General features: G+C 46.7%; 54 protein-coding genes and 4 pseudogenes (2 of these 58 cut by a window edge). 47 read left to right on the top strand and 11 right to left on the bottom strand.

Annotation, left to right across the window (positions count from 1 at the left end; genetic code table 11):
• From ltaE to ACUUHJ_RS27895, 7 genes are all read left to right on the top strand, one after another.
• Positions 1-85, top strand: partial view of a low-specificity L-threonine aldolase gene (gene ltaE / locus ACUUHJ_RS27925; protein ID WP_472300588.1) — the 3' portion only. The gene continues 971 nt to the left of window position 1, outside the view; only the last 85 of its 1,056 coding nucleotides appear in the window; its start codon lies off the left edge, out of view; the stop codon is at positions 83-85.
• A gap of 208 nt (positions 86-293) precedes the next feature.
• Positions 294-2,039: a peptide-binding protein gene (locus ACUUHJ_RS27920; protein WP_472300587.1), complete on the top strand. Its 1,746-nt coding sequence runs from the start codon at positions 294-296 to the stop codon at positions 2,037-2,039.
• A gap of 87 nt (positions 2,040-2,126) precedes the next feature.
• Positions 2,127-3,098, top strand: a complete 972-nt coding sequence (locus ACUUHJ_RS27915; RefSeq protein WP_064202008.1) for an ABC transporter permease — start codon at positions 2,127-2,129, stop codon at positions 3,096-3,098.
• Positions 3,095-4,075 carry an ABC transporter permease gene (locus ACUUHJ_RS27910; protein ID WP_064202009.1) on the top strand — a complete coding sequence of 327 codons (981 nt, stop codon included), beginning with the start codon at positions 3,095-3,097 and terminating at the stop codon, positions 4,073-4,075. The genes ACUUHJ_RS27915 and ACUUHJ_RS27910 overlap by 4 nt, the downstream gene beginning before the upstream one ends.
• On the top strand, positions 4,051-5,097 hold the full coding sequence (locus ACUUHJ_RS27905) for an ABC transporter ATP-binding protein (protein WP_472300586.1): 1,047 nt from the start codon (positions 4,051-4,053) through the stop codon (positions 5,095-5,097). Before ACUUHJ_RS27910 ends, ACUUHJ_RS27905 begins: the two co-directional genes overlap by 25 nt.
• Positions 5,094-6,068, top strand: coding sequence for an ABC transporter ATP-binding protein (locus ACUUHJ_RS27900; RefSeq protein WP_015893414.1), 975 nt, complete (start codon positions 5,094-5,096; stop codon positions 6,066-6,068). The genes ACUUHJ_RS27905 and ACUUHJ_RS27900 overlap by 4 nt, the downstream gene beginning before the upstream one ends.
• Before the next feature lie 235 nt (positions 6,069-6,303).
• Positions 6,304-7,634, top strand: a protein-coding gene (locus tag ACUUHJ_RS27895; protein WP_472301122.1) for an IS1182 family transposase whose coding sequence is annotated in 2 segments (ribosomal slippage) — positions 6,304-6,844 and positions 6,844-7,634 — 1,332 coding nt in all. Because the reading frame shifts where the segments join, the coding sequence is not laid out codon by codon here.
• Between the two features lie 191 nt (positions 7,635-7,825).
• Here ACUUHJ_RS27895 and ACUUHJ_RS27890 read toward each other — a convergent pair.
• Positions 7,826-8,518 (bottom strand): site-specific integrase, encoded by a 693-nt coding sequence (locus ACUUHJ_RS27890; protein ID WP_472301249.1) that lies wholly within the window; start codon positions 8,516-8,518, stop codon positions 7,826-7,828.
• A gap of 141 nt (positions 8,519-8,659) precedes the next feature.
• Positions 8,660-8,785, bottom strand: a pseudogene (locus tag ACUUHJ_RS27885) (tyrosine-type recombinase/integrase); the annotation flags it as partial.
• Between the two features lie 104 nt (positions 8,786-8,889).
• Between ACUUHJ_RS27885 and ACUUHJ_RS27880 the strand changes: the two are divergent.
• The 9 genes and pseudogenes from ACUUHJ_RS27880 to ACUUHJ_RS27840 all read left to right on the top strand — a co-directional run bounded on the left by ACUUHJ_RS27880 (position 8,890) and on the right by ACUUHJ_RS27840 (position 15,158).
• Complete coding sequence (locus ACUUHJ_RS27880; protein ID WP_472300585.1) at positions 8,890-9,279, top strand: polysaccharide deacetylase family protein; 390 nt, start codon at positions 8,890-8,892, stop codon at positions 9,277-9,279.
• A gap of 177 nt (positions 9,280-9,456) precedes the next feature.
• Positions 9,457-9,915, top strand: coding sequence for a phage holin family protein (locus tag ACUUHJ_RS27875; RefSeq protein ID WP_472300584.1), 459 nt, complete (start codon positions 9,457-9,459; stop codon positions 9,913-9,915).
• Positions 9,916-9,917: 2 nt separating this feature from the next.
• Positions 9,918-10,640 (top strand): M23 family metallopeptidase, encoded by a 723-nt coding sequence (locus tag ACUUHJ_RS27870; protein ID WP_472300583.1) that lies wholly within the window; start codon positions 9,918-9,920, stop codon positions 10,638-10,640.
• 570 nt (positions 10,641-11,210) lie between these two features.
• A complete protein-coding gene (locus tag ACUUHJ_RS27865; protein WP_472300582.1) occupies positions 11,211-11,714 on the top strand; it encodes a hypothetical protein in 504 nt (167 codons plus the stop codon).
• A gap of 38 nt (positions 11,715-11,752) precedes the next feature.
• Positions 11,753-12,205: a hypothetical protein gene (locus tag ACUUHJ_RS27860; RefSeq protein WP_472300581.1), complete on the top strand. Its 453-nt coding sequence runs from the start codon at positions 11,753-11,755 to the stop codon at positions 12,203-12,205.
• Positions 12,206-12,796: 591 nt separating this feature from the next.
• Positions 12,797-14,052, top strand: a pseudogene (gene ltrA, locus ACUUHJ_RS27855) (group II intron reverse transcriptase/maturase).
• Positions 14,053-14,164: 112 nt separating this feature from the next.
• Positions 14,165-14,404 carry a WYL domain-containing protein gene (locus ACUUHJ_RS27850; protein WP_472300580.1) on the top strand — a complete coding sequence of 80 codons (240 nt, stop codon included), beginning with the start codon at positions 14,165-14,167 and terminating at the stop codon, positions 14,402-14,404.
• A gap of 159 nt (positions 14,405-14,563) precedes the next feature.
• A complete protein-coding gene (locus ACUUHJ_RS27845) occupies positions 14,564-14,902 on the top strand; it encodes a YolD-like family protein (protein ID WP_472300579.1) in 339 nt (112 codons plus the stop codon).
• A gap of 10 nt (positions 14,903-14,912) precedes the next feature.
• Positions 14,913-15,158: a YolD-like family protein gene (locus ACUUHJ_RS27840; protein WP_472300578.1), complete on the top strand. Its 246-nt coding sequence runs from the start codon at positions 14,913-14,915 to the stop codon at positions 15,156-15,158.
• 503 nt (positions 15,159-15,661) lie between these two features.
• On the opposite strand, the gene ACUUHJ_RS27835 is transcribed toward ACUUHJ_RS27840, so the two are convergent.
• The gene (locus ACUUHJ_RS27835; protein ID WP_436708302.1) at positions 15,662-15,979 is read right to left on the bottom strand and encodes a MerR family transcriptional regulator; all 318 of its coding nucleotides are present in this window, start codon (positions 15,977-15,979) and stop codon (positions 15,662-15,664) included.
• A 156-nt stretch (positions 15,980-16,135) separates the two neighbouring features.
• On the opposite strand from ACUUHJ_RS27835, the gene ACUUHJ_RS27830 reads away from it, so the two are divergent.
• From ACUUHJ_RS27830 to ACUUHJ_RS27815, 4 genes and pseudogenes are all read left to right on the top strand, one after another.
• Positions 16,136-16,351 carry a tautomerase family protein gene (locus ACUUHJ_RS27830; RefSeq protein WP_157696796.1) on the top strand — a complete coding sequence of 72 codons (216 nt, stop codon included), beginning with the start codon at positions 16,136-16,138 and terminating at the stop codon, positions 16,349-16,351.
• Positions 16,352-16,436: 85 nt separating this feature from the next.
• Positions 16,437-17,594, top strand: a complete 1,158-nt coding sequence (locus ACUUHJ_RS27825; RefSeq protein WP_472301248.1) for an MFS transporter — start codon at positions 16,437-16,439, stop codon at positions 17,592-17,594.
• A 107-nt stretch (positions 17,595-17,701) separates the two neighbouring features.
• A complete protein-coding gene (locus tag ACUUHJ_RS27820) occupies positions 17,702-17,902 on the top strand; it encodes a hypothetical protein (protein ID WP_289674744.1) in 201 nt (66 codons plus the stop codon).
• Positions 17,903-17,908: 6 nt separating this feature from the next.
• A pseudogene (locus tag ACUUHJ_RS27815) lies at positions 17,909-18,094 on the top strand (ATP-dependent DNA ligase); the annotation flags it as partial.
• Between the two features lie 45 nt (positions 18,095-18,139).
• On the opposite strand, the gene ACUUHJ_RS27810 reads toward ACUUHJ_RS27815, so the two are convergent.
• A complete protein-coding gene (locus ACUUHJ_RS27810; protein WP_472300577.1) occupies positions 18,140-18,412 on the bottom strand; it encodes a hypothetical protein in 273 nt (90 codons plus the stop codon).
• A 315-nt stretch (positions 18,413-18,727) separates the two neighbouring features.
• On the opposite strand from ACUUHJ_RS27810, the gene ACUUHJ_RS27805 reads away from it, so the two are divergent.
• Together ACUUHJ_RS27805 and ACUUHJ_RS27800 are read left to right on the top strand one after the other, a co-directional pair.
• The gene (locus tag ACUUHJ_RS27805) at positions 18,728-19,210 is read left to right on the top strand and encodes a DUF5050 domain-containing protein (protein ID WP_472300576.1); all 483 of its coding nucleotides are present in this window, start codon (positions 18,728-18,730) and stop codon (positions 19,208-19,210) included.
• 47 nt (positions 19,211-19,257) lie between these two features.
• Complete coding sequence (locus ACUUHJ_RS27800; RefSeq protein WP_472300575.1) at positions 19,258-19,788, top strand: DUF5050 domain-containing protein; 531 nt, start codon at positions 19,258-19,260, stop codon at positions 19,786-19,788.
• An 821-nt stretch (positions 19,789-20,609) separates the two neighbouring features.
• Here the strand turns inward: ACUUHJ_RS27800 and ACUUHJ_RS27795 are convergent.
• A protein-coding gene (locus ACUUHJ_RS27795; RefSeq protein WP_472301132.1) for an IS1182 family transposase occupies positions 20,610-21,940 on the bottom strand; the annotation gives its coding sequence in 2 pieces (ribosomal slippage) (positions 20,610-21,400 and positions 21,400-21,940; 1,332 coding nt in all).
• 232 nt (positions 21,941-22,172) lie between these two features.
• Here ACUUHJ_RS27795 and ACUUHJ_RS27790 point away from each other — a divergent pair.
• Together ACUUHJ_RS27790 and ACUUHJ_RS27785 are read left to right on the top strand one after the other, a co-directional pair.
• On the top strand, positions 22,173-23,003 hold the full coding sequence (locus ACUUHJ_RS27790; protein WP_015893411.1) for a hypothetical protein: 831 nt from the start codon (positions 22,173-22,175) through the stop codon (positions 23,001-23,003).
• A 12-nt stretch (positions 23,004-23,015) separates the two neighbouring features.
• Positions 23,016-23,198, top strand: a complete 183-nt coding sequence (locus tag ACUUHJ_RS27785; protein ID WP_289674741.1) for a hypothetical protein — start codon at positions 23,016-23,018, stop codon at positions 23,196-23,198.
• 72 nt (positions 23,199-23,270) lie between these two features.
• On the opposite strand, the gene ACUUHJ_RS27780 is transcribed toward ACUUHJ_RS27785, so the two are convergent.
• Positions 23,271-24,566: an MFS transporter gene (locus tag ACUUHJ_RS27780; RefSeq protein ID WP_472300574.1), complete on the bottom strand. Its 1,296-nt coding sequence runs from the start codon at positions 24,564-24,566 to the stop codon at positions 23,271-23,273.
• Positions 24,567-24,755: 189 nt separating this feature from the next.
• A complete protein-coding gene (hisC, locus tag ACUUHJ_RS27775; protein ID WP_289674739.1) occupies positions 24,756-25,871 on the bottom strand; it encodes a histidinol-phosphate transaminase in 1,116 nt (371 codons plus the stop codon).
• 229 nt (positions 25,872-26,100) lie between these two features.
• On the opposite strand from hisC, the gene ACUUHJ_RS27770 reads away from it, so the two are divergent.
• The 10 genes from ACUUHJ_RS27770 to ACUUHJ_RS27725 all read left to right on the top strand — a co-directional run bounded on the left by ACUUHJ_RS27770 (position 26,101) and on the right by ACUUHJ_RS27725 (position 35,063).
• The gene (locus ACUUHJ_RS27770; protein ID WP_472301247.1) at positions 26,101-27,558 is read left to right on the top strand and encodes an aminotransferase class I/II-fold pyridoxal phosphate-dependent enzyme; all 1,458 of its coding nucleotides are present in this window, start codon (positions 26,101-26,103) and stop codon (positions 27,556-27,558) included.
• A 200-nt stretch (positions 27,559-27,758) separates the two neighbouring features.
• Positions 27,759-28,664 (top strand): ubiquinol oxidase subunit II, encoded by a 906-nt coding sequence (gene cyoA / locus ACUUHJ_RS27765; protein WP_289674738.1) that lies wholly within the window; start codon positions 27,759-27,761, stop codon positions 28,662-28,664.
• Positions 28,665-28,700: 36 nt separating this feature from the next.
• Positions 28,701-30,674: a cbb3-type cytochrome c oxidase subunit I gene (locus ACUUHJ_RS27760; protein ID WP_472300573.1), complete on the top strand. Its 1,974-nt coding sequence runs from the start codon at positions 28,701-28,703 to the stop codon at positions 30,672-30,674.
• Positions 30,674-31,270 (top strand): cytochrome o ubiquinol oxidase subunit III, encoded by a 597-nt coding sequence (gene cyoC / locus ACUUHJ_RS27755; protein ID WP_015893405.1) that lies wholly within the window; start codon positions 30,674-30,676, stop codon positions 31,268-31,270. The genes ACUUHJ_RS27760 and cyoC overlap by 1 nt, the downstream gene beginning before the upstream one ends.
• A complete protein-coding gene (gene cyoD, locus ACUUHJ_RS27750; RefSeq protein WP_142498141.1) occupies positions 31,271-31,603 on the top strand; it encodes a cytochrome o ubiquinol oxidase subunit IV in 333 nt (110 codons plus the stop codon). It begins immediately after the preceding gene.
• 110 nt (positions 31,604-31,713) lie between these two features.
• Positions 31,714-32,040: a c-type cytochrome gene (locus ACUUHJ_RS27745; protein WP_472300572.1), complete on the top strand. Its 327-nt coding sequence runs from the start codon at positions 31,714-31,716 to the stop codon at positions 32,038-32,040.
• 15 nt (positions 32,041-32,055) lie between these two features.
• Positions 32,056-32,628: an SCO family protein gene (locus ACUUHJ_RS27740; protein ID WP_289674735.1), complete on the top strand. Its 573-nt coding sequence runs from the start codon at positions 32,056-32,058 to the stop codon at positions 32,626-32,628.
• Positions 32,629-32,696: 68 nt separating this feature from the next.
• Positions 32,697-33,653: a carbon-nitrogen hydrolase family protein gene (locus ACUUHJ_RS27735; RefSeq protein ID WP_472300571.1), complete on the top strand. Its 957-nt coding sequence runs from the start codon at positions 32,697-32,699 to the stop codon at positions 33,651-33,653.
• 29 nt (positions 33,654-33,682) lie between these two features.
• The gene (locus ACUUHJ_RS27730; protein WP_289674733.1) at positions 33,683-33,820 is read left to right on the top strand and encodes a hypothetical protein; all 138 of its coding nucleotides are present in this window, start codon (positions 33,683-33,685) and stop codon (positions 33,818-33,820) included.
• Between the two features lie 136 nt (positions 33,821-33,956).
• Positions 33,957-35,063, top strand: a complete 1,107-nt coding sequence (locus tag ACUUHJ_RS27725) for an IS110 family RNA-guided transposase (protein ID WP_472298574.1) — start codon at positions 33,957-33,959, stop codon at positions 35,061-35,063.
• 711 nt (positions 35,064-35,774) lie between these two features.
• Here ACUUHJ_RS27725 and pdxR read toward each other — a convergent pair.
• Positions 35,775-37,238: a MocR-like pyridoxine biosynthesis transcription factor PdxR gene (gene pdxR, locus ACUUHJ_RS27720; RefSeq protein WP_472300570.1), complete on the bottom strand. Its 1,464-nt coding sequence runs from the start codon at positions 37,236-37,238 to the stop codon at positions 35,775-35,777.
• 283 nt (positions 37,239-37,521) lie between these two features.
• Here pdxR and ACUUHJ_RS27715 point away from each other — a divergent pair.
• A pseudogene (locus ACUUHJ_RS27715) lies at positions 37,522-37,836 on the top strand (DUF2165 family protein); the annotation flags it as partial.
• A 273-nt stretch (positions 37,837-38,109) separates the two neighbouring features.
• On the opposite strand, the gene ACUUHJ_RS27710 reads toward ACUUHJ_RS27715, so the two are convergent.
• Entirely contained in the window at positions 38,110-38,760 is a 651-nt protein-coding gene (locus ACUUHJ_RS27710) for a hypothetical protein (protein WP_289674731.1), read from the bottom strand.
• A 200-nt stretch (positions 38,761-38,960) separates the two neighbouring features.
• Positions 38,961-40,277, bottom strand: a complete 1,317-nt coding sequence (locus ACUUHJ_RS27705; RefSeq protein ID WP_472300569.1) for an MBL fold metallo-hydrolase — start codon at positions 40,275-40,277, stop codon at positions 38,961-38,963.
• Between the two features lie 175 nt (positions 40,278-40,452).
• Between ACUUHJ_RS27705 and ACUUHJ_RS27700 the strand changes: the two genes are divergently transcribed.
• A complete protein-coding gene (locus tag ACUUHJ_RS27700) occupies positions 40,453-41,484 on the top strand; it encodes a hypothetical protein (protein WP_472300568.1) in 1,032 nt (343 codons plus the stop codon).
• 285 nt (positions 41,485-41,769) lie between these two features.
• On the opposite strand, the gene ACUUHJ_RS27695 is transcribed toward ACUUHJ_RS27700, so the two are convergent.
• On the bottom strand, positions 41,770-42,432 hold the full coding sequence (locus ACUUHJ_RS27695; protein ID WP_472300567.1) for an NAD(P)H-dependent oxidoreductase: 663 nt from the start codon (positions 42,430-42,432) through the stop codon (positions 41,770-41,772).
• A gap of 112 nt (positions 42,433-42,544) precedes the next feature.
• Between ACUUHJ_RS27695 and ACUUHJ_RS27690 the strand changes: the two genes are divergently transcribed.
• The 11 genes from ACUUHJ_RS27690 to ltrA (ACUUHJ_RS27640) all read left to right on the top strand — a co-directional run.
• Positions 42,545-42,925, top strand: coding sequence for a winged helix-turn-helix transcriptional regulator (locus ACUUHJ_RS27690; protein ID WP_472300566.1), 381 nt, complete (start codon positions 42,545-42,547; stop codon positions 42,923-42,925).
• A 109-nt stretch (positions 42,926-43,034) separates the two neighbouring features.
• Positions 43,035-44,558 (top strand): YcdB/YcdC domain-containing protein, encoded by a 1,524-nt coding sequence (locus ACUUHJ_RS27685; RefSeq protein ID WP_472300564.1) that lies wholly within the window; start codon positions 43,035-43,037, stop codon positions 44,556-44,558.
• 76 nt (positions 44,559-44,634) lie between these two features.
• Entirely contained in the window at positions 44,635-45,183 is a 549-nt protein-coding gene (locus ACUUHJ_RS27680) for an RNA polymerase sigma factor (protein WP_472300562.1), read from the top strand.
• A complete protein-coding gene (locus ACUUHJ_RS27675) occupies positions 45,170-46,858 on the top strand; it encodes a YcdB/YcdC domain-containing protein (protein WP_472300560.1) in 1,689 nt (562 codons plus the stop codon). The genes ACUUHJ_RS27680 and ACUUHJ_RS27675 overlap by 14 nt, the downstream gene beginning before the upstream one ends.
• A 462-nt stretch (positions 46,859-47,320) precedes the next feature.
• Positions 47,321-48,319: a thiamine pyrophosphate-dependent dehydrogenase E1 component subunit alpha gene (locus ACUUHJ_RS27670; protein WP_142498129.1), complete on the top strand. Its 999-nt coding sequence runs from the start codon at positions 47,321-47,323 to the stop codon at positions 48,317-48,319.
• A 28-nt stretch (positions 48,320-48,347) separates the two neighbouring features.
• Complete coding sequence (locus ACUUHJ_RS27665; RefSeq protein ID WP_015893387.1) at positions 48,348-49,382, top strand: alpha-ketoacid dehydrogenase subunit beta; 1,035 nt, start codon at positions 48,348-48,350, stop codon at positions 49,380-49,382.
• A 34-nt stretch (positions 49,383-49,416) separates the two neighbouring features.
• Positions 49,417-50,661: a dihydrolipoamide acetyltransferase family protein gene (locus ACUUHJ_RS27660; RefSeq protein WP_289674724.1), complete on the top strand. Its 1,245-nt coding sequence runs from the start codon at positions 49,417-49,419 to the stop codon at positions 50,659-50,661.
• 13 nt (positions 50,662-50,674) lie between these two features.
• Positions 50,675-52,054 (top strand): dihydrolipoyl dehydrogenase, encoded by a 1,380-nt coding sequence (gene lpdA / locus ACUUHJ_RS27655; protein ID WP_289674723.1) that lies wholly within the window; start codon positions 50,675-50,677, stop codon positions 52,052-52,054.
• Between the two features lie 190 nt (positions 52,055-52,244).
• On the top strand, positions 52,245-54,128 hold the full coding sequence (locus ACUUHJ_RS27650; protein ID WP_472301246.1) for a sigma-54-dependent Fis family transcriptional regulator: 1,884 nt from the start codon (positions 52,245-52,247) through the stop codon (positions 54,126-54,128).
• Positions 54,129-54,422: 294 nt separating this feature from the next.
• Positions 54,423-56,117: a YcdB/YcdC domain-containing protein gene (locus ACUUHJ_RS27645; RefSeq protein WP_472300558.1), complete on the top strand. Its 1,695-nt coding sequence runs from the start codon at positions 54,423-54,425 to the stop codon at positions 56,115-56,117.
• A 602-nt stretch (positions 56,118-56,719) separates the two neighbouring features.
• A protein-coding gene (ltrA, locus tag ACUUHJ_RS27640; RefSeq protein WP_106834678.1) for a group II intron reverse transcriptase/maturase crosses the window boundary here: on the top strand, positions 56,720-57,671 show its 5' portion. It continues 311 nt past the right edge of the window; only the first 952 of its 1,263 coding nucleotides appear in the window; the start codon lies at positions 56,720-56,722; its stop codon lies off the right edge, out of view.

Here is a 57,671-nt window from a genome sequence, read left to right as displayed (position 1 = left end):
GGTGACTCATTCTGGTATTGAGACAGCGGATATCGACAAGGCGCTAGTCATTGTACGTGAACTGTTGCAGTTCCAAACGGTGTAGAGCAGATATGTTCGCTCCCCCTTTATTTGAAGGGGGATTTATTATTAAGGTTTATAAAAGAATATAAAATCATCTGATTTTTTCAAATGTTTTAAAGGGAAAATATTTTCAAATAACAGAAAATTATTTAATATTAAAAAGACAGGCCTTGGGATGTATTACCCGTTATGGAAAAGGCTTGAAAACATGTGGAAGAGGGGGAAATGATTTGAAAAAAGGGAGAGGTTGGTTAAAGCCGTTGGCGTTGCTCACTTTAACCGGCGCGCTGTTGGTCGGTTGCTCAAGCGGGAACAATGCTTCGCCAGGAACTACAACACCAGCACCAACAAAAAAACCGGTGGAGCAGGTGGCTCCTCAGGCGACCAGTACGGATGATGAGAAACCAATAGACGGTGGAACGTTTACGCATTCTACGACGTCTGACATCGTCACGCTCAATCCGATTTTCGGGAATGATACGGCATCCGGCGACGTTATGGAGTACACGCAGGCGTATTTGTACAATCGGAACCCGTCTTTTGATTTAGCAGTTTACCCTTGGTCCCTTGCAGCCGAATTGCCGAAAATAAGCGAGGATGGCCTCACCTATACAATCAAGATGAAGAATAATGCGAAATGGTCCGATGGAACGCCAATCACGGCTGACGACTTGATTTTTACCATTAATGCCATCAAAACTCCTGAGACTGGATCACCAGAAATTACGAAATACGACAAAGTGAAAGAGATGAAAAAGCTGGATGATTACACCGTAGAAATCAAATTGAAACAATTGTACGCTCCGTTTGCTTTTGGATTAATGCAAAAGTTGGCACCAGCCCACGTGTTGAAAGACGTACCGTTTAAAGATTTGCAAGCACATTCCTACGGAAAAGATCCAGCCAAGACACCTACTTCCGGACCGTACAAATGGTCCGAGTGGAAACAAAAGGAATTCCATGTGCTAGATGCTAACCCAAATTACTGGGGTGAAAAGAAGCCGCATATTCAAAAGGTTGTGTACAAAATCTATGCGGATCAAAACACACAAGTACAGGCTCTGATGAAAGGCGACGTTGACTTGGTAGATTCCATTCCTGTCACGCAGCTCGAAGCGGTGAAGGCGAAAGGAACGATCAACATTTCGACGGAGCCAGGTCCTAGCTATGAATATTTTGCCTTCAACTTTGACAAGAAGAACTTCCCGAACAACTACGGGTTGTTTGAAGGTCAAAAAACGCGTCAGGCCATTGCCCACGCAATCAATCGTCAAGGTATTATCGACAATATCTTGAAAGGAACCGGAAAAATTATGGATGCACCGTTCCTGCCAGGTACATGGGCAGACCCGGGCGATGCAGCAGTCCATTACGAATATAGTGCAGAGAAAGCAAAACAATTGCTGAAAGAAGACGGATGGGTAGCCGGGGCAGATGGAATTCTTGCCAAAGACGGCAATCGCTTCTCCTTTGAATTCATTTTCAACTCGGGGAACAGTCGCCGTGAACAGGCAGCAGTCGTTATTCAGCAAAACCTGAAGGAGATCGGAATTGAAGCGAAGCCAAAAGCATTAGACTTCTCGGCTCTTGTCGATCAGTATGCCAACCCTGGTAAATTCCAGGTTCTGTTACTCGGATGGCAATTGTCTGATCCAGATCCGGATGGTATTTCTACTTTCGGGAAAAAGGCATTCCCGCCTGGCAACAACGCTGGCTGGTACGACAATCCGAAGCTGGATGCGCTCTGGGAAAAGGCTGTATCTACGGTCAAACAAGAGGAACGCGCTGCAATCTATAAAGAAGTCGGAAAAGAAATCTCGACGAACCTGCCATACGTATTCATGTATCAGTACGGAACGCCACGAGGCATGACTTCTCGTGTCAAATATAAGGATGAATTTAAACCAGTATCCATGATTCCGTATGGGGAGACCTTTGGCTTCCTGAACTGGTGGATCGACGATACCAAAAAATAAGCTCGGCTTGTAGCGGTTAGCAATAGGAAAAGGGGGGAAGGGCAGCCTTATTGCCCCTTCCCCTTTCAAACGAAAGGAGGATGCTGATTGACTGAATATTTAGTACGCCGCGTACTACAAGCCGTGCTTGTTTTATTTTTGATCACAGTAGTTTCGTTCGGACTCATGCATGCAGCACCCGGAGGACCGCTAAAAGTCATGCTCTCACCGGGAATGTCTCCTGAAGCACAGCTTATTCAGATGAAAAATATGGGGTTGGATCAGCCTGTCTATATTCAATACATGAAATGGGTCGGTAATTTGCTGCAAGGAGATTTGGGCCATACCTTTAAAAATAACGTTCCTGTTGGTGATATTTTGTGGCCGACGGTTTGGAATACGTTTGTGCTCATGTCTGTAGCGTGGGGGCTTTCCATGCTGATCGCCATCCCTTGGGGCATCTACAACAGTACAAAGCAATACGGTCTGTCTGACCAGATCGCCTCCATCGTTGCCTATCTCGGATTCGCGATGCCGACCTTCTGGTTTGGGATAATGCTCCAACAGTATTTCGCGATGCAGTTGAATCTGCTCCCATTATCTGACATGTACACGATGGGAAAAGAGGGACAAATAAGTGACCTCATTTTGCACTTGATTCTACCTGTTACGGTGTTAACACTGGTGAACATCGCAGCCTATGTCAAATATACGCGCGCCAGTATGCTGGAGGTTTTGGAGCAAGACTATATTCGTACGGCACGTGCCAAAGGGATGAAGGAAAGACGCGTGATTTTCCGCCATGCTCTGCGGAACGCATTGATCCCTGTCGTGACGATCATCGGTTTGGATTTGCCGACGCTGGTAGCAGGTGCAGCATTGACAGAGAGTGTATTTAACTGGCCAGGCATGGGCCGTCTGTTTGTAGAAATGGCTGTAGCGCGTGAGTACTCTGTGTTGATGTCGATTACGTTGCTGATTTCACTAATGGTGATTATCGGAAACCTGCTAGCCGATTTAATCTACGCACTGGTTGATCCACGAGTGCAGCTTGGACGTAAAGGAGGCAGGGCAGCATGAGTCAAGTGCAGCTTCAAGATGACACTGTTGTTGAACCGAATCGACCAGGTGGACAGCTTCCGACAAATTCTGTTGGGGAAAAGCCTCCTGGGCTATGGAAAACCGCGGGCAAAAAATTTATGCGCAATCCGTATGCCGTTGGTGGCTTGATCGTGCTCCTGTTTTTTGTTGGGATCGCCGCGGGTGCCGATTGGGTTGCACCGCATGATCCGGCAAAGGTTGATTTTATGATTACCAACCTGCCTCCTGGAACAGAAGGGCATGTGCTCGGAACAGACGAGCTCGGTCGTGATATCTTGTCCCGCCTCATTCATAGCAGCCGGGTGTCTATGCTGGTCGGCTTCAGCGTTGCTTTTGCTGCGGTCGTCATCGGGACGCTGATTGGAGCGATTTCTGGTTACTTTGGCGGCTGGATTGATACCTGCTTCATGCGTCTCGTGGACGTGATGAACTCCATTCCGAGTCTGTTTTTTAACATTCTGGTTTTGGCGCTTTTCGGAGCGGAATTTGTCTACATGATCCTGATTTTGTCGCTGACGAGCTGGACAAGTGTGGCACGTCTTGTGCGCGGGCAGTTTTTGCAGCTACGGGAAATGCAGTATGTGGAAGCGGCGAGAGCGATCGGTGTTTCGCACTGGGGCATTATTACGCGTCACCTGATACGCAATGCAATGGCTCCCATCATTGTGTACGCGACTCTCATGGTTGGTTCGGCCATTCTGTCAGAGTCAGGTCTCTCCTATTTAGGCTTGGGGATTCAACCACCTGAAACAAGCTGGGGATTAATGTTGAGCAAGGCACAGGAATTCATGCTGGTCGATCCTTTGCAAGCACTTTATCCTGGTCTTTGTATTTTACTCGTGGTGCTAGCGGTGAACTTCGTCGGAGACGGCATCCGCGATGCATTCGACCCACGGAAGAAAAAGAAAAACCCGAAAAGGAGGCTGAACAAGTGGAACGCAACATCCTCGAAATAAAAAATTTGACCACTTGCTTCTTTACGGATGACGGCACGGTCAAGGCCACGGATCGAGTGAGCATCAACGTTGGCAAAGGACAGACGGTGTGCTTGGTAGGGGAATCCGGCAGCGGGAAGAGTGTGACGTCACTTGCTGTCATGCGACTGATTGATTATGCGGGCGGATTTATTCAGAGTGGGAACGTCATGTTTCACGGTCAGGATCTGGCGGCAAAGGACTTGGATGAAATGATGCACGTTCGCGGAAACAAGATCGCGATGATCTTCCAAGACCCGATGTCGGCTCTCAATCCGGTGTTTACGGTAGGCGACCAAATTGCGGAGAGCTTGATGCTGCATCAAAATATGAGCCAGCAGGATGCGTTCAAAAAAGCAATCGAGATGCTTCGTCTGGTTGGGATCCCGGCGCCGGAAGTACGAGTGAAACAGTACCCGCACGAAATGTCTGGAGGAATGTGCCAGCGTGTGGTCATCGCGATGGCACTGGCTTGTAACCCAGAAATGCTGATAGCAGACGAGCCGACAACAGCTCTTGATGTAACGGTTCAGGCGCAAATTTTGGATTTACTCAGACGGCTGCAAAAGGAATTGGGCATGTCGATTTTGCTGATCACCCATGACATGGGGGTAGCAGCAGAGATGGCGGATCGAATCGCGGTGATGTATGCAGGAACGATTGTGGAGGAGGGAACGGTCGAACGGATATTTGACGAGCCCCGGCATCCTTACACAATTGGCTTGTTGCAGTCTATTCCCGGATTTGAAGGAGAGCGCGGCGGAGAATTGTACACCATCCAAGGCACCATCCCGAGCATCACTCAATTGCCGACGGGCTGCCGTTTTCACCCGCGTTGTCCGTATGCGATCGACAAATGCAGAAAAGAGGAGCCCATTTTGCGCGAGGTTGTTACGGGACAACAAGTGGCTTGCTGGTTGAACGAAGATGTCAGCAACCACTTCAGAATAAATCAGCGTGCCAATTCAGTCGCTGGAAGCAAAGCAGAGGTGAACCGCCAATGAACCGGGAATATTTGATCGAAGCCAACCATATCAAAAAGTATTTTCCGATTAAGGCCGGCTTGTTGAGCCGTGTCATCGGTCATGTAAAAGCCGTAGATGATGTATCTTTTGGAATTCGCGCAGGGGAGACATTTGGGCTCGTGGGGGAATCCGGCTGCGGGAAGTCGACACTGGGGCGTGTCGTGCTGAATTTGCAAAGGGCGACAAGCGGAGAAGTGCTGTTTGACGGAACTAATATCCATCAGGTGAATAGACAAGAAAATTTGAAGCTGAGACGGGATATGCAGATTATTTTTCAAGACCCGTTTGGTTCGTTGAATCCACGATTTTTGGTAAGTGATATTATTGGAGAGCCTTTGCGGGTTCATCTGCGGGCGTCTGCAAAGGAAATGGATGAGCGAGTAGTCGAGCTGATGAGTCTGGTGGGACTCGATCCTTCGAGACGAAATCGGTATCCGCATGAGTTTTCCGGCGGACAGCGGCAACGGATCGGTATTGCGCGGTCAATCGCACTCTCACCACGGTTTATTGTGGCAGATGAGGCTGTTTCTGCGCTGGATGTGTCCGTACAGTCACAGGTTTTGAACCTGATGATGAAATTACAAAAAGAGATGGGGCTGACCTATCTATTTATCGCGCATGGTCTGAATGTGGTACGCCATATTTCTGATCGGGTAGGCGTGATGTACTTGGGGAAAATGGTGGAGATTGCACGAACGGATGACTTGTTTGCACAGCCACTGCATCCGTATACGGCGGCATTGTTGTCGGCGATTCCGAAGCCCACTCCGCATCGTAGACAAGAGCGAATCGTCCTGCAAGGGGATGTACCATCTCCGGCCAATCCGCCGTCAGGTTGTCGTTTTCATCCTCGTTGTCCGATGGCGCAGGAGAGATGCAGCAAGGAGATTCCCGAGCTCATAGAGGTTGGGCAGGATCGGCAGGTCGCGTGTCATTTCCCTTTAGCATAGAGAGAAGGAGCCACCTATTATGGGTGGATGTTAGTTTGTTCCTATTCAGTTCGAAGTGAAATGTAATCGATGCTAAAACCCTTGATAAATCAGGGGTCAGGCTGTCGAGAAAGTCGACAGCCATTTTTATTTCACTTAATTTTAAAGCGACACCGCGTTAATTTGTTATAATTCTTATAATTACATTTTATAGTAGGTGATTATTGTGCTTACCTCCAATGATAAAAATCCACAAATGCATTACGAATTTGTGTGTCTTGATGAATTGGTCCCAGAGGACCATTTATTAAGGGTCATCCAGAAACATATAGATTTCTCCTTCATCCGAGAAAAAGTACGTCAATATTATTGCGAGGATAACGGTAGACCGTCGATTGATCCTATTGTTTTATTTAAAATGATTTTCATTGGATACCTTTACGGTATCCGCTCAGAGAGGCAACTCGAAAAAGAAATCCAGACTAATATCGCCTATCGTTGGTTTCTTGGCCTTTCTTTAACAGATCGAGTTCCAGATCACACAACAATCAGTTGGAATCGTCGAACCCGTTTTAAAAATACAAATGTTTTTCAGGAGATTTTTGATGAAATTGTTCGCTTGGCGATTCAGCATCGAATGGTCGCTGGACGTGTATTGATAAGTGATTCTACGCATCTTAAAGCAAATGCGAATAAACGAAAATTTAAGAAGCATGTCATCGAGAAAACGAGTCGTGCCTATCTCAAAGATTTAGAGGTAGCAATTAATGAAGACCGTGAGGTACATGGAAAAAAGGATTGAAGCCTAGAGAGGGTGTGAAGGAAGAAAAGGAAATCAAGATGAGTACCACGGATCCGGAAAGTGGCTACATGGTTCGAGACAGCAAGCCCGAAGGCTTTTTCTATCTCGATCACCGGACTGTCGATCATAAGTACAATATTATTACCGATGTCCATGTCACTGCTGGCAATGTCCATGATTCCGTTCCTTACATAGATAGGCTGAATCTCCAAATCGAGAAGTTTGGGTTTCAGGATACAATTGAAGCTATTGCATTAGATGCTGGTTATTTAACTACTCCAATCTGCAAGGCACTTCACGATATAAATGTATTTGCTGTCATCGGTCATCGTGCCTTTACACCTGTTAAAGGTCTTTTTGCTAAATGGCGCTTTAAATATGATCTGGAGTGCGATGTGTACACATGTCCTCAAAAACATACGCTTACTTATTCGACTACCGATCGAAACGGATACAGGATGTATAAGTCCAATAAAGAAATATGTAAAACTTGTCCAAGGCTTTCTGAGTGTACCCGATCTAAAAATCACCAAAAGGTGATAAGCAGGCACGTTTGGGAAGAGAGTAAGGAATGGGTTCGACAGAACCGTTTAAGTAAATCGGGGAAATATTTATATAGATTAAGATACCAAACCATAGAGCGAAGCTTTGCAGATGCTAAAGAACTGCATGGGCTTCGCTATTGTAGGTTACGCGGACGTGAAAATGTCCAAGAGCAGGTATTGATGACAGCAACAGTACAAAACATTAAAAGGATAGCGCTACACCTAGCGAAAGCAAGTTAGGTGCAGGCTATCCTTTTTTTCAGCACTTCGTGCTGAACAATACTAAAAAGAAATCCCCCAAAAGGGGGTTTCTCTTCAGGCTGACCCTTGATAAATCAGGGGTTTTTAGTTTGAATTCACTTTCCGGTTTGATGCAAGTAATAGCAAAAAAAATAGACTTGTTGACGGATTGTTGACCAAATATATCAGTATTAAGCTTTTTTGTGTTGGTTTGGATCAAATAGGGAGTTAAAGTGCTTAGCTGCTTCTTGATCGGCAGAACGTAAAGTGTGGCCATATACGTTCATCGTTGTAGAAATGTTTGAATGACCTAGTCTTTCCGAAATAATTTTTGCATGACCCCCTTTATTGATTAGCAAAGTGGCAGAGGTGTAGCGCAAATCATGGAAACGGATATATTTTAAGTTGTGCCGTTCAATGAAACTTGGCCACCATTTATTCACCATAGCCGGGTAGAGAGGCTTTCCATTTGTGGCTGAAAAAACAAAGAAGTGTTGACCTTCTTTCCATAATTCCTCTGCCTGAATTCGGGCTTTGTTAGATTGTTTCTTTAATGTTCTTAGCTCTGGAATCAGAGACGAGGGGATGGATACTTTACGTATTGATTTTTTTGTTTTCGGTTCCTTGATTAAATAACCAATATCTTTTACATGATTTAAAGATTGACATACATCGATAGTACCAAAACCGTCACCTAATTCTATATGTTTCCATTCTAGTCCGAGTAACTCCCCGCGTCTTAAACCTGTTGTTAGTGCAAGCTTAATCATTACTCTCCACATCAGTGGTTCCGTCTCCAGAGCCAGAAGTAACATGTGGGCTTCCGTTTCGTCATAAACTCCCATTTCAACCTGATCCACTTTAGGTTTTTTAATTCCTTCCATGGGACTTGTTTTAATGGCCTTCCAAACTACTGCACGCTTTAAAATATTTTTGAGAACTCGATGGATGTATTGAATCGTTGCAGAGGATAATTTCCCATCAACGCCGTCTTGTCGATTTCCCTCTTCTTGCAATTCTTTCAAAAACGTTACAATGTGAAGTGGTTTAATTTGATCCATTCGTAAATGGCCAAATTCAGGGATCAGACGGTTGTTAATTTGAATGAGGTAGTTTTCAAGAGTTTTATACCCAAGCTCACTACGAGCGTACTTTTCCCGCCATTATCCACAAAACTGGAGAAGGTCATCTTTTCTGGAGGTCTGGCTATTGCACGTTGCCACAACTAAAAGAGATGTACGCCTATGGATGGGACATGGCCAACCACACCATGAACCATGCGACTTTGAAAGACCTGAAAGACACAGCGGCCATCGAAAAAGAGATCGGGGACGCCGAGGATTGGCTGAATGCAAACGGCTTTACGAAAGCATCAAATATCTTGGCGTACCCATACGGGGCGTATGATGCAAGGGTGTTGCAAGTTATGCAATCTCGCAGAGCGGGCCGCACCGTCCAAGATGATACGGCGACCACACCGCCACCTGATAAACGGACGATCAAGATACGTAATGTGGATCATACGATTACACCTACCACACTAAAAGAGCACATAGATGCTGCGGTTAATGTGGGGGCGTTTGCTTGTTCATGTTCCATAAGTTGGTCCGTGGTACGGCGACCTCCGGCATCGAGTACAACGTAAGTAACTTCCAAGAGGTTGTTGATTATGCATTTTCCGGCGAGCTGATATCGATACCGTGACGTTTAGCGAATGGCTGGACAGTTGCGGGTTGTAGTAAAGAATATTGTTTTCAAGGGGAGCTGCTAACGCGGCTCCCTTTACTTTTGCCCCGAGGGGGGTGAGGAGGAAGATGAGCTGATGAAGTTTTTACAGAGTTTAGAGAATGTAGTGACCCCAGCAAACGGGATCGCAGTAACTACGGGAGTGTTTCTTACCCCGATATTTCAGTACCTCTATGGAACGGGTCGGCTGGATATTTTGATTGTGCTGTTTCTTATGATTGGACTCGATTGGATCACGGGCATATCAGCAGCTAAAAAGGATAGGTCCTATACGTCTGAATACGGGCTATCACGAATCCCGCGTTCGCTGTTTCTTTTTGCACTGTCGGCCATAGCAAATTTGCTGGATCGGGTGATGGGCACACCCGGTTTTCTGTTTTATGGAGTTACATTCGGTCTACTCTATCACAAATGGAATAGCCTAACAGCAAATGCTCACCGAGCTGGTTGGCCTGTTCCAAAATCAATTGTTAACTTGGTCGGATCAGAAATCAAAGCCAAGACTGAGAGAGCCGCAAGAAAGGAGTACAAGTAATTATGATACCAATGATGCAAGAATATCGCGTGACGTCTCCATTTGGGCCGCGTACAAGTCCGATCACTGGGCGGATCGAATTCCATACGGGGATTTACTTAGTAAAACCAGCATACGCGAATATCAAGGCATTTATCGCAGGGACGGTCGTCTACGCTGGGATGGGACAGAAAGGCACTGGTGTAGGCGGCTTCGGCAATACTGTGATCATCAAGGACAAGGACAATTACCTGCAGCTGTACGCACACCTTACCGATTGCGGAGTTATTGTTGGTCAATATGTCGAGCGTGGCCAGGCAATCGGCAGACAAGGAAACACAGGAAAATCCGCAGGTCAACATCTGCATTTTGAGGTTAGGAAGAATGGGCCAAGCTTTGGTTTTGGTAACCACATACATCCAGTGAAGTATGTCGACGATTTCTACATGAGTAATTGTCCGCAACCAATTCAAAAGTCAGTGGATAAACCTGTGGATAAGGTTTCCATCAAAGTAAATGGGAAGCTGCTGCCTGTTCAAGGCTTCCTCAAGGGAGGAGTTTCTACACTACCTGTACGAGCGGTAGCAGAGGCAGTCGGTGTGACGCCGGTATACAATGCAGCCACCCAACCAAGTAACGGTAAACGGGCGCGATCTGACCGAGACAATCGAATCTGGCGTCTCGTACGCTCCTGCGCGCGAGCTGGCAGTTGCACTGGACCTGCAGGTTGGGTGGGACGGCGCTAGTAAAACGGTAGAGATAAAAGTATGTGGGGGTAAATGATGCGATAACAAGTGGTAGAGTTTTCAGAAGTGGGGCTCACTGATTGCGCTGCTCTTTTTAATTAGGTGGATCACTAAAGAATAGGAGCAAAATTGAGCGTTATGAGCTCCTTCCAGCTGGGATTCGAAGTTGATTTCTCATCGTTGGTGGGAAATCAACTTGAGCCTGACTTGCTACCAAAATGTATCGGTTTATGTGTGAAAGTGCTATATGAACGCGCGGAAACAAAAACAAGCAAGTATGATATTTCAAACCCCGTCCGCAGAATTAGTCCAGACGGAATTCCCCCATATTTTGGACCAATATGTGTAGAAACATCTTGTGATTGAAACAGTAAAGTCTACTTCGTAAATACAAGGAAATATCTCCTGTTTTTTGTATTTAAAGTTAAATTATATATCTTAACAAATTTACGCATAAAATAACATTATTTACAAATAATTACTTTTAATGTAATATACAGCTAATTTTAAATTTTAATTGAATTTATGTAATTAAATTCAAATTATTTTCAAAAAAATAGGAGGAAAATAATGTTTAAGAAAAGTCTTGCGTTGTTCCTAGCTTTGAGTGTTTTGCTTAATATGTTCTCTGTTGTAGGTTTCGCAAAGGAAGTAAAGAACCCTGTAATGCAAAAAATGGGTGCTGGGGATTGGGAGGACCTAGGAAAAGGTATTCGAGTTCGATTGGATGCACCAACTGCCCATGGTGATGCCAAATGGCACGTTCATGTTTACGATGGCAATACAGAGATAGCAGCAGAGTCATGCGACGGCACTAAGAGTCATGGGCAAAAGTTGGAGGATTGTCTTTCAAAAAAGTTAGCTAATAAAGTTCGGGAAGGTAAACTGTACAAAGAAGGCGCAAAAAAACAGAAAAAACTTGAAGAGGCTAAACAAGAAATTGTCCAAAAAAACCTAAACCTTTATAATTCAGGTGACCTTGTTATTGCAGCAGGAATAGTTGCAGGAGCATTAGGATATAAACTCTGGTCTTTGCGAAGTGGAAAGTGGCTTGACTTTATTTTGGCGATATAAAGGAACTACAAGCTGTTCCAGAAAATTAAGGAGGAAATATGAAAGATACTCTTAGGCTTACCCGAGAGCTAAAATTAAGAGATGTAGAATTTTTTCTAATTAGAAGGGGTTATAACGGCGAGAAGGTTTGCCACATGCTCTTACTAGATTTTAGGCGGCCAAGTGTTTTGCAAGATTTTCCGTTTTTGATGGGGATTGAAGATGAAAAAGAGTTTGGTAGATCTAACTTAATCAAAGTGATAATCATTTCTGAGGCAGAGCTTGATACAGAAATAAAGGAAGAACTTCATATTATTGCTTCGGGTTTCCTGGAAAATAAAGTGGATTGTCACTGGTTAATAGAGTATGAAATTGCAGATATTGATCCAAGAGACGTTGGAATGGGGGAGAATATACTACCCGCCATTTCTTCGATTATGAAAAAGCATAAATTCCTCTTGAATCTAAATGACATACCTCGAGAAAAATATAACTTCTTGTCACAAGATTAATTTTTAAAGCTCCACGTAATGTGGAGTTTTATTCATGTGCGCCCAGCATGGGCGTTATCTCTAGGGTTAAAGTCCCGAATGGTGAAGGCAGTAGTAGCCATTAGCTTAAGACAAGGGTGTCCACCGTGAGGTGGAATCTGAAGGAAGTCGGCGGCAAACCTCCGGTCTGAGGAACACGAACCTCATACGAGGCTAACATTCGTTGGATGAGCCTGCATGTCAAGGCAAAGTCCTTACTGCCAAAGGCGAATGAGAGTAAATGAGGCAGATAGATGGAGGGGAAGATAACGCTCTTACCTGGGGAGACCTGACCGAAACGCCATGCTCACATGGTAACCTTCTTTGAAAGGAGAAGCTGAACGATCAGGAGTCAGCAGAGGTCATAGTACCCTAGTAAGGGACGCCTGAACAGGGAAGGACCGAACATCTAGGAAGAACGAGAAGCTAGGCGTTCATTCTTGCTAATGAGGCAGACAATCCGTAAGGACTTGCTCAGAGGAGGAAGTGGTGAATTCCACGGGGGAATCTGAGAGGGCTGAAGTAAGAATGGCACAAGTAGAAAGAACGTTCACGCGAAAGGAATACCTCAACATGATGAAGCAACTTCTGTCACGGGAAAACCTTCTGACAGCATTAAAGAGAGTGGAAAAGAATAAAGGAAGCCACGGTGTGGATGGTATGTCAGTAAAATCCCTACGTGAACATATCATGACCAACTGGGACTCCATCCGCCAGCAGTTAGAGGATGGTACCTATCAACCGCAACCAGTCCGAAGGGTCGAAATCCCGAAACCTAGAGGTGGGGTACGGTTGCTAGGAATTCCTACTGTGACAGACCGCTTTATCCAGCAGGCAATCGCTCAAATTCTGACCCCAGTTTTCGATCCGATGTTCTCCGAACACAGTTATGGCTTTCGTCCAAATAGGCGAGGACATGATGCAGTTCGGAAGGCTAAAGGATTTATGAAAGAGGGGAAACGGTGGGTTGTTGATTTAGACTTAGAGAAATTCTTTGACAAAGTAAACCATGACAAGTTAATGGGGCTTATCGCCAAACATGTCAAGGAAAAGACACTTCTCAGGCTTATCAGAAGCTATTTAGAATCGGGCATCATGATTAACGGGTTGGAGACAGCAAATGAGGAAGGAGTGCCGCAAGGTGGACCTCTTAGTCCGCTGCTCTCCAACATCATGTTGCATGAATTGGACATGGAGCTAGAAAAACGAGGGCTCAGATTTGTCCGCTACGCGGACGACTGTAATGTCTACGTTTCTTCAAAGAAGGCTGGCGAACGGGTAATGGCATCTATTTCCTGGTTCATCGAGAATAAACTAAAACTTAAGGTGAACATTGAGAAAAGTGCAGTAGACCGGCCATGGAAACGAAAATTTCTAGGGTTTAGCTTTACCCACCAGTCTGATCCAAAGATTCGAATCGCGAAAGAAAGCATGAAGAAGGTAAAACAACGAATTCGGGAATTTACCTCAAGGTCAAACGCGCTTCCCATGGAGTATCGAATTGAACAGCTAAATAGATACTTTATTGGCTGGGCGGGATATTTCTCACTTGCAGACACACCTTCTTCTTCTCCAGTCTAGACGAATGGATAAGAAGAAGGCTCCGTATGTGCCTATGGAAACAGTGGAAGAACCCTCGAACAAAAGTAAAAAGGCTTATTACTTTGGGAGTGCCCAAAGCAAAAGCCTTCGAATGGGGCAATTCTCGTAAGAGATACTGGCGTATTGCGTGCAGTCCTATACTTCACAGAACTTTGGATAATGCCTATTGGCAGACCGAAGGTCTTAAGAGTCTTAAGGATAGGTATTTTCTTTTACGTCAAACTTAGATGAACCGCCGTATACCGAACGGTACGTACGGTGGTGTGAGAGGACGGGGGCTAGTCACCCCCTCCTACTCGATTTACATGTTCGTAAGTTGTTCGTACATTATAAGAACGTATGTTCTGTTTAGAGGCGAACAGCATGAGAAGGCAACTGCAAAGAGCCATAGAACAGCATCAACACATCCAAATTATTTACCTTGGCAGCGGGCCGCACACTACACAACGGACCTTGCGACCTTTGGAGATTGTTGGAGACCGTCTGAGAGCATATTGTCTAACACGTAAGGCTCCGAGGGTTTTTGTCATTGATAACATCCTTGCCGTTAAAGCGATGGTGAGCAGCCGTGCTGTCTGATATCGAGCGGAAGGTATTAAGAGTGATCGGCAACTATTCGGCAGGACGAAGAAGGACGCCAACTGTAGATGAACTATGCATCAAGACGGGTCGAACTCGCGGCGGCATTATGACGGTCTTGGAAGTGTTCGACACTTGGGAAAGGAATGGTGTGTTGAAATGGCCTCTAAGATAGAAAATCCCTTTTCCATGCGTTTTGTGTTGCCCGAGCAACGTGAGCTATACCTGCAAATGAAAGAAGATGATAAACTCGTTAGAATGCCTGTGATTGAACAAGACGAGCTTGAAACATTTGACTACCTTCTACGCGACGCGCAACAAAACGAAAAGGCAGTTTCAATCACATGGTGGCGACATAAGAAAAACGGGCTAGGTACAATTTGCACTATGTGGGGAGCGGTACCAGAGATCAATGCGAATACCAGAAAAGTAAAACTGTTTACAGTCGAAGATGTCCAATGGATTCCGCTCGAGAACATAACGAATGTTAGAGGCTAGGAGGTATACCGTGGCAAAGTCAGCTACACCAAAACGTCCTACAAGAGATGAATTTGAATTAGAAGAATTGGGGAATCAGCTCGCTGAAGCAAAAGAAGATTGTGACGAAAGAGCTTTGACTGTTTGGGGAATGCCTGAGAAAGTACGCGGGCGGATCACAGTTCTTGACTCGCGTACAAGGCTAGTTCATGTAGAGGAGAACGAAGCAACAAGGAAGATACCTTTCATGGACATTATGAAAGTCTCCTACGAGTAATTACCAGCGCATGTCCCTTACAGTATTGATACAATTGATAGTGGTAATGCTATATGAATTTTATATACCCGATGCTGCTCGAGCAAGTTGATAAACCCTTTTCGGACAGCCGCTACGTCTTCAAGCCAAAGATAGACGGTCACTGCCTGATCTTATCACGAAGTAATGGAGTTACGCGATGATACACAAGACACATCAATGACGTAACCGATAGTCCTACGTTATGAGGACGGCTACAGAAAAGGTGACTTTGGCTGGAACCAATAGATGAAAATGTTACAGAAAGAAAAGTACCCGCTTAGTTCCTACGGGTTCTATAGTGGAATAAACATAAGTAGAGGATGCTTGTGGAATAAAAGCATCCTTTGCTCAACTTTAACAGCTGCATCTGGACAAAAGACAAACGGAAGGGCTGTTTCCTTGGCAGAATTTTGATCTGCTTTGTGGACAGCCCCTTTTTCCTGTTCGGAATACTGTTAAATGGAGCTAAATCTTGCTGTTTTCTATCGATCGGAGAGTTTTTGAAACACCTCGTTAATCGTTCTCATCCGTTCCTCTACTTTTTTTGCAGCCGCATCCAATGTGAATCCATCGTCAAGCAACTCTTTAACCAAGAGAATTTTCTTGATGTTTAGGTAATCGTACTTCCTAGTGGTTCCCTCTCCTTCCTTATACGACTGAATAATTCCTTTTTCTTCCCAATAGCGAATCTGTCTTTGAGGAACACCAGTAATATCAGATACTTCGCCAATTCCAACGACCAGTTTGCGCAATAAATCAAAATCCATAAGAGGATTATCTGCTTGATTATCATGGTTCATCTTATCACCTCTTGCTATTTCCTTTAGCAAATATTTTACATGATAGGTACAATGTTTACAATGAGAGGTTACTTATTGACTTTGATTGTAGATTTGTTACAATTAATGCGTAACTTATACAAGTTACATAAATTAATTACAAAGGGGAAAAAGGTTATGCCAATCATTAATGTGGATTGCTGGGAAGGTTTTAATGCAGAGCAAAAGGAGCAGTGGATCAAGGAGCTGACCAACGTCACGGTCAATTTGTTTAATATTCCTCCGGACAAAGTACTGGTGATCCTACGGGAAACCCAGTTGGCTAATTGGGGGCAAGCGGGGGTAGTTGCTAGCGATCCGGACTTTCTGGCAAAGAGCCGTCTGACTGAATAATGATGAACCTGATCTGAAAGAAGGGAACAGCTTGGCGGAAACGGCACGACGACCCGCTTTCGGCGCGGAAGGAAAGTATTTTGTGATGACCGCAATTCTTTCATGGTGCGGTTTAGCTGTGGTATCTAGCATGTATGTAACCATTCCAATGGTTACAGCTTTTGTACGAGAGTTTCAAGTCACTCCGGCTCAAGCAGCATGGAGCGGCAGTGCTTTTTCGCTTACCTATGCAATCAGCTTTTTGCTCTTTGCGTCTTTATCGGATCGGTATGGACGAAAACAGGTTATGTTTTGGGGACTGGTTGCTCTTAGCGTGATCACTCCGCTTCTCGGAATAGCAAGCAGTTTTCCTTTGTTCATTGCACTTCGAACCATTCAAGGCATTGCCGCTGCGACGTTTGCTCCGGCCGCACTTTCCTACGTAGTGGAGATGTATCCGGCGGAGAATCGAGTGACAGCAATTGGATTCGTTAGTACCGGCTTCTTACTGGCGGGGATTGCAGGACAGGTTTTAAGCGATATCGTAAGCCAGAACTTCGGTTGGCCTTTCGTCTTTTATTTCCTCGGTGGAATCTATCTACTGTCCGTCGGCTTGTTAGGGGGATCGATTCCAAAAGGGGGAACACAGCATCAAAATATCAATGTCCTGGATCCATTTAAGCAAATGGGAACGGTGCTGTTTCACAAATCCCTGTTTTTCTGTTATCTCATTGCATTCACATTACTCCTTGCGTTCGTCGGTATGTACACCACGCTTGGAAGTTATCTAAGCCAAGATCCTTTTTTATTACACAACAATCAAATTCTGCTGGTACGAGCTGCAGGGATCGTAGGTATGCTCCTTTCCCCGTTTGCTGGGAGTTTGGTAGCTAGATTTGGAATCATGAACGTGTTGAAAGCAGGTTTACTTTTAGCCGTGCTTGGTCTAGGAATTTTGGGGATCAGTTCTGCCCTGCCTATTCTTGTTCTGACGAGTGTTCTGTTTGTAGCCGGGATTTCCATCACCGTACCCGTTTTAATCTCATTGATTGGCACCCTCGCAGGACAATTTCGTGGAACAGCCGTATCGCTCTATACGCTTATCTTGTTTTTGGGGGCAACGTTGGGTCCGATTGTGTCTCTGCAATTGCTGAAAACAGGTAGCTATATTTTGACATTTGAAGGACTGGCCACTTTATTGAGTGTCGCTTTTTTGTGCTCCTTTCTCGTGCAAAAACGAATCGTTGGTGAGGGAGAAGGATGAAAAAAGGAAAGTTGTAGGTTATACTATCTTCCCTACTTGTGGTTATGTGTTCCGGTATTGTTTATGCAACTGGTGCAGGAATTGACAATCACGACGAGACAATCGTTGTGACCAAAGGGGATAAGCGTGAAACGGTGACCATCTCGGGTATGAAATATAAATGCTACCTTCCTGAAGAGAATAATTACGCGTGGGTAATCGTCGGTCCAGACGGACAAATTATCACCTTTGAGCAAGGGATAATCTGGAGCAATGGACGCGTTACGGAAAAATGGCTTCATGACAGCTGGGTGGAGGAGTCTATTTAAAAATAGAAACTTGGCGTACCGCCTACTCATAAGCAGGCGATTTATGGAGTGGCGAAACAGTTGATCACTGGTGAGGATCGCGATTTCGTTTACGTGCAGCCGCAGATAAAAGCACGCGTCAAAATGCGGAACTGGACAAAGAGCGGCATGCTACGTTCGCCAGTTTTCGTAGACTTTATCCTGACTGCATAAGAACAACCCGCCCTTTTGAATGAGGCGGGTTGTTCTATTATCTTTTCACTTTTTTCCGTGCTCATAAGCTGCTCTGATAACGCCCATGATCTTGTCAACCGTACTTTGTTCGTATCCGGCCAACCAAGCGATCGTACTAAGCTCATCTTTTGTTAAATCACGACCGATACAAGTTCTAATACCTTCTACAAACGGCCTGTACTGCTTAACTTGCCAATCTTCCATTACCAAACCTTCTGGACGGAATGAAGATACGAGATCACGTTCAATCCATTCCACACGCCCGTGTTTATTAACCCCTTTATATTGCAAATCCATGTCTATACACGCTCCCTTGAGATTGAAGTTGTTGACCAGTTGTTGACGTCAACAAGTACCCAAAATCACTGAATATGAACGGAAATGCGAACAGATTCAAAGCTTGATAAATTCAGTTTTTTTGAAATGTACCAAAGTTTACCGTAGAACAAAATTCACCTATGATGGGCGGTTTCTTAATTTTTCCAAATAATCCAAATTGAGATAGACAAAACAAATTCGTTTTGGTACATATAAATCAGTGTCGACGGATGTATATAAATGAAGAAATATCCGCTGTGTATTACTTTATTAGGCCATGAAGGGGAGGGATGCATGGTGCAACATAAAGGGAAATGGATGATCACCATTGCGATGGCAGTATGCCTGATTGTGGTTCTTGGCTTTGGCAATCAACAAACAATGGCGACTGCGCCAACAAAAAAACCAGTGATAAACGTTTTTGGCAGCGATCCTGTGAATATCAATTCATACCAAAGCTTTGTCGCCGTTCAAGGAGAATGGATTTTTTGTAACAACGATGGTCTATACAAAATCAAACAGGATGGGAGCTCGCTTCAAAAGTTGAGCAGTGATTGGGCCCATAATCTGAATGTGGTAGGGGACTGGATTTACTATACGCGCAATAAGCCCGTGAAAGAATTCTATCAGCTTGAGATGTCCCCTTATGAGATTAGTTATACGTATGAAGATGTGATGGAGCTCATGAAAATCAAGACAGATGGCAGTTCAAAACAGTTATCAAGAGCAGTAGTCCTGCGGAAGAGGACCCCAATAACGTACGTAAATTGTATGTAGTGGGAGATATCATTTATTACGCGGATAATAACAGATGTTTGTACAGAATGGACACGAACGGCAAAAATCAAAAGAAGCTACTTGATCGGTTTGAGGAAGTTTATTTCTATCAGGATTGGATTTTCTACACCAATGAGAGTGGTCAACTATACAAAATGAAGCGGGATGGAACGCAGAAAAAGCTCGTAAGCAAAGACAAAGTGTCCCTTGTCGGTCTGTCTGGCGATTTCATTTACTATACAAAATGGGTAGAATCCAGTGGAGTAGAAGATGTTTATAAAATAGGATTGAAGGATGGGAAGACTGCTCTAGTCAAGAAAGGATTACCACCAGCAGAGAATCCGATCATTATAGCTGGGAAGTATCTATACTACATCTCAGAAATAAACGGGGAACGAATGGTAGGCCGAATGAATATGGCGGACGGCAAGACAACCCCACTGTCTCCATTGGGTTTACGGATAAACATCGGGGGAGATTTCATCTTTTTTCAAGCTTCCGGTCGTAATGAAAAAGAACTATTCAAAGTGAAGATGGGCGAAAACAGAGTGGAAAAGGTAACCCCAAAGGCGAAGTAAGGATAAGAGCCACCCCAAGGCGGGTGGCTTTATTGTTATCACCCACGAATCAATGGCAAAGTACCGACTGTCGCCGAAATGGGTTAACACCAATCCACAGGAATATCAAAATTAAGAACACCAGCATATACTGATAAGGTATCTTCACTTTCTGCTCGAGGCCGCCATTCAGTTTGAAGGTGAGAACGCCGAGTGTGATACTGACTTATTCAAGGTAGGGCAAGTCTACTTGATTATCGAAAATCCGCGCGATGGCCATGATATAGGAAAAAATGGTTTCATTCTTCGCTATTATGGAATTCATTCTGACTAACTCCTTTTCGCTTGGATTATCCTTAAGTAAGGCAAGGATTGAGGATGCCAATGGTGCCAATGGGAGCGACATTGTCTGTAACAAAACCGTCACGAACAGTGGAAAAGCAGCACCCAGAAGAGGGGTCTAAACAAAATCAGAACGGCATAAGGTAAGGGGTATTACCAAGACGGAAGAAGGTCATGATGAGCATTTCGTGTTTGATAGCGGTGAAAAATGGGCAGACCAATAAGGGGGCATTACGTTACGAATTACACCTAGTATACCGATAGGGGGAACGTGCAATTGTTGAGTTCATTTAAACCACTGAAGAGAATTGAAGAGAACAGCAAGATTATACAGCAGACGATCCAGTACATAGGTAATCAAAAAGTTAGTACGATAACGATAGAAACGCCTAAAAAACTACCTAAATGTAGGTAGTTTCAGACTGAAGAGAAACCCCCTTTTGGGGGATTTCTTTTGGTATTGTTCCAGCACGAAGTGCTGAAAAAAGGATAGCCTGCACCTAACTTGCTTTCGCTAGGTGTAGTGCTATCCTTTTAATGTTTTGTACTGTTGCTGTCATCAATACTTGCTCTTGGACATTTTCGCGTCCGCGTAACCTACAATAGCGAAGCCCATGCAGTTCTTTAGCATCTGCAAAGCTTCGCTCTATGGTTTGGTATCTTAATCTATATAAATATTTCCCCGATTTACTTAAACGGTTCTGTCGAACCCATTCCTTACTCTCTTCCCAAACGTGCCTGCTTATCACCTTTTGGTGATTTTTAGATCGGGTACACTCAGAAAGCCTTGGACAAGTTTTACATATTTCTTTATTGGACTTATACATCCTGTATCCGTTTCGATCGGTAGTCGAATAAGTAAGCGTATGTTTTTGAGGACATGTGTACACATCGCACTCCAGATCATATTTAAAGCGCCATTTAGCAAAAAGACCTTTAACAGGTGTAAAGGCACGATGACCGATGACAGCAAATACATTTATATCGTGAAGTGCCTTGCAGATTGGAGTAGTTAAATAACCAGCATCTAATGCAATAGCTTCAATTGTATCCTGAAACCCAAACTTCTCGATTTGGAGATTCAGCCTATCTATGTAAGGAACGGAATCATGGACATTGCCAGCAGTGACATGGACATCGGTAATAATATTGTACTTATGATCGACAGTCCGGTGATCGAGATAGAAAAAGCCTTCGGGCTTGCTGTCTCGAACCATGTAGCCACTTTCCGGATCAGTGGTACTCACCTTGATTTCCTTTTCTTCCTTCACACCCTCTCTAGGCTTCAATCCTTTTTTCCATGTACCTCACGGTCTTCATTAATTGCTACCTCTAAATCTTTGAGATAGGCACGACTCGTTTTCTCGATGACATGCTTCTTAAATTTTCGTTTATTCGCATTTGCTTTAAGATGTGTGGAATCACTTATCAATACACGGCCAGCGACCATTCGATGCTGAATCGCCAAGCGCACAATTTCATCAAAAATCTCCTGAAAAACATTTGTATTTTTAAAACGGGTTCGACGATTCCAACTGATTGTTGTGTGATCTGGAACTCGATCTGTTAAAGAAAGGCCAAGAAACCAACGATAGGCGATATTAGTCTGGATTTCTTTTTCGAGCTGCCTCTCTGAGCGGATACCGTAAAGGTATCCAATGAAAATCATTTTAAATAAAACAATAGGATCAATGGAAGGTCTACCGTTATCCTCGCAATAATATTGACGTACTTTTTCCCGGATGAAGGAGAAATCTATATGTTTCTGGATGACTCTTAATAAATGGTCTTCTGGGACCAATTCATCAAGGCACACAAATTCGTAATGCATTTGCGGATTTTTATCATTGGAGGTAAGCACAATTATCACCTACTATAAAATGTAATTATAAGAATTATAACAAATTAACGCGGTGCCGTATTAAAACTAAGTGAAATAAAAATGGCTGTCGACTTTCTCGACAGCCTGAAACTACCTAAATGTAGGTAGTTTTTTCCTATTTGTAGAATCTGAATAAAATGTTAAAATAATGTAAAACTTTACCAGAAGGAGAGGTTTACAGGTGCTAAAGAATCTCGTGCAGAGCCATGTGAAGATTGTGTTTTCTGTTCTTGGCATCTTGTTCGTTCTGGTCTCATGGCTCGTATTTGAATTGTTAAAAGGTTTGCTGCCAGATTTGATAGCAGTCATACATAAGTGGATGTTTCAACCGATTGAATGGCTGTTTATCCTAGCACCGCCACATGAGGAAAACAAGCTAGCTTCATTAGGCTCTGTTCTAGGCTTGTCTATCTTGTATTCCGCTATTTTGGCAGGAATGGTATTCATCGTTTTGTTCATCTGCAACAAGATTAGAGGGAACGAGATCGAGTTCCAGATGGAAGTGAAATATTGTGAGAAAGAATTGGCCAATGCGATTTACAGCTTGGATGGGAGCGGACAATCAACAGCTATTATTAATGCGAATGCGATCACGTTTATGAAGGCATTTGAAATGGAAGTAAAGACGATTTATGGTTTGAAACCGGACGAGCTATGCTGCTATTGGATCGTACCTACGAATAATGACAAGCAGTTTGAAGTGTTTTACTTAACCGAGTTGAAAGATTTTGACACAGTACGTACGCTGCTACTGTCTTCCATGCTTCAAGAGGATTGCAGAATTGCCGATAAACAAGTAAAGGGACGAATTCAAAACACGGACATCGAACAATTTGCAATTGTGAAAAATTTTGGCAAGTTCCGGCTTGGATTTGCGGTCGCTGTTTACAAGAATGACACATTTACTCCCGAAAATATGCAGGAGTTCGAGCGGTTGACTACGTATATGTTATTATTAGGATTTGTTACCAAGTTTGTGAATAAGGTCAAAACTTTAAAGAGAGCTAGTTAGGAGTGGGATACGATGAAATTAGCTGAGTTCTTCGCGAAAAGAGGTAACGAAACTGCTGTTTACTCGAAAAATCTCTCTTCCAAGAAGAAGATTCCCAACAGCAAATTTACTCCTGGCTTCGCTAGCTTAAAACAGATTATAGATGAGCATAATCCGAGTGAAGGACATGATAATAAAGTGGTCGGAGGAAAATGACACTGCCTGTGAGCAGTGTTATTTTTTTTGGATACCTTTGAATAGAGGAAAAGCCACCTGATGAGGGTGGCTTTAGTTTTGGGAGATCTCTACACGGTGTTTGCTTTTTCTGTGGGACCATATCAGGACAGGGACTAGCAACAGCGATAATGCGCCTCCGGCAAGGGAAAGTGTTGCGTAGCTGGCATTGGCGACGACCATACCAGACAGAGCTCCACCGGATGCACCAGCCAAGGCAATCAAGACATCAACCGTTCCCTGCGTTTTGGCGCGAGTGGCGGGCTGCGTTGCATCCACGATGAGCGCTGTACCGCTAATTAATCCAAAATTCCAGCCCAGTCCGAGCAGCACAAGAGCGGTGATGAGTAGTGGCATCGAATCGGCTGGGGCAAAAGCAGCAGTCAGGCTGGCTGCAAGCAGTATGACACCTGAAGCATAGGCCATTGTGGAGCGACCGATCTTGTCAACGAGTACACCCGTCAAGAGCGAGGGAAGGTACATCGCACCGATATGAAAACCGATGACGATGCCTACTTCTGATAGACCATGTCCGTGGTGCTTCATATGTACAGGCGTCATCGTCATAATGGCGACCATGACGATCTGCGTCAAAATCATGACGGTGGCTCCCACGATGATTCCCCGGTTGTTGCTTGCAAGCTGATTCTCATTCAGACAGGCCGACGAGCTCTGATTCCCCTGTTGTGCTTCGGCGATTGCTTTCGAAACGATGAACGGGTCAGGGCGAAGCAGTACCCAAAATACGAGACCAGCGAGGATGAAAGCTGCGGCACCCAAGATGAAAGGGCCAGCTAGTGCGGGGACACCGATGGATGTAGCGAATCGTCCCATGACTTCCACAAGGTTTGGTCCTGCAACCGCCCCGAATGTAGTGGAGACCATGGCAATACTTACGGCAGTCGCTCGCTGTTTAGGCTTTGCCAAGTCTGTGCCTGCATAGCGGGCTTGCAGGTTAGTAGCGGTGCCAGCCCCATACAGAATTAAGGAAGCAAATAGAAGGACAATACTGTTTGCGACGGCTGCGAGCACCACCCCAATTGCCCCAATCCCTCCTGCTAAAAAGCCGCTAGCGAGCCCTAAACGGCGTCCAAAGCGTTGAGAGAGTCGACCCACCAGCAATGCAGCGACAGCAGAGCCAAGCGTGAACAATGCGGCAGGGATGCCCGCGAGACTTTCCGAGCCGAGCATATCCTGAGCGAGGAGAGCCCCTACGGTGACACCTGCCGCAAGTCCTGCACCGCCGAAAATTTGTGAGATGACGACAATCCAGAGCGTTCGTTTGTATAGTCTTTGCTGCTTGTCTGGGGAGTCGATGTAGCTTTGTAAATCTTCAGGTTTGAGTGACATTTGATCCACCTTTCTATGGAGCGAAAGCTTTCGTAAGTTATGAAATTTCAGTCATTGCTTCGTGTGGAAATGAATGGGTAATTTGCATTCAGTATAGTATTGGCGACGGGTAAACACAAGGGGAATTCAGCTTCATAAACACTTTGCAAAAGAAAAAACACCGGACATTTTCTAGCCGGTGTTTTTCGTTTATTTTCCTGCGATAGGTAATAGCTCACGGAGGTTTTGGATGAGAATTTGGTTTTCTTCCAGCGTACCTACACTGATTCGAATATGCTCCGGTAACTCCCAAGTGTCTCCGTACCGCAAAATGATTCCTCTTTCCAGCAACTCTTGATAAATCCTACCCGCATTTGGCCCGAATTTTGCCAAGATAAAATTAGACATGCTCACGGTATACGGGATATTCATTTCATCGAATGCATCATAGAGCTGCTTGCGGCCTTTGGTGTTTTCCGTGAGGGACTTTTCAAAATGCTCCACGTCTCCAAGCGCGGTAATGGCGGCTGTTTGTGCCAAGGAATTGACGTTAAACGGTTCTTTTACTTTCAGGATTTTTTGGATCACCGAGGGGTGAGCGACACCAAATCCGATGCGAATACCTGCAAGCGCGTAAATTTTCGAGAAGGTTTGCAAGACGAGAACAGGGTATCCTTGGCGGACAAATTCAATACCTGTTGTGTAATCGTCAGCCGTTGCATAGTGACTGTAAGCAGCGTCGAGTACAACAAGCACTCCATCTGGCAATTGGTCTAGCAATGCCGTCAAGTCCTGATGGGTCAAATAGGTGCCTGTCGGGTTATTTGGGGAACAAAGGTAGACAAGCTTTGTTCGATCTGTGATCGCTGCCAAAATTGCTGAGACGTTGAATGCGTATTCGGTCTCAAGCGGAACCGTTTTGATGACAGCTCCCATGAGATGCGCGCCGAATTCATATTCAGAAAAGGTCGGCGAAGGCACGACGATTTCGTCCTCGGGCTCCAGATAGGTCTCGGAGATGAGCTTGATCAGTTCGTCACCGCCATTCGTGACAAGTAAATGCTCTGGACTTACCACAAGATGATCTGCCAAATGCTCTTTTAGCGTCGTTGTATGGGCATCTGGGTAACGATGCAGCTCCGGGAGCGCACTGAGAATGGCGCGGATGATCTTGGGGGATGGGCCGAGTGGATTTTCATTTGAAGCTAATTTAATGATAGGAGAGAGTCCGTACATTTTTTTTATCTCCCAAATCGGCATTCCAGGTTGATAGGATTGTATCTTTTCTAGTGTTTTGCGTGATGGGATCGTGGGCAGCTGTTTCATCTATATGGCCTCCAAAACTTCATGGTAGCAACACTGTAAGTGAAATCTCCGGAACTGTAACCAGCCAATTTACGAAAGATGAAACAGACCAATTACGAGGAAGGACACAAATTGGATGGTTCATAAAAGGCAAGATTGGATCATGAAGGAAGAGGCCGCTTCCTTTATAATCAGCCCAGAAACATCACTCATGCAAACAACACGGAAGGATAGTGAGGTGGGAAAAATGTTGATTCAAGGGCAAACGCCGCTCTTTAACGGGTTGAGAAAGCATGCCCAGAAGAATCCAATCCAATTCCATATACCAGGTCATAAGAAGGGGAAAGGGATGGATCATGAATTTCGATGGTTCATGGGAAAAAATGCACTTTCCATCGATTTGATTAACATTGAACCATTAGATGATCTGCATCAACCAAAAGGAATTATCAAACAAGCGCAGGAATTGGCTGCTGAAGCCTTTGGCGCTGATCACACCATATTTTCTGTTCAAGGTACGAGCGGAGTCATCATGACCATGATTATGGCGGTTTGTAATCCCGGCGATAAGATCATCGTGCCACGGAATGTACACAAATCTATCATGAGCGGAATTGTTTTATCCGGTGCGACGCCTATCTTTTTACATCCAGAAATAGACCCTGTCTTCGGGATCTCACATGGAATCACACCACAAGCTGTGGAAAAAGCATTGGAACAGCATCCCGATGCAAAGGCAGTCCTCGTCATCAACCCAACCTATTTTGGAATCGCCGGTGACTTGAAGAGTATCGTTCAAATTGCGCACGCCAGAGGAGTGCCTGTACTCGTAGATGAAGCGCATGGTTCACATGTTCACTTCCATCCCAAGCTTCCCCTATCGGCGATGCAGGCTGGTGCAGATATGGCAGCAAGCAGTATGCATAAATTAGGAGGCTCTCTGACGCAGAGTTCGTTGTTGAACATTCAGGGAAATCTCGTCTCGATTCAGCGTGTACAAGCAATCTATAGCATGCTCACGACGACATCTACCTCCTATTTATTGCTCGCGTCGCTCGATGTGGCGAGAAAGCGGTTGGTTACATCCGGGAAAACGCTATTGGATCAAACGATTCAGCTGGCAAACGAAGCACGGGCACAAATCAATAAAATAAATGATTTGTACTGCATTGGGAGAGAAATTATCGGGACAAATGGAGCGTTTGCCCATGATCCGACCAAGCTGGTCATCTCGGTAAAAGACCTCGGCATTACGGGATATGAAGCTGAAAAATGGCTCCGTGATCGCTTTAACATTGAGGTAGAGCTATCTGACCTGTACAACATCGTTTGTATTATCACACCAAGCGATACGAGAGAAGATTTGCAAATCCTTGTCTATGCCTTGGAGGAGTTGGCTGCCGGGGCCGCGGATCAAGGAAAGAGAAAAGCCTGCCCGAAAATGCAGCTGCCGAAAATACCGGTACTGGCTGTCACCCCGCGCGATGCATTTTACGCATCGACAGAGATGGTTCCCGTCGAACAATCTGTGGGGAGAATTATCGCGGAGTTTGTCATGGTATATCCACCAGGTATCCCGATCTTTGTCCCGGGTGAGATCATTTCGGAAGAGAACCTCATCTATACGAAGAGAAACATGGAGGCAGGTTTACCAGTTCAGGGCTTTGAAGACCCGACGCTACAGACCATACGAGTCATCAAGGAATAACCAAACAATAGCAGGAAAGGCCGCCTTGGGGTGGTCTTTTTCTTTTTATGTCGAAAAGGTGTCCAAAATGCAGCGGATTCTTGAACATGGCTGGTTGATCCACTTTGTCATTGGCTGGTGACACTCTATCGGTCCGGCTTTAGAGTAAGACTTGTTTCAAAAGTACCCTGTGCATGGTGATAGGAGATGAGGACAAGGACATGAAGACGTCCAAGACAGTACGCTGTATGTCATTTTTGTTCATGTTCATCCTGCTGTTCTTGACGACCGGTTGCGCTGATAACTATATCGTGCTCGATCCGAAAGGACCCATTGGTGAACAGCAAAAGGACTTAATGATTTTATCCACGCTTTTAACGTTAATTGTGATTGTTCCTGTGTTAATTCTAACTTTTGTCATTGTATGGCGATACCGTGACAGAAAAGGAAGAAAGGCGAAGTACACGCCTAATTGGGAGCACAGTACGAAACTGGAAATCATTTGGTGGGGCATTCCCATCATCATTATTACGTTAATTGGGATCGTGACAGTTCGGTACACGTATTCGTTGGAGCCATCCAAGCCGTTGGAATCCGAGAAGAAACCGATCACGATTCAAGTGACGAATTTGGATTGGAAGTGGCTATTCCAATATCCTGAACAAGGCATTGCCACTGTGAACTATGTGCAGTTCCCAGAGGATGTGCCGGTACGCTTCGAAGTGACGTCTGACGCCCCGATGAATTCATTCTGGATTCCACAGCTTGGAGGCCAGATTTACGCCATGTCCGGCATGTCGATGACTCTCTACCTGCAAGCAGACGAGCAGGGTGAGTACATGGGATCTGGTGCAAACTTTACCGGAAAAGAATTTGCGAAGATGTTCTTCACAGCGAATGCGACTTCCCAAGAAGATTTTGATCAATGGGTGAATCAGGTGAAACATACTTCCCCTGGGCTGACACTGGATGGTTACAAAGAGCTGACCAAACAAGGAACATCGGATGTACGCTATTTCTCCACTTTCCCTGAAGGATTGTACGAGATGACGGTGACCAAGTATGCTGCTTCACACAATCACGGCTTATCTACGCGAGTGCAACCGCCAGCGCGGGTGAAAGAATAGTCGGTTGAAATAGAAACAGGGAGGAGAGAGACAACGATGTGGGAGAGTGTGAAAGAATTCGCCTCTGAATTTTTCGTAACAGGCGATCCACTTATTTACGGTGCGGACGTCAGCATTGTGCTTAGTATGATCGCAATCGTATCGGTGCTGACTTACTTTAAAAAATGGGGATGGCTCTGGCGTGAATGGCTGACGACTGTCGATCACAAGAAGATCGGAATCATGTACATTCTCGCTTCCGTTCTCATGCTGTTTCGAGGAGGGGTAGATGCTCTCCTAATGCGGGCGCAGCTCGTCATGCCTGAGATGCAGTTTTTGAGTGGGGATCACTACAACCAGATTTTTACGACGCATGGCGTCATTATGATTCTGTTTATGGCGATGCCGCTTATGTTTGGTTTGTTCAATGTCATCGTGCCGCTGCAACTCGGTGCACGTGACGTAGCCTTTCCATTTCTGAATGCGCTCAGCTTCTGGCTGTTTTTCTCAGGGGCGATGCTGTTTAACCTGTCCTTCGTCATTGGGGGCTCCCCGGATGCAGGATGGCTGGCTTACCCGCCGTATTCGGAGCTAGCCTTTAACCCGGGGCCAGGTCAGGATTTCTACATTTGGGGGATTCAAATCTCAGGTATTGGTAGTTTGATGACCGGGATTAACTTTATTGTGACGATCTTGAAAGTGCGTGCTCCTGGTATGACTTTGATGAAAATGCCGATGTTTTCTTGGTCGGTTTTGTCGAGTTGTATCGCGATCGTTTTCGCATTCCCAATCTTGACGGTTACCTTGGCACTGCTGTTTATCGACCGCTATTTGGGTGGGCACTTCTTCACCTTGGATGGCGGCGGTAATCCGATGATGTACATCAACCTGATTTGGATGTGGGGTCACCCGGAAGTTTACATTATCGTTTTGCCAGCGTTCGGGATTTTCTCTGAGATCGTTGCAACGTTCTCACGGAAAAAGCTGTTTGGTTACAAATCCATGGTTTTCGCCATGATCATTATTAGCGTTCTCTCGTTCCTCGTATGGGCGCATCATTTCTTCACAATGGGCTCCGGTGCGGACGTCAATGCATTCTTCGCCGTCACGACCATGTTGATTGCGATTCCGACGGGTGTGAAAGTGTTTAACTGGCTGTTTACGATGTTCCGAGGAAAAATTACGTTCGAAACGCCGATGCTGTGGATGGTCGGGATTATCCCGAACTTCGTCATCGGTGGGATGACGGGTGTCCTTCTGTCCGTGGCACCTGCTGACTTCCAGTATCACAATAGCTACTTCCTCGTTGCACACTTCCACCAAGTGATCATTGCAGGTGTCGTATTTGGATTCTTCGCGGGCTTGTACTACTGGTGGCCGAAAATTTTTGGCTTCAAGCTGAATGAGCGTATTGGCCGTTGGGCTTTCTGGCTGTGGAACATCGGGTTCTACCTGTGCTTCATGCCGCAATACGCATTGGGCTTGATGGGTATGACACGTCGTCTTTACACGTACGGCTGGGACAAAGGCTGGTTCGAAATGAACCTGATATCGACGATTGGTGCCGTAATCATGGGTGCTGCATTCCTTGTCCAAATTTGGGACATTGCACACAGCATCAAGCACATGAAGAGAGATACAACTGGCGATCCATGGAATGCCCGTACATTGGAGTGGTCGATTCCTTCACCAGCTCCGTTCTATAACTTTGCCGTTATGCCGCAGGTAACGTCTCAAGATGACTGGCATGAAAGAAAGCTGCGCATCGAGCAAGGCTTGGAAAAGCCAGCGAAAGTAGAGCTAGAACCGATTCATATGCCGAAAAACTCAGGTATTCCGATTGTGATGTCCATGTTCTGGTTCTTTGTCGGATTCGGCTTGATTTTTGACTGGCTGTGGATGGCGGTACCAGGGTTTATCGGTGTGATTGTATGTATGGTTGTTCACTCGTTTAACTATGACACGGACTACTATGTCACGGTGGAAGAGATTAAACGTACAGAGGCGGAAGCAGGGAGGGTGATTACGTAATGGCTAATGTGAATGCTGGACATCATGATCATCATCCAGACCAAGAGGAATTGCGCACGTTTGCCTTTTGGATCTACCTCATGACGGATGTCATCTTGTTTGCTACCTTGTTTGCGACTTATATCGTACTGCAAGGCAGCACGGATGGTGGTCCAGGTCCAAAAGATCTGTTTCAGATGAGTGGGATTTACGCGAGTACGTTTATTTTGCTGACCAGTAGCTTTACGAGCGGTCTTGCGATTCTCGCTATGAATAAGGGGAATCGTCTTGCCTTGATGAACTGGCTGGGAGTTACCGTATTTTTGGGAGCATCCTTCTTGTTCCTGGAAATCAACGAGTTCATCCATATGGTTAGTGAAGGGGCAACGATTGGAACGAGTGCATTCCTGACCGCCTTTTACACATTGGTAGGGACGCATGGCTTGCACGTGACGCTCGGTATGGGGTGGATGATCATCGTCATCATGCAAATCGCCAAGCACGGTATTACACCCGTAACGAAACGAAAAGTAAACATCATCAGCCTGTTCTGGCATTTCCTTGATGTTGTTTGGATTTTCGTCTTCACCATCGTGTATGTGATGGGGGTGAATTAATTGAGCAAGCAATCTGTGCATGGTACGACAGAACAACACGGTGGTCATGGTTCCTTGAAATCGTATGTGATCGGTTTCGTCTTGTCGCTTGTTTTCACGATCATTCCTATTCTAGCGCTAGAGAACGGCTGGTTGGATAGTGATAAGCGACTCATCATCTATTTAGGAGCTGCTCTGTTCCAGTTTATTGTCCAGTTATTCTTCTTCATGCACCTGAAAGAAGAGGATAAACCACGCTACAACTTGATGTCGCTTTTACTCGGGTTGTTTATCGTCTTCCTCATCGTGATCGGCTCTATCTGGATCATGATGTACAACATGGTCGCACTATAATGACATAAAATTCAATCGGGGGGCGTACTGCTGTACGCCCTGATTCTCGGTTGCAGACCGTCCCTTTTTGGAAGGTAACCTTATTCCCGGCGGAAAGGTAGGGGGTTTCTGTGAAAGCCATCAAGTATCTCCTGATTGGTTCCCTGTTCCTGGTTGCAACTGCATGCAGTAATGGTGCGACGGAAGGGCAAACAGAAGTTGCAGATGCCGAGAAAACTGCGATGCAGCTATACAAAAATAATTGCATGAGCTGCCACGGTAATGATTTATCCGGTAGGGTGGGTCCAGGCTTGCAGCAAGTTGGTTCGAAAATGGCGGAGGAAAAACTCATTGAAATAATTACGGTCGGCGCAAATGGCATGCCTGGTTATGAAAAAGTGCTAAGCACGGAAGAAATCGGCCAGTTAGCGAAGTGGCTCTCTGAGAAAAAGGAATAGGAGAGGGGCGGTACAATGAAAAAAACAGCTTGGTTGATCATGCTCAGTATCCTGATGGTTTTGGTAACTGCGTGTGGTCCAGCAAGATATGATTACAACTATCCGGTTAATGAATTTGCTTATACGGACCAGGAAGGGAAGCCTTTTTCATCAAGTGATCTGGAAAATAAGGTCTGGGTTGCTAACTTTGTCTTTACGTATTGTGGAACCGTTTGTCCTACGATGACAGCAAACATGGCTGAATTGCAGAAAAAAGCAAAAGAAGCTGGCGTAGATGTGGAGTTTGTTTCCTTCTCGGTTGATCCAGAAAGAGATACGCCAGTGGCATTGAAGTCATATCTGGGTAAATTCAATGCTGACTTCTCCAATTGGCATGCATTGACTGGCTACGGATTTGATGAGATCAAAACGTTTATTCTCAAGTCATTCAAGACGCCAATAGAAAAGGACCCTAATTCCGATCAAATCATCCACGACACGTTTTTATATTTGGTCGATCAAAAGGGAACAGTGGTTAACCGTTATGAAGGAATGACGGACGTGCCCTACAATCAAATTATCGAGGATATGAAAGCGTTGCAGGAGTAGGGGAGCCAGTCGGGTACGCCGAATAATAGGAAAGCAAGACAGATGCTCTAATTGGGAGGGGATGTAACATGTCCATTCAGCAACAGAACGTACGAGTAGCAGTTGTTCAAGCTGCTTCGGTCATAATGGATCGAGAGGGAAGTACGGAAAAGGCGGTTTCACTGACATTGGAAGCAGGCGAAAAAGGAGCGAAAATCGTTGTTTTTCCCGAAGCTTTTATCCCTGCGTATCCGAGAGGACTTACTTTTGGAGCAAAAGTTGGCAGTCGTTCCCCGGAAGGGCGCAAAGACTGGTTTCGATATTTGGACAATTCGATTGTCGTCCCGAGTGAAGAGACAGATAAGCTCGGGGAGGCAGCGCGCAAGGCTGGTGTGTATCTCGTCATTGGTGTGATCGAGCGAGATAATGAAAATAGCGGTGGCACCTTATATTGTTCCGTCTTATTTTTCGGACCAGATGGTGAGTTGCTCGGCGTGCATCGCAAGCTGAAGCCAACTGCATCCGAACGGTTGATTTGGGGCGAAGGAGACGGAAGTACTTTACCGGTATTCGATACTCCGTACGGTAAGATCGGGGCCCTGATTTGTTGGGAGAATTATATGCCGTTAGCGCGAGCAGCGATGTATGCAAAAGGCGTTCAAATCTACATCGCACCTACAGCAGACGCGAGGGATGCATGGCAAGCTACCATCCGCCATATCGCATTGGAAGGTAGATGCTTCGTTTTATCGAGCAATCAGTACGTAACAAAAGATATGTATCCGACTGATTTGGCCTGCTACGACGATCTGGCCTCTTCACCAGACGAGATGAGCAGAGGTGGAAGTGCAATTGTGGGGCCATTGGGCGACTATATCGTCGAGCCTGTTTTTGGTCGGGAGGAGATTCTTTACGCTGATCTGGACATTCGCGATATCGCGTATAGCCAATTCGATTTTGATGTCGTTGGACATTACTCGCGACCCGATGTTTTTACATTGTTGGTGAATGAAGAGAAAAAAGAGAATGTGAAGTGGGTGAAGTAAGTCCGTTTGTCAAATGCAGAAGGCCTCCATTGCTTGATGAAAGCGGTGGAGGTCTTGTAATTGCTGTAGCGGAGGAGAAGCGCATTTCCAGTCTACGCTTCAACCTACGCCCGCAAGGAGGGAGACTGTCCGCACCGGAACAAATGGCGGGAGCGCTTCAAACGTAGCAGTTTCGAAGAAGTATTCCATAAGTTATTATGAACGAGGACAGCCCCTATTCGTAACTTCGTAGGTTACTCTGGCTACACTAAGGGCAAGTACGCCAATAGACAGAGCGCTACAATACGAAAGGAGCTGCTACTTATGAAGGATTTCACAAAATACGTTGGTTTAGACGTTTCAAAAGATAAAATTGCGGTGGCAATAGCTGAAGATGGCCGAGAAGCCCCACGTTATTGGGGAATGATTGCTCATACACCTGAAGCTGTTCGTAAACTCATGAAACAACTAGGAGATTTTCACTCTCTTCAAGTGTGCTATGAAGCAGGTGCTACCGGTTATGAACTATATCGGCTTTTTCTTCGTCTCGGAATCGATTGTATAGTTGTTGCTCCTTCTCTTATCCCGCAAAGACCAGGAGATCGAGTAAAGACGGATCGGCGAGATGCACTCCGTTTGGCTCAGTTGCTTCGTGCAGGTGAGTTGGTTTCGATTTATGTACCGACGGAAGAAGATGAAGCTCTACGTGACTTAGTTCGTGCTCGGGAAGATGCGAAAGAAGACCAGCTTCGAGCCAGACACCGTTTAACGAAATTTCTTCTTCGTCACGATTTGCGGCCTCCTGTAGGAATTAGAAAATGGACCGTTAGGTACAGAGAGTGGCTTGATCGTTTAACCTTTTCACAAAACAGCTCACGTACCGTTTTTCGCGAATATTTGCATCAACTAGACGAGATCGAGCAACGTTTAAAACGTCTTCATGAGGAAATTCACGCTCAAGCGACAGAAAGTGTTCATGCTCCTATGATTCAAGCTCTCCAATCATTACGTGGTGTCGCAGAAATAACCGCTACCAGCTTGGTTGCAGAAATCGGTTCTTTCTCCCGATTTGCCCACCCTCGTCAGCTGATGTCTTATGCTGGATTGGTTCCTTCCGAATCGTCAAGTGGGGATCTCCGTCGACAAGGGGCCATTACTAAAACAGGAAACACTCATCTTCGTCGTGTTCTGGTAGAGGCTGCTTGGAGTTACCGTTATCCACCTGCGTTAAAAGGGGAGATTCGGAAAAGACAGGAAGGCCAGTCGAAGGAAGTTCAAGCCATTTCATGGAAAGCACAAAATCGATTGCATAAAAAATATTGTCGCCTCATGGCGAAAGGAAAGCCAGGCGGAAAAGCAGTGACAGCTGTTGCCCGTGAATTGTTGGGTTTTATTTGGGCGATCACTCGACAAATGGAACAAGCGTCATAAAAAGTTAACCTAGAATCAAGCAGTGAAGATAGGGCTCGAAGGCAAAAGGAAGAACCGGTAGGGAGAAACCACGTGCTTCACTTGCACACTTGTTTAAAAACAACTATGTGCGTCATAAGTTTGTGGAAGCTCCCCCGAACGGAGAGATAAAATGTGAGAACCCACGGATATCAGACTGCTCACCGTCGAAAAGTTTTTGCCTTCGTGCCGTGTCTTTACCCATTCTTGTTGCTTGACATGGAGCCTCTGCGGGCATGATCTTTGCGTAAAACGCGGTGGGTTTCTTTACGCTGACCGCAACAGAGCAGTCTACCACGCCCGCCTCTCCATATAAAGCAACAAGAAAAAAGGAAAAAGAAAAAACGGGGCCGTCATGCTATTGACAGTCCTCGTTCATATCAGTGAAGCTGAAATTCCCCCCCATTTCTTCCGGTGCTGAGATGGGCTCCAGAGGCGCTTGACTGGAAATGCGCTTCTCCTACGTAGCTTTGTCCAACATCCTTGTAGGTAAATCCAAGTAGTAAAATACTTGAATCAAAGCTTCCTGTCTTGACCTGCTTAAACGCTCTAATAGCTTGAAAGAAACAAAAGCTGTACGAAAGTCCTGTCACATGTTTGGAAGAAGACCGCCCGAACGTAGAGAGGATACAGGCGACTGGAAAACATGTGGCAGGGCTTCCCCCGACCACAACCGTTAGCCGACAACCAGCTTTATGACAAAACCGCCTTCAATGCATCCGCAAATTTAGCGACACCTATCGTAATTTCCTCTTCTTTGGGTCGCGCAAAGGTAAAGCGAACGTAGCCGGAGTCTGAACCATACACACTTCCTGGAACAAAAACGACTCCTCTGCGAAGGGCTTCTTCAAATAATTGGTTGTCGTTCACATGAGGGTTAATTTTACACCACAAGTGTAATCCGCCTTGGGGAATGGTGAATGAAAGCTTATTGGGCAACTCTTTTTGCAGTGCCTCCACAAGCAAATCTCTTCTGTACTGTAAATGCATGCGTAACCGCTCTAAATGAGGCAGGAAGTTATCGGAATGCAAAAACTGGGCCGCGATTTTTTGTGGCACCACGCTCAGGCCAAAATCCATCTGCTGGCGGGCATCTGCCAAACGCTCGACAACGGAATGAGGCGCCACCATCCAACCGACTCGTAAACCGGATGCAGCAATCTTGGAAAAGGAACCGATGTAGAGAACGGAGCCAAGCTGATCCAATGATTTGAGTGGCAGTGGAGGCTTGCCGTCATAGGAAGTGAGACTGAATGGATCGTCCTCTACAATCGGAAGACCAAGTTCGCTTGCTACATCCAACAGCTGCATGCGCCGAGTGGGATCAAGACAAACCCCAGTCGGGTTTTGAAAGGTAGGATTGATAAAGATCATCTTGATCCGATGCTTTTTATACAAGGCTCGAATATCTTCTGGATTCATGCCGTTATTGCTGACGGGGAGGCGGAACAGGCGGAGACCAGCAGATTGAAACATAGGCAACGAGTAACAATAAGAGGGATCTTCGATGGCAACTGCATCGCCGGGTGCAAGCAGACATTGGGTGATCAAATACAGGGATTGTTGAGAACCCGACGTGATCAGAATCGAAGAGTCCGTTGTCTGTACATTCCGGTAACGTGACAAATAGGAGACCAGTTCTTCACGCAATGGCGTAAAGCCTTGCGGATTATCGTATCCCAAATATTCGGTGAAGGGGTTTTCCTTCATCTGGGTACTGATCTCCTTGCTAGGTGAGAGCTGGGAAGACAATTCTCCACTCGCAAAATCGATGAGACTGCTGTCTTTTTGCAAGGCCTCTCTGATCCGACGCAGATAAGACAAATTCGGGAGGAATTGACCACCTTCTACATATCGATGCCAGTTCGGTGTATGCTTCGGAGTTGCCTCCCATTTATTTTTACACACACGAGTACCGCTTCCTGTTCTGCTCTCAATGATGCCTAATGCCCGAAGTTCCTCGTACGCTAGAATAACAGTGCTTCGGTTTACACCTAATTGCTCAGCCAGTTTTCTCTCAGAAGGGAGTAGGCTCCCAGGGGGGAACTCTCCGTATGAAATTCTGCGTTCAATCTCATCGGCTATTTGGTGGTATAAAGTTTGACTGCTCGACCGATCAGGCTTCCAAATAATAATCACAACCTTGCACATATTCATTGTTTGTTATATAGGGGTGAATCCATTTCATCATAACATTGTTAAGAAAAATACATGTGACAAAACCGTTCCAAACTGTTGAACATGGACGGGGTAAAAATCATGAATGGGTTAGTTCCATTTCCGAATGAGTATGATTAGGTTTCCATCTAATGGATATGAATACTTGTGATAAAAATAGATAGATTTTTCTTACAAAGAGAAAGGGGGAGTCAATCCGATCGAGAATGAGTGAAGACAGTATAGGGAATAGGGAGAGAGGCGTGAGCATCATACTGCTCACACCATAGCTTATATCGGAATTATCATTGCGGAAGGATTATTCTCACTTTTTGGTTGGGTCGCTACAGGAAATATGCTTCGTCATGTAAAAAAGGATGCAAAAACGTTCAATAACTCGAAAACATTCGCATACATCGCTTACATGGTTGCTTTTTGCATCTGGTTTTTCGGATTTGCCATTGTGGGTGCAGAGTGGTTCGCCATGTGGCAATCACAAGCATGGAATGGTCAGCAGGTAGCGTTTAACATTACAGAGGTGATGATTGGATTCGTTATTTTGGTTTCCTTGCGAGATCGAGAATTAACAGATGGGTAATACAAGAGCCACGTTCAATTCGTGGTAGAGAGTTTCCGACAGACTGTAACTCCTGCTCTACCCGTTGGAGCGCTGCTAACATCGGCAAGAACCACCTTCATTTGCTCCTCAGCACAGCGCATTGCCAATGCACGCCCGATACCCCTTCGGTATTGACCGCATTGCAGTCGCGGGAGACCTTGCTTCGTTGGTAGAAAGAGTTGGATGCAACAAACAGAAAAAGCACCCATTGGCGGGTGCTTTTACTCTTTATAAGGGGGAATCGTTGTTTCCTTATTGCACTTTATAAGACATCAAAATTTCTTGTGCGAGTGGCTTCCACTCTTCCATTTGTGCCTCGGTGCAATTGAAAGTGGTCATCAGCATTTTGCCGTCGAGCTCTGTAAAGAAAATGAGGTTGTAAATTTTCGTATCAGCAGCAGGAGTCAGCAGTTCGAACACACCAACGTTTTTCCCGTTGATTTGGATTACTTCATCGCGATACCAGGTCGCATCTTTGTACATATTGGAAAACGCTTGTTTCATCGGGTCCTTCAGGTCTTTGATGAGGCTGTCCTCCTGAATAGGAGTTTCTGTATGACTAAACGCAATGTTAATGGAACCTTTTTCATCGGTATAAATCAGGGAAGGACGATTTTCCATCGGGTATTTTGTTTTTGCCATCTCTTCGGACATGACAGTAAAGCCTTTTGGAATCAAGATTTCCACTTTGTCGTTCAGAACCTTTTTTGCTTCCAGCTTGTCGTTTGTTGTTGCAGTTGGAGCTGGTGTAGCAGAATCTGTTTTTGGAGCTTCAGTTGTTTTAGCAGCTTCTGTGGTTTGTGCTGCATTTTGCTCAGCTGGCTTTGTATCAGCGGGTTTGTTCGAACAAGCAGAAACAGCCAACATGGAGAGCAGCAAAGCTACGGATACTAGTTTTTTCATCTGAATTGATCCACCTTTTTATACATAATTGGAAATGTACGGAATTTCCTTTCCGATTCTATCATGGGGTGTATAATATTGGGAATACGGGAGGTTAATTTTGAATATTCTAATAATACCACCCTCTCTTACATGCCCAAGGGAACCAGGATAAAATACACCTATTTAAACTACGATAAAATGAGTACAATTACCTATTTTCATATATTGTTTGTCGTAATATAACGGTTGCGAACCTTCTCTCTCAAATAATTTAACGCAAAACGCAAAAATGCCCCGTTCCACCCCATATAAATTCCGAAATTGTTTAGCTGTGCAACATGACCGAGCATGACAAAGCGCTTGAAACGGGCATTCCGACCTTTTGGCGCTTGCAGTCTGCCATTGATGCGTAGCGTACTCCATCCCCACAAATGGGTGAAGCAATAATGCAGAGCCTCAGATGACAGCTCCACATCACAATCGAGTGGATCGCATGGGGATTCGATCAACCCATCTGCTAGGGAAAAGCGAAATGTCTTTTGATAGTCTGACAAATAAAAGGTAACGGGCCTAACGATAGAGAGAAACAGCGAATGATTATTTTTCCGAATCTGTTCCTTGAAGTCCAAGGCAGCCTCGAGTAACATGTCCCATTCAATTTTGATCGAAGGAAGAAGAGTAGGAGAGGAAGCCATCTTCTCATAGTCGCGTGCGTAGAGGGCGAGCGCTTTTGCAGGATTATGGGCTTCATGTGGCGTCCACGTATCCCCGGGGTACAAAATAATTGGTTTGGCATCCGTTTCTTCTAGCAATAGGCGGTACACACTGTCTACTTTATTGATCGCATCATTCATGTAATAGTTTTCGTCGTGACAAAACCAGGCGAAGCTGGCGAAGGGAATCACGTAGAGAGGTTGAAGGACTTCCACCTGTTTTTTCACCCGGGCGAGCTTTTCCATAGCACGTTTTTTGCGGAGCAGGAAGTCTTCCTTGTTCCCAGCCCATCCCGCATACGAGAATTGCGTCCATACTAGATCGATGTCACCGACACGGTTCAGGATATCCTTGGCTTCCTGTGTGGTGCTGACCTCGCAATCGTTCAGGTTCAGGATCGTCATATCAGCTGTCTTGATGCACAGCCAGGAATCGCCGACAGGAAACGGCCGACATAAAACAGAGATATCGTCGGACAAGGAGTACCATTTGTCCGGGGAGAGCTCAATGACTTGCTGAAAGCCAAAGGCACGGCACCAATCGATCACTTTTTTATCGGTTGACTGCTGGTAGAGGATCGTAATTCGCTTGCGATACTCCTCGGGTATGGTTCGCAGGCTCTGTGGATGAAAATGATCTGGATGCTCATGAGAAAACCATATATGCGTAATCTCGGCAAAATCCTCAGAGGTGAAGCGGGTTTTGGCTAATAAGCCCCAGCCGTTATCAAAGGCAGTTCCCGTAAGCCAAGGATCGGTCAATAATTTGATGGAATCGTGTTCCCATAGAAACGAAGCGTGGTTGATCATTTGAAATTTCATGTGGTTTGTCTCCCTATGTATACTAGCGATTTGCTAAAAGGGATGATCCTGCCGGGGCGGAAAACGTGACAGGAATTTGAAAAATATATTTTTTCTGGGGGATGTGTCACAAGCTGTGCATGAGGAGGATCGTAACAAGTGAACAGCAATCAACGAGTCGAAAGGATGAACCGACATGAAAAAGCTAGCACTTGTTACCGTGAGCATGGCAGCACTCCTTCTCTCAGCAGTATCCCCATTCGGGATCGCACAGGCACAAACTAACATGGTAGCCGCTGCGAATAAAGCGAAAGCGATCACTTTTGATCAGCTTCTCAAAGAAATGGATAAAAAACAGCCAGTCTCCATGTACATCGAATCCACGCACACATCGAAAGTGAAGCAGGATACCCAGACCCAAAAGGCAAAAACATGGGATAACACGATCAAAGGCGAATGGAGAGAGGAAATCTCAGATGGGAAAAGGGTTCAGCATGCCGTAGGGAAGGCGGGACAGGTGGCAGCGTATCAAGAAGGCGGCAGAGGATTTGTCCACTCCGCAACGATTGGCCCATACGATAATGAAATCAACAAGACGAAGCGAGAGCTAAGTCGCTTGAAAGTGACGCTGCCAGATTCGAAGGTGGAGATCACCGTGAAGGAAGCACAACTGTTGAATCGAGCTGTGTATCACGTCGCGAAAAAAGAAGAGGCGAAAATCAATGGCAAGCCTCATCATTACCAGGATGACCTGTGGATCGACAAAGAAACAGGGCTGCTGCTCAAGCGGACCTTCACCCACAATCAAGCACAAGCATTTTCGTACACCGTAGACAAGGTGGATTTCCAACCCGCATTTGATGAGAAAATATTCGAAGTGAGCATTCCAGCGGGTGTGGAGCAGAGCAAGTTTTCCCCTGAGGTGGAAAAGGGAATAGCCGAGGTGACGAAGCTTTTCCCGGACACTGCGCAGTTTTCCGATTATGATGATTACGGCATCGAAGGTAACTGGCAACTCCTGAAAATGATGGAAACGCAAAAACGAGTGTACAGTCCGACCCCTCGCGCAGAAGCTTTCGTTATCATGGACGCCCGTACAAACGAATTGAGCAAAGTCATGATCCAAAATCCAGATTGGGTTTCGAAAAAGCTCCCTGCCGAGAAGATGGCAAAAGAGAAAGCAGCTGCTTTCCTAAAACAGCTGGTGGGTGATCAATCAAGCCAGTAAAAAGTAGAGGAAAAGGTCGAGCGGGGCGGTGGCGGTTCCAGTTTTGAAGACTATGACTATGGCTTTGTGACAGCAGACGTGACGTTCCGTCCAGCCACAGGCAAGGGAATCACGATATCTGTGGATGAAGCAGGTCGCATCGTAGGCTTTCAGTATACGGATGAGTAAGTAAATAGGTAAGGAAGATAGTCGCTTGCTTTTGCGGGCGACTACTTTTTTTGTCACGATGAACGCCAAAAAGCATTCGGAATACGAATGCTTTTTACGTGTAACCAATCCTGAATTTTAACCGATAAAACGAATAATCTCTTCTTTCGCTTGTCGGGTTTTCGCACGGGGTTCATTTTTCCGATAGCCAAAAGCCACCATGCAAGCCACGCCGAAACGTTCTCTGTCCAGCAGCCCCTCCGCCGCAAGGATGTCCTCAACCTTTTCTTTTGCAAAGCCTTCAATGGGGCAGGAATCAATGCCGATCATCGCAGCAGAAGTCATCATATTGCCAAGCGCGATGTAGGTCTGTCTGGATGCCCATTCGAACATGACTCGCTCGTCATCAAACACGGAGAAATCGTTTTTCAGGAAGTGATCGTAAGCAGCGCCTTTTTGCTGTACGACGTTTTCCGGCAACTCTTGCGTGTCTTTCATCATATGTTGGATATATTCGGAATCAGCGGCCATTTCTTGTTTGGTCCGAGCCAATACGATGATGAAATGACTTGCGGTCGGGAGTTGTTTTTGTGCACCCCATGCGACGGGTAACAGCTTCTCTCTAAGCGTCGGCTCTTGCAGCACGAGGAAGTTCCATGGTTCAAAACCAAAGGAGCTAGGCGACAGACGAGCTGTCTCCATAATAAAGTCAAAGTCTTCCGTTGTAATTTTTTTAGCTGCATCAAACTCTTTGCAGGCATGTCTGAATTGATAGGCTTCTATAATTTGATCTTTATGCATGATGAGCTCCCTCCGTTAAAAGTGTTTTACAAAAATAAGCATACCGAATACACTAAAGAAAAGTAAGTACGCACTTTTTCGGTTAATACTTACCAAAAGGGAAGTGTGTGGGATGAAGAAGAAACCAGCGATGAGGTACGTATTAAATGGAAAAGAATATCCTTGCCCAATCGAACTTGCCGTCTCGGTTTTTGCGGGAAGATGGAAGGTATCCATCATTTGTCAGCTGTTCAAAGGGAAAAAAAGGTACGGAGAGTTAAAGAAAAATATACTCGGTGTGAATCATAAAATGCTGGCAGAACAATTGCGGGAGTTGGAGGAAGCAGGAATCGTCAAGCGTGAAGTGTATCCGGTCGTTCCGCCAAAAGTAGAGTACGAATTGACCGAGCTAGGGCAAGGCTTGGGACCTGTCATTGAGTATTTACGAGAATGGGGAGAACATTTTCAAACAGAGGCACCAGAAGAGTCTCTATCTACTGCTCACGGGTCATGAAAATCGCCACCTGAAAGGGTGGTTTTTTTATTTTGTAACCTCCCGGTGGTTTTTCCGACTATTACATAGGACAAAAAACAAACACAAACTTCCTTGGGAGGGAACAACTGTGAAACATACAAAGAAATTGGCAAGCACGTTACTCATGGCAAGCCTGTTGGCGACAACTCCGGTATGGCTGCAACACCCGACAATGACCGTACAAGCTGTGGACAATCAAGAGCAGATGAAGCTCTCACTTGCAGCAGAAAAAACACTTCAAACACTCTACACCATCCAGCCTGAATTAAAAAATATGGACAAAAAGATGAACGGACCGAAAAACGGCGTGTATGAACTGCGCTTTGACAAGAGAATTGCCCCGGGCAAGATGGAGCTATATGCCATGGTGGTCCTCGATGCAACGACTGGTGCTTTGCATAGCTACGAAAACGAACAGGAGATGCAGAAGCAAAACAATCAGCCATCGGAAGCGGTGGCCAAACAAAAATCTGCGGCATTTTTGCAAAAGCTCTTGGGCGATGATTTCAAAAAGTACAAAGCCACTCAGACAACAAAAGGTGAATGGGATGCTGTTACCTACACGCGCCATGAGCATGGTGTACCTGTTTTCACCGATCGTTATGTCGTTGGTGTCAACGGTTCGAGTGTGATGTACGTGAACACGTTTGAAGGCGCCCCGCTCCGAGCAGCCTCTTCCTTGTTTGCCAAGCCAGGAAAGGTAATGTCCAAAGAAGAAGTGACGGGGAAAGTAGCTTCGCTCATGGAGCTTACGTATTCCGCGCATAAAAAGGAGACAGGAAAGCCGGCTTTGAAATACTCGCTGGAGTCGACCGGATACTTGGATGCTGTGACAGGAGAAGAAATCGAGAGTGCCTTTTCCCTTAAAAGCCGTTACTCGGATGTCATTGCGGTCAAGCCAGGCGGCAAAAAGCTCACAGCTAGCAATGCTGATGAAGCTATGAGCGTGCTGACAGAAGAATTTCAAATCCAGATGGATGGAATCACGTTAGAGAAGGATACGCATACCCTGGCGGAAATGAAAGGGGAAGGGGAAACGATTTACAGGTCCAAGGGAAGAGATGGCAGAATCACGGTCTATACGAACAACAACGAAGTGACCGGCTTTCAAGTCCGTGGGAAAGTCGAGATGGCCAATGATATACAGCATGGCAACAAACCGGTAAATGCCCAGCTTTCGTACGAGCAAGCCAAGGAAAAAGCGGTGCAGTTTTTACAGCCGTACCTCGACTCTAGTGTAAAAGAGCTGAAGATCGATCAAAAAGAGATCAGGATGCCATCTGCAACGTCATACAGCTTCAGCTTCTACGCGCTGCATGACGGCGTGATTGTTACGGATCAGAATTACCTCGTCAACGTAGACGGACAGACCGGGGAAATCGTGAATTACATGAACTCCTTTACGAAGCCATCTGCTCCGTTCCCGGACAAAAAGACCGCCATTTCCAAAGAAGCAGCCGCCAAGCACTTTTTGAAGGACCGTCCTGCTGTGCTCGGGTACATGTTCCCTGTTCAGAATGAGAAGGTGCAAGCAAAGCCAAGTTTGGTTTATTCCATCGACACGGTTTCTTACTTCTTGCTTGATGCGGTAACAGGAAAGTCATTCAAATAATTGTATTCGATCCCGCTTTCTATCATGAGAAGCGGGATTCCATCATGTCCTGTCGCGAGAAGAGGAGGAAGAAGCCTTGGATGCTCGAGAAGATCGAGGTCAGCAAGACATATCAGGGATATACAGGATGTATTCCAAAGAAGTCTATCAGTATCTCTATCATTTTAATGGAAGTCGGGAAGCCGCAGAGGATTTGACCCAAGAAGTGTTTGTGCGCGTCATTAAATCCTTGCACAGATTTGAGGAGCGCTCGAGTATGCGCACTTGGATTTTGCATATTGCCAAGCATGTTGCCATCGATGAATACAGAAAGAAACGGCTGCAAACAATTTTTGCCGGGACCTTGCTAAAGCTGTTGCCCAGCTCAGAGGGTTTGCCGGAAAAAGAGCTGCAGGATAAAGAGGAACGTACTCATCTTGAAAAAGCGCTGCTGCAACTGAAGCCCAAGTACCGAAACGTCATCGTATTGCGGGGAATCAGAGAGTATACGGTGAAGGAAACAGCGGAAATTCTCGGCTGCACAGAGGCGAAGGTCAAGGTAGACTTTCACCGTGCGATGAAGATGGTAAAGGAAACGGCGTTACACACTTATGAAAAGGGGGCTGGTGTGCATGAAATTTCCTAGCGATGAAGAAGTGTTACAGGAATTTCGGAACAGACCGGATGCAGACCCCCGGAGCGAGTTTTTGCACACATTGGAAAGAAAGCTGATCGAAGTCGATCGACAGCATCGAAGCAGAAGCAAAACGCGACGCACGACAGTTCGATTGGGATTATCCGCAGCTGTGCTGCTCGCAGTCTTTTTGCTGGCGCCGATTTTTACCCGGCTGATTACCAATCCGGAATCTATCATGACGACGCAGCCAGAGGCTCCGCTCGTGTTAAAGGGTCAGCAGCTGAAGTTGGCGGAAGTATCCCCTGCCGCGAAGCAAACCTTGGAAAAGCTGTTCAATCTCGTTCCGGAATTAAAGACGATAGAACCCAAAGTCATCGGAAAAGAAGATGGAATCTATGAGATTGTCTTCTATCAAAAGGAGCAAGGAAGGGAACAGCGGTACGTATCTGTAGAGATGGTAGCAGTCACGGGGAAAATGAGCCGTTACGAAAATGAGAAAGCGATGAATGAAGGGGCCCCTTCGCCTACAGAAGAACAAGCGAAGCAAGTATCTGCTGCCTTTTTACAAGCGCTGTTGGGAGACGAATTCAAGCAATACCAAGCGAGTCAGTCCAGTGGCACTGATTGGGATGCGATGACCTATACGCGCTATGCAAATGGGCTACCCGTTTTCTCAGACCGATACGTCGTTGGTGTCAATCGTAATGGTGTGACGTATGTCAATACGTTCGACGCCGCGCCACTGCAAATATCTGCGGAGTCGTTTGCCGAACCGGACGCTGTATTGTCCGAAGAAGAGATCACTGAGAAAGTGGCGTCGCTCATGGAGCTTACCTATTTTGCGAGTTCGAGACATACTGGGAAGCCATCGCTGACGTACTCTCTTCAGACGACTGGATACGTGAATGCGGTGACAGGAGAAGAGGTATGGGGGGAAGCGTCGCATAAAAGCCGGTACTCCGCTTCCATTCCGGTAACGCCTGGAGGCAAGAAGGTCGCTGTGCAAATGGAGGAAGAAGTTGCAAAGGCTATGGCGGAACAGTTTCACGTGAATCTGGACGAATTTATCCTCACTAGTGGTAAGAAGACGATGGAGGGTGAGCAGATGACGTCCTACAAGGCCAAGAAAGGGCAAGGCAGAATCACCGTTTACTCAAACAACGGGGTAATTACAGGTTTTCAGGTGCGGCGTGGTACAGAGACGGCCAGATCTACCCAGCATCAGAACAATCCAGTAAATGCTCAGCTTAGCTATGAGGAGGCCAAGGAAAAAGCCGTTGAGTTTTTGCAGCCCTATCTGGACAGCCGTGTGGAGGAATTAAAGATTGATGAGACCCAGATGTCGATGCCTTCTGCAACAGCGTACAATTTCACCTTTTACGTCCTTCATAATGGCGTGATTGTTGGTGATCAGCAATACCTCGTCAATGTGGATGGGCAAACTGGGGAGATCGTCAATTTTATGGACTATTTCACGAGTCCGACCGAATCGTTTCCGGAATTGGATACAGTCATATCGAGGGAAGAAGCAGCCAAGCGATTTTTGCAGGGCCATCCGGTTGAATTGGGGTATGTGCTTCCGGTAACAGATGGGAAGCTGCAACAAAAGCCACTTCTAGTTTATACGGTGGACACGATTTCTGGCTTTAGGCTGGATGCGGTAACAGGAAAGGCATTCAAATAAACATAGGTGATCCCGCTTCTCATTATGAGGGGCGGGGTTTTTATTGGCTCGGGTCTGGGGTGAGAAGCGCAAGCTCGTATGGCGCCTTTTTTCGTTCAACCTTGCCATTGACCAACCGGGTTCGATAGTTCAAAAAATCAAAGCCAGTTTTCTGCGAACAGCTGGTTGTCATTTTGAACGGCATAAGGCTGCTCCAGGTAATAGAATAGGATTTGCAGATGAGGCCTTTCTGGTATAACGCCGGGAGGTTTTTTTGCGTTGCCACACTCCAAAGGCACGCGGTGAGCCAGTGTACAAAAGGAGACAAAACGAGACAGGTGTCCACTTTTGTTTCCCGCCAAAAGTAAAGCGGTTACAAAAAAACGTAATGTGACCTGCTTCGACGGTTGGCATACTTTTTGCGATATCCATTGTGTCAAAGGCCGGACCCCAATAAAACATGTTCGAGGAGGAGACACGCAAATGACGAAAGTGGATCAGCAAGTCAAAGGAATTCCGTTGTCCCGTGAAAAGGCAGCTTGGATGTACCAAAAAATGCTGGAGATCCGGAAGTTCGAGGACAAGGTGCACGACCTGTTCGGCCAAGGGAAAATCCCTGGTTTCGTCCATTTATACGCGGGGGAGGAGGCCATTGCGGTCGGGCTTTGCGCGCACCTGGACGACAGCGACACCATTACCAGCACGCATCGAGGGCACGGACACTGCATCGCAAAGGGGTGCGATCTGAATGGAATGATGGCGGAGATTTACGGCAGAGCCACGGGACTTTGCAAAGGAAAGGGGGGCTCCATGCACATTGCGGATTTGGACAAAGGAATGCTCGGGGCAAACGGCATTGTCGGGGGTGGCTATCCGCTTGCTTGTGGAGCCGCTTTGACAGCCAAGTACAAGCAGACAGGCGCTGTAAGTGTATGTTTCTTTGGAGACGGAGCGAACAACCAGGGTACGTTCCATGAAGGGATCAACCTGGCAGCCATTTGGAAGCTGCCAGCCGTGTTCGTAGCAGAGAACAACGGATATGGGGAAGCCACGCCGTTTTCGTACGCCTCCAGCTGCAAAACCATTGCGGACCGTGCGATCGCTTACAACATTCCCGGCATCCGAGTGGATGGCAAGGATGTGCTGGCCGTTTATCAGGCAGCGCAGGAAGCAATCGAGCGTGCCCGTCGGGGAGAGGGACCGACTCTGATCGAGTGCGTGACGTACCGCAACTACGGCCACTTTGAGGGCGACGCCCAGAAATACAAAAAAGATGAAGAGAAGAAGGCGCATCTGTCGGAAATAGACGCGATCAGAAAATTCCAGAACGATCTGCTCTCTGGAAAGCTGTTTACTGAAAACGAGCTAGGTGAAATCGAAGCAGCTGTTGACAAAGCGGTCGATGAAGCAGTCGCGTTTTCGGAAAACAGTCCGTACCCGGAGCCGTCCGAACTGTTGACAGACGTATACGTATCGTACTGAAAAAACGATAGCAAAGGGGGAAGGGAACATGACTAAAAAAATAACCATGTCGCAGGCAATCAACGAGGCGATGAAACTCGCGATGCGCAGAGACGAAAACGTGATTTTGATGGGCGAGGACGTAGCTGGCGGGGCACAGGTCGACCATTTGCAGGATGAAGAAGCATGGGGAGGCGTTCTCGGGGTAACGAAAGGCCTCGTTCAGGAGTTCGGCCGAGAGCGGGTGCTGGATACCCCGATTACCGAAGCGGGCTATATCGGGGCGGCGATGGCTGCCGCGACCACTGGTCTTCGCCCGATTGCGGAATTGATGTTCAACGATTTCATCGGAAGCTGCCTGGACCAGGTGTTGAACCAGGGGGCCAAGTTCCGGTACATGTTTGGGGGCAAAGCACAGGTGCCCGTTACGATCCGCACGACACACGGCGCCGGATTCCGGGCGGCGGCGCAGCATTCGCAAAGCCTTTATGCTCTGTTCACGGCCATTCCGGGCATTAAAGTGGTGGTTCCGTCCACACCTGCTGACGCGAAAGGGCTGCTGCTGGCATCCATCGAGGACAATGACCCCGTAATCTTCTTTGAGGACAAGACGCTATACAACATGACAGGGGAAGTGCCAGACGGTTATTACACAATTCCGATCGGCAAGGCGGACATCAAGCGTGCCGGTTCGGATTTGACGATCGTCGCGGTCGGTAAACAGGTGCATACAGCCTTGGAGGCGGCGGAGCAGCTCGCCAGGAAAGGAATTGAAACGGAGGTCGTCGATCCGCGGAGCCTGTCGCCGCTCGATGAGGATACGATCTTGGGGTCCGTTCAAAAGACGAATCGGCTGATTGTCATCGACGAGGCGAATCCACGCTGTAGCATTGCGACCGACATCGCGGCCTTGGTCGCGGATAAAGGCTTCGACAGTCTGGATGCGCCGATCAAGCGGATTACAGCACCGCATACTCCGGTGCCGTTCTCGCCTGTACTGGAGGACCTGTATTTACCGACGCCGCAAACGGTGATTCAAGTGGTATCCGAACTGCTTGGCGATAAATCGCTGCTGAGCGTCTGATTCAGAAAGAAAGAAGAAAACGGAGGGAAAACCGATGGCAGTCGAGGTGCTCATGCCGAAGATGGGAATGGCGATGAAAGAGGGAACGGTTTCCCGTTGGAACAAACAAGCCGGCGATCTGGTATCCAAAGGAGAAGTGATCGCTAGCATCAGCTCGGAAAAAATCGAAGCGGACCTGGAAGCACCGGCGAACGGTGTTTTGTTGAAAATCACTGTTTCGGAATGGGAGGGTGTGCCACCTGGAACGGTCATTGGATATATCGGTCATCCAAACGAGCAAATCGCGGAGGAAACGGCCGCAACGGCGACGTTCGAGACGGTTGCTCTCGAGAAAAAGCTGGAGGAGCCCGTGGCTATGACGGAGTCGGCCACGATTGCGGCAAGTCCGACAAGTGCGAAAGAAGTGAAAATTTCCCCGGTCGCGCGCAAGCTGGCCGAGGCGGCCGGTCTCCCCGTCGAATCCCTCATCGGCACGGGACCGGTGGGCAGGATCACAAAGGAAGACGTAGAAAAGGCGATCGCTGACCGGGAGGCGAAGCAGGCTGTAGCAGCGGAGGATGATAGACCACCTGCCGTTGTCGTGGAGGAAACGACGGAGCAATTGCCTGTCACGGGTATGCGGAAAGTGATCGCTTCCCGGATGATGGCCAGTTTGCAGGAAAGCGCCCAGCTTACGATCACCACACGGGCCGATGCCACGGATTTGATCGCTTTGCAAAAGAAAATGAACGAAGTCACTCAAAAAGAGCACGAAATCAAGCTGACCGTAACTGATCTCATCGCGAGGGCGACGGTTCTCGCTCTCCAAAGGCACAAGCAAGTAAACAGCGCCTATATCGATGACCGGATTCATCGGTACGGGCACGTCCACCTGGGAATAGCCGTCGCGCTTGAACAAGGGCTGGTCGTTCCAGTCGTTCGGTATGCAGAATCAACATCGGTGCTGGACCTCTCCCGCCGGATCAAAGCGCTGGCTGCACAGGCGCGGGAAGGGACGCTTGGCATGGAAGAGATGCAAGGGTCTACCTTCTCCATCACGAACCTTGGGGCATACGGAATTGATTTCTTTACGCCAGTGCTGAATTCGCCGGAGGCAGGCATTCTCGGCGTAGGGGCTGTGCAGGAAACGCCTGTCTTCATCGGTGAGGAAGTACAGCGGCGGAGCATTCTCCCGCTCAGCCTGACGTTCGACCATCGCGTACTGGACGGAGCACCGGCAGCCGAATTTTTATACACGCTGAGAAAATACCTGGAAGAGCCGTACCGGATGCTCTTGTGAAGGACGTGATGGGATGAGTGCGATTGCAGTGATCGGAGGGGGACCTGCGGGCTACGTTGCGGCGATTGTCGCCGCCCAAAAGGGCAAACAGGTCACCCTGATCGAGCAGCGGGTGTTGGGTGGGACCTGTTTGAATGAAGGATGTATGCCAACCAAATCGCTCCTGGAGTCCGCCGAGATGGCCGAGAAAATAAAGCATGCCGGCCGCTTCGGCATTCGCATGCCCGAACAGGAAGTATCGATTGACTGGCCGGGAGTGCAGAGCTACAAAAACAACATCGTAGAGCAACTCGTCATGGGAATCAGATTTCTCATGAGAAAAAACAAAATCAAGGTGCTTACGGGCAAGGCTCGTTTTGTCAGCCAACGCCAAATAGCGGTAAAGATGGATCAGGGAGAAGAAATTGTTGAAGCCGATAAAATCATCATCGCTTCGGGATCGGAGCCGATGGAGCTACCATTTGCTCCGTTTGACGGTCGTTGGATCATCCACAGTGGACACGCGATGTCGCTTTCGGCGATTCCCGAGACATTGCTGATTATCGGCGGGGGCGTCATCGGATGCGAGTTTGCTAGCATATACAGTCGCATGGGGTGCGACGTGACAGTGATTGAAATGGCGGATCAGATTCTCCCCGGCGAAGATGCGGATATTGCGGGTGTTCTGCAAGATCAGCTGGAACGAACCGGGGTGAAGATCTTGACCTCCACGTCATTGACGTCGGTCGACCAGCAGACGAAAACCGTTCGTTTCAAGAATCCGGATGGTAGCGGGGAAGCCACAGCAGAGATCATGCTGGTTGCTGTCGGAAGGATGCCTCGGACGGCTGAACTGCAACTTGATCGGGCGGGTGTAGCATTCGGCAAGCAAGGGATTTCCGTAAACGGGCATATGCAAACGAACGTGCCACATATTTACGCATGCGGGGATGTTGTCGGGGGCATCCAGCTCGCCCATGTCGCTTTTCATGAGGGAACAGTAGCAGCCTTGCATGCATGCGGTCTGGACGCCAAAGCCAATTATCGGGCTATACCGAGGTGCATCTACACGTCGCCGGAAATCGCTGGTGTCGGCCTCACCGAGAAGCAAGCCAGGTCCCAATACGGAGACGTAAGAATCGGAGAATTCCCGTTTTCCGTTAATGGCAAGGCAATCATTCTCGGTGAAGCGATCGGAAAGGTGAAGGTCATCACGGAACCGGAATACAACGAAATACTGGGTGTGTCCATCGTAGGCCCGCGGGCGACGGAGTTGATTGGGCAAGGAACGGTCATGATCCACGGGGAAATGACGGCGGATATGATGGAAACGTTCATTTCTGCTCACCCGACGTTGTCAGAAGCTGTTCACGAAGCTCTGCTGTCTGCCATCGGTCATGCCGTACACGCCTGAAGCATCGACTCAACCAAAAGCCCCCTGTAACCCAGGGGGAATTTTGATTTGCGGCCATTGTAAACGCTGCCATTATTGATTAGAATTTAGACAAAAGGAGACGACCTTGCATACATTCTGGCAGGAGTTACTTCAGGCGAGTTACTGAGGGAGGGAATGTATCTTGTTTGAATTCGCATTAAGTTCGCAGATGTGGAAGCAGTTCGTTCAGGAAGGCGTACTGGATTCTTCACGGATTCACCAATCCATCATCGAATCTTGGTATCGCTCCCGGAACGCCCAAGTCAGCCCGTACTTGGATCGGGGAAGGCACATTCTGAGCGGGGAATCTCTCCGGCACCAACAGCAAAAGAATGCTATGCTTATGGAAGTCGCTGCCCCTTTTCTCGAAAAAATGGATCGACTCGCGAGCGAGATGGGAATGATCGCGCTTTTAATCGATCCAGAAGGCTACGTGCTCTGGATGAAAGGAAGCAAAAGTGTCCGGGAGGTAGCCGAAAAAATACGATTCGTAGAGGGCGTGCGCTGGACGGAAGCCGAGATGGGGACAAATGCAATTGGGACGGCGCTGTCGCTGGGGCAGCCGATTATGGTAACCGGCTCGGAGCACTATTCCATAGCTTCCCATGGTTGGAGCTGTGCTGCCGCTCCAATACGCAACGATGACGGGGAGGTCCTGGGTATCCTCGACGTTTCGTGCCCGGTTGACCGGGCGCATCCATACATGCTGGGGATTGTCACTCAGGCCGCCTATACGCTGGAGAAAGAAGTAAAGCTCCGCTCTCATCACGACGAGATGGAATTGATTCAGGGTTCGATGGAAGTACTGGAAAAGGAACAGCCGCTCATCATTTGCAACCCTCGTCAAAAAGTCGTCGCGGCAAGCAAACTTATTCGTCAGAACATTCCGAATTGGTGCGGAATGCGTACCGAAGAAATATACATGCGCGGGTACCGAAATCGGATGGAAGTGCCGATTTGCTCTGCGGAGCACGGTGGTTTCATCGGAAAATGTATCTACCTTCTGAATGCAGGGGAGCAACAGGTGAGGCAGGCCGTCTATCAGGACAAGGATTCAGCCAAGCCGTTTCGGTTCCGCGGCGAGGCTGGCACTAGCCGTGTATTTCGAAAGACGCTGGAAGAGCTTGGGCGGGTAGCTTCCGCGGACATCAATGTCTTTATCCTAGGCGAGACAGGCACCGGAAAAGAAGTGATCGCCCGTTCGATTCATGAGAACAGCAAGTGGGCAAGCGGGCCGTACGTTGCGGTGAATTGCGGCGCGATCCCGACAGAGCTGCTGGAAAGCGAACTATTCGGTTATGTGGAAGGGGCATTCAGCGGGGCGAAGCGAACCGGAGCGAAGGGGAAATTCCAACTTGCCCACCAAGGAACTATTTTCTTGGACGAAATTGGGGAGATCCCGCACTCCATGCAGGTGGCGCTTCTCCGTGTCTTGCAGGAACGTAAAATAACTCCGCTGGGCGGCAGCCAAGAGATACCCGTCGATTTTCGCGTGATTGCGGCTACGCACCGCAATATCCACCAACTGGTCAAAGAAGGGAAGTTCCGAGAAGACCTTTTTTATCGTCTGTACGTCTATCCCGTGCATGTTCCGGCACTCAGGCAGAGGGCAGAAGACATTCCGCACCTCGTTCACCATTACTGTGAAAAGAATGACTGGGATGCTGTGTTCCCTCCGGAATTCTTTGCCGCGCTGATGGATTACACCTGGCCAGGAAACATTCGCGAGCTTATGAATGTGCTGGATAAATTGCGGATTCTCTCTATGAACAGATGCGACGACCTTTTACATCAGCTGCATTCCTTGCTCCATCAAAGCGCAGAGCTGAGCAAAAGCGTCTCTACCAGCCTTAGCTTTCCTGAACAGAGGACGGAGGAGCACCGGGCTTCTCTATCGTTTCGCGATAAGATAATGCAGCAGCAAATGGTCGAGGCGCTGCAAAAGACAAACGGGAATGTGTCGAAAGCGGCGAAACTTCTGGGAATCCCTAGAAGTACGTTCTACAAACGAATACATCGGTTTGAAGAAACTGCCAAACCTTCTCGCAGTTGACGGTGTCAGAGAGGAGTACCACAGGATAAGTCTTCCTCTTTTCCAACGAAGAAAACGGAAACGAAGGTACGGGAGCTTTTCAGGGGGTCAGATAGAACGGGCTGTTCCGTGAAAATACAGTTTTAGACTACACGTCCTCGCCGATTAACGCGAGGACGTGTTTTTTAATAGAGATAAGGGATTATATAATAAAAATGGAATAATATGTGACGCGAATAATTGCCCTTCCGTCTTACCCTTGGTAAGGTCAAACAGAACTTATCCGCAAATCTGAATACAATTTGGAGGTGCCCAATGAAACTCAATTCATCCATGATGACGGTTATAGCGGCGTGCTTACTTGCCTCTGCACCTGCTTGGACTCCCTATCAACCAACGGTACAAGCAGCAAGCGATGTGAAAAAGGCAGCGTCTCAAAAAAATGATTATTCCCAAGATGTTCAGAATTCTCTGGACAAGCTATTTGAGGTGATTCCCGAGTTGAAAGGGTATCGACTAATTGATAAACATTATGAGGAAGACGGCTTTGGTCGTTATCCAGAACCAATCTGGAGCTTGCACTTCACCAACAGGCCAAAAACAGATGAAAAAAAAGAGTATGACGCATACTCATCCGTTAGCCTTGAGCTGGACGCACAGACGGGCCGGCTGCTTTTCATGGATATCCAAAATCCAGCATGGGCTTCAGCCGATTATCCGGAAGAAAAGCTTGCCAGAGAGAAGGCTTCCACTTTTATCGAGGACTTATTCGGTACGGAAGCAAAACAGCTAAAAGCCGTACAAAGTCTCAGCAGGGGAAAAGCAGGATCAGGTGACGGGAAGGGCAACAAGCTGGAATGGGCTCGCTCCACTGTGAAATACCACTCTCTCATCAATGACCTCCCTCTGTCCAACAACTCTATCTCCGTATCCGTTGACCATGCTGGCCATATTATTCGCTATGAAGCGTATCATTTCATCGATCCTAGCAAAGTGAACTGGCCTGATCCGAAAAAAGCGATAACACTTGAGGAAGCAAGCAAAATCTATAAGGACAAGCTTAAGATGGACCTGGTATACGTATGGGAGCAACCGATTTCCTATGCTCAAAATGGAAAACCGGCAGAAAAGAAACCGATGCTTATTTATCAACTGAATACCATTGGTTGGATCGATGCTCTGACCGGCAAAGTCACAGGGGAAGAAACAGAAATGGTAGGGGAGAGTGTTCATGTAAAAGGAGAAGGGAAAAGCATCAAAATAGCTTCCCGCGAACAAGGAGAGAAATGGCTGAAAACACAGTTTGGTATTGATGTTTCTGGTGCGACCTTTGAATACGATGATCACAAGGACAATCTTTTAGAAGGACTTCAGACAATCGAATCCTATCGGTGGATGAACGATTCAAATAAAGGTACTCCTGCATTTGAGATGGTTAGCCTCATTACAGATGAACAGAGTGATCGGCTCATCGACTTCGATCTGAATTTCCCAGACGAACGAAAAACAGAGCAGAAAATCAGTGTAGAGGAAGCGAAGAAAAAAGCGATCGCAGCACTCGTACCTTATCTTGACCCGGCGTTAACGGAGCTAACGCTTATCGTAGAGTCTCCTGAAGAAGATATTCCGGAGTGGGTAGACAAGAACAAGCTGGATAAGGAAGAGGATAAAGTGTATTCATTCACTTTTCACGGAAAACGCAACGGGATCGAAGTATCTGACGAGTTTTATATGGTGGGTGTAGACAAGGCGACGGGCACGATTACCGATTTAAACCTCCATCCACTCAACCCGGGTGTTACCCTTCCAGATTCCAAAAAGATTATAAGTGCAGCAGAAGCAAAAGAAACGATCCAACAAGAAATTGACCTGGAGCTGGTCTACGTATGGGAGCAGTATGATGGTCAAAGAGCTCCCGAACCGCAACTAGTCTATCAACGTAAATGGAAGAGTGGCTATAGCTTTATCGATGCTTCGACAGGGAAGCTCGTGAAAGTGTCCCGCCAATAAATGACGTAACAGCCGATTTGCTCTCGCAGCAATATCGGCTTTTTTTCGGTGCGCCCAGCATGGGCGATAACTCTAGGGTGTAAGTCCCGAACGGGGGTTGGCTGTACCAACCGTTAGCTCAAGGCAAGGGTGTCTACCGTGAGGTGGAATCTGGAGGAAGCCGGCGGCAAAGTCCCGACCTGAGGTACACGAATCCAATTTGAGGCTGTTGTATTCGGGCGAGTCTGCTGAACAAGACGAAGCCCTATACAGCCAAGGAATACAGCAGTAAACTTGGGCAGGTACATGGGATGAAAGTTATCGTTCTTACCTGGGGAGGTCTGCATGAAGTGCCTTCAAATGTTGGTAACCGTCTCCGTAAGGAGTCGCTGAACATGCAGAAGTCAGCAGAAGCCATAGTACCCAAGTATAGGACGCTTGAACGGGGAAGGGCTGAACATTAAGTCAACACATCCGCTAATCACTTTCGTGATCAAACTGTGAAGCAGAATTCCGTAAGGAACTACTCTTGGAGAATAAGGGTGAAGCCCTGAGGGTACAAGAGAGGGCTGAGTATTGACCGACAAGACTAGAAGGATGCGTGCGAAGGAAAGGGTATCGTCATGGAGTTGTTGGAGAAAGTCCTATCACGGGAAAATCTATTAGTGGCGCTCGAAAGAGTGGAAAGAAACAAAGGATCGGCGGGAATCGACAGTGTTTCAACCGAACAACTGCGCGATTATATCCGTGAACACTGGTTAACCATTAAAGAACAGATTATGAAAGGAACCTATAAACCTTCCCCTGTCCGCAGAGTCGAAATCCCGAAAACTGACGGAGGGGTAAGGTTATTAGGTATTCCTACCGTGATAGATCGCTTAATCCAACAAGCCATTCTCCAAGTTCTTACTCCCATATTCGATCCCCACTTTTCAGAATCCAGTTTCGGATTCCGACCGAATCGCAGTGCGCATGACGCTATGAGACAAGCACAATCTTATATTTCCGAAGGATATCGCTTTGTCGTAGATATGGACTTAGAGAAATTCTTCGACCGGGTAAATCACGATATTTTAATGAGTCGGGTTGCCCGAAAAGTAAAAGACAAAGCTTTGTTGAAACTTATTCGCGCATACTTACAAGCAGGCATCATGATCAATGGAGTCTGCCTCTCGGCAGTAGAAGGCACACCACAAGGTGGCCCGCTTAGTCCGTTATTGGCGAACATCCTGCTTGACGACTTGGATAAAGAGCTGGAAAAGAGAGGACATCGCTTTTGTAGATACGCAGACGATAGCAACATCTACGTGAAAACAAAGCGGGCGGGAGAACGGGTAAAAGAGAGTATCCAAAACTACTTGGAGAAGGTACTTAAGCTAAAAGTAAATGAGCAGAAAAGTGCAGTGGATCGACCTTGGAAACGTAAGTTCCTCGGTTTCAGTTTCACTAACGCAAAGCAAGCAAGGATTCGGCTTCATCCAAAATCACTTCTGAAGTTGAAAGAGAAAATCCGCTTCATCACAAATCCGGTATGGAGCATCTCTATGGATGAAAGGATTCGGAAGCTAAACCAGT

The organism is Brevibacillus schisleri, assembly GCF_055685845.1.
The sequence above is the reverse complement of the archived record's forward strand: the minus strand, read 5'-3'. Positions and strand labels throughout refer to the sequence as shown.

Bases quoted from the DNA above. Each gene is read 5' to 3' on its own strand.
- pdxR (WP_472300570.1), bottom strand. From the start codon at position 37,238: ATGAATATGTGCAAGGTTGTGATTATTATTTGGAAGCCTGATCGGTCG.
- ACUUHJ_RS27800 (WP_472300575.1), top strand. From the start codon at position 19,258: ATGGACACGAACGGCAAAAATCAAAAGAAGCTACTTGATCGGTTTGAG.
- ACUUHJ_RS27875 (WP_472300584.1), top strand. From the start codon at position 9,457: ATGAAGTTTTTACAGAGTTTAGAGAATGTAGTGACCCCAGCAAACGGG.
- ACUUHJ_RS27735 (WP_472300571.1), top strand. From the start codon at position 32,697: ATGTCCATTCAGCAACAGAACGTACGAGTAGCAGTTGTTCAAGCTGCT.
- ACUUHJ_RS27780 (WP_472300574.1), bottom strand. From the start codon at position 24,566: ATGTCACTCAAACCTGAAGATTTACAAAGCTACATCGACTCCCCAGAC.
- ACUUHJ_RS27760 (WP_472300573.1), top strand. From the start codon at position 28,701: ATGTGGGAGAGTGTGAAAGAATTCGCCTCTGAATTTTTCGTAACAGGC.
- ACUUHJ_RS27710 (WP_289674731.1), bottom strand. From the start codon at position 38,760: ATGAAAAAACTAGTATCCGTAGCTTTGCTGCTCTCCATGTTGGCTGTT.
- hisC (WP_289674739.1), bottom strand. From the start codon at position 25,871: ATGAAACAGCTGCCCACGATCCCATCACGCAAAACACTAGAAAAGATA.
- ACUUHJ_RS27785 (WP_289674741.1), top strand. From the start codon at position 23,016: ATGAAATTAGCTGAGTTCTTCGCGAAAAGAGGTAACGAAACTGCTGTT.
- ACUUHJ_RS27860 (WP_472300581.1), top strand. From the start codon at position 11,753: ATGAAAGATACTCTTAGGCTTACCCGAGAGCTAAAATTAAGAGATGTA.
- ACUUHJ_RS27900 (WP_015893414.1), top strand. From the start codon at position 5,094: ATGAACCGGGAATATTTGATCGAAGCCAACCATATCAAAAAGTATTTT.
- ACUUHJ_RS27740 (WP_289674735.1), top strand. From the start codon at position 32,056: ATGAAAAAAACAGCTTGGTTGATCATGCTCAGTATCCTGATGGTTTTG.
- ACUUHJ_RS27645 (WP_472300558.1), top strand. From the start codon at position 54,423: ATGAAACTCAATTCATCCATGATGACGGTTATAGCGGCGTGCTTACTT.
- ACUUHJ_RS27725 (WP_472298574.1), top strand. From the start codon at position 33,957: ATGAAGGATTTCACAAAATACGTTGGTTTAGACGTTTCAAAAGATAAA.
- cyoA (WP_289674738.1), top strand. From the start codon at position 27,759: ATGAAGACGTCCAAGACAGTACGCTGTATGTCATTTTTGTTCATGTTC.
- ACUUHJ_RS27690 (WP_472300566.1), top strand. From the start codon at position 42,545: ATGAAGAAGAAACCAGCGATGAGGTACGTATTAAATGGAAAAGAATAT.
- ACUUHJ_RS27650 (WP_472301246.1), top strand. From the start codon at position 52,245: ATGTGGAAGCAGTTCGTTCAGGAAGGCGTACTGGATTCTTCACGGATT.
- ACUUHJ_RS27830 (WP_157696796.1), top strand. From the start codon at position 16,136: ATGCCAATCATTAATGTGGATTGCTGGGAAGGTTTTAATGCAGAGCAA.
- lpdA (WP_289674723.1), top strand. From the start codon at position 50,675: ATGAGTGCGATTGCAGTGATCGGAGGGGGACCTGCGGGCTACGTTGCG.
- ACUUHJ_RS27890 (WP_472301249.1), bottom strand. From the start codon at position 8,518: ATGGAAGGAATTAAAAAACCTAAAGTGGATCAGGTTGAAATGGGAGTT.
- ACUUHJ_RS27805 (WP_472300576.1), top strand. From the start codon at position 18,728: ATGGTGCAACATAAAGGGAAATGGATGATCACCATTGCGATGGCAGTA.
- ACUUHJ_RS27845 (WP_472300579.1), top strand. From the start codon at position 14,564: ATGGCCTCTAAGATAGAAAATCCCTTTTCCATGCGTTTTGTGTTGCCC.
- ACUUHJ_RS27850 (WP_472300580.1), top strand. From the start codon at position 14,165: ATGTTCTGTTTAGAGGCGAACAGCATGAGAAGGCAACTGCAAAGAGCC.
- cyoC (WP_015893405.1), top strand. From the start codon at position 30,674: ATGGCTAATGTGAATGCTGGACATCATGATCATCATCCAGACCAAGAG.
- ACUUHJ_RS27660 (WP_289674724.1), top strand. From the start codon at position 49,417: ATGGCAGTCGAGGTGCTCATGCCGAAGATGGGAATGGCGATGAAAGAG.
- ACUUHJ_RS27670 (WP_142498129.1), top strand. From the start codon at position 47,321: ATGACGAAAGTGGATCAGCAAGTCAAAGGAATTCCGTTGTCCCGTGAA.
- ACUUHJ_RS27910 (WP_064202009.1), top strand. From the start codon at position 3,095: ATGAGTCAAGTGCAGCTTCAAGATGACACTGTTGTTGAACCGAATCGA.
- ACUUHJ_RS27870 (WP_472300583.1), top strand. From the start codon at position 9,918: ATGATACCAATGATGCAAGAATATCGCGTGACGTCTCCATTTGGGCCG.
- ACUUHJ_RS27865 (WP_472300582.1), top strand. From the start codon at position 11,211: ATGTTTAAGAAAAGTCTTGCGTTGTTCCTAGCTTTGAGTGTTTTGCTT.
- ACUUHJ_RS27675 (WP_472300560.1), top strand. From the start codon at position 45,170: ATGAAATTTCCTAGCGATGAAGAAGTGTTACAGGAATTTCGGAACAGA.
- ACUUHJ_RS27705 (WP_472300569.1), bottom strand. From the start codon at position 40,277: ATGAAATTTCAAATGATCAACCACGCTTCGTTTCTATGGGAACACGAT.
- ACUUHJ_RS27810 (WP_472300577.1), bottom strand. From the start codon at position 18,412: ATGGATTTGCAATATAAAGGGGTTAATAAACACGGGCGTGTGGAATGG.
- ACUUHJ_RS27825 (WP_472301248.1), top strand. From the start codon at position 16,437: ATGACCGCAATTCTTTCATGGTGCGGTTTAGCTGTGGTATCTAGCATG.
- ACUUHJ_RS27665 (WP_015893387.1), top strand. From the start codon at position 48,348: ATGACTAAAAAAATAACCATGTCGCAGGCAATCAACGAGGCGATGAAA.
- ACUUHJ_RS27695 (WP_472300567.1), bottom strand. From the start codon at position 42,432: ATGCATAAAGATCAAATTATAGAAGCCTATCAATTCAGACATGCCTGC.
- ACUUHJ_RS27835 (WP_436708302.1), bottom strand. From the start codon at position 15,979: ATGAACCATGATAATCAAGCAGATAATCCTCTTATGGATTTTGATTTA.
- ACUUHJ_RS27880 (WP_472300585.1), top strand. From the start codon at position 8,890: ATGGCCAACCACACCATGAACCATGCGACTTTGAAAGACCTGAAAGAC.
- ACUUHJ_RS27700 (WP_472300568.1), top strand. From the start codon at position 40,453: ATGAAAAAGCTAGCACTTGTTACCGTGAGCATGGCAGCACTCCTTCTC.